This window comes from Streptomyces rimosus, assembly GCF_008704655.1.
Lineage (GTDB): Bacteria > Actinomycetota > Actinomycetes > Streptomycetales > Streptomycetaceae > Streptomyces > Streptomyces rimosus.
Genome location: NZ_CP023688.1, coordinates 2467489 through 2525159, shown reverse-complemented (window position 1 = coordinate 2525159; position 57671 = coordinate 2467489). Strand labels below are relative to the sequence as shown.

At 72.6% G+C, this 57671-nt stretch carries 43 protein-coding genes and 1 pseudogene (2 of these 44 only partly in view); 31 read left to right on the top strand and 13 right to left on the bottom strand.

Going from position 1 to position 57671, the window contains the following annotated elements:
* Both CP984_RS10150 and CP984_RS10145 read right to left on the bottom strand, forming a co-directional pair.
* Nucleotides 1-50, bottom strand: the beginning of a protein-coding gene (locus tag CP984_RS10150) for an antitoxin (RefSeq protein ID WP_003986656.1). 211 nt of this gene lie to the left of the window's left edge; only the first 50 of its 261 coding nucleotides appear in the window; the start codon lies at nucleotides 48-50; its stop codon lies beyond the left edge, outside the window.
* A gap of 26 nt (nucleotides 51-76) precedes the next feature.
* Nucleotides 77-355, bottom strand: coding sequence for a hypothetical protein (locus CP984_RS10145; RefSeq protein ID WP_030184767.1), 279 nt, complete (start codon nucleotides 353-355; stop codon nucleotides 77-79).
* A gap of 184 nt (nucleotides 356-539) precedes the next feature.
* Between CP984_RS10145 and miaA the strand changes: the two genes are divergently transcribed.
* The 6 genes from miaA to hflX all read left to right on the top strand — a co-directional run bounded on the left by miaA (nucleotide 540) and on the right by hflX (nucleotide 9078).
* A complete protein-coding gene (gene miaA / locus CP984_RS10140) occupies nucleotides 540-1478 on the top strand; it encodes a tRNA (adenosine(37)-N6)-dimethylallyltransferase MiaA (protein ID WP_030184770.1) in 939 nt (312 codons plus the stop codon).
* A 108-nt stretch (nucleotides 1479-1586) separates the two neighbouring features.
* Entirely contained in the window at nucleotides 1587-2123 is a 537-nt protein-coding gene (locus CP984_RS10135; protein WP_030184773.1) for a hypothetical protein, read from the top strand.
* A 65-nt stretch (nucleotides 2124-2188) separates the two neighbouring features.
* Nucleotides 2189-3130, top strand: a complete 942-nt coding sequence (dapF, locus tag CP984_RS10130) for a diaminopimelate epimerase (RefSeq protein WP_003986652.1) — start codon at nucleotides 2189-2191, stop codon at nucleotides 3128-3130.
* Nucleotides 3131-3271: 141 nt separating this feature from the next.
* Complete coding sequence (locus CP984_RS10125) at nucleotides 3272-5584, top strand: RelA/SpoT family protein (RefSeq protein WP_030184778.1); 2313 nt, start codon at nucleotides 3272-3274, stop codon at nucleotides 5582-5584.
* Between the two features lie 178 nt (nucleotides 5585-5762).
* A complete protein-coding gene (locus CP984_RS10120; protein WP_078575256.1) occupies nucleotides 5763-7451 on the top strand; it encodes a M1 family metallopeptidase in 1689 nt (562 codons plus the stop codon).
* Between the two features lie 139 nt (nucleotides 7452-7590).
* Complete coding sequence (gene hflX / locus CP984_RS10115) at nucleotides 7591-9078, top strand: GTPase HflX (RefSeq protein WP_003983926.1); 1488 nt, start codon at nucleotides 7591-7593, stop codon at nucleotides 9076-9078.
* Between the two features lie 210 nt (nucleotides 9079-9288).
* Here hflX and CP984_RS10110 read toward each other — a convergent pair whose 3' ends face one another.
* The gene (locus tag CP984_RS10110; RefSeq protein ID WP_003983927.1) at nucleotides 9289-10476 is read right to left on the bottom strand and encodes a trypsin-like serine peptidase; all 1188 of its coding nucleotides are present in this window, start codon (nucleotides 10474-10476) and stop codon (nucleotides 9289-9291) included.
* Between the two features lie 607 nt (nucleotides 10477-11083).
* Here CP984_RS10110 and CP984_RS10105 point away from each other — a divergent pair.
* The 5 genes from CP984_RS10105 to CP984_RS10080 all read left to right on the top strand — a co-directional run bounded on the left by CP984_RS10105 (nucleotide 11084) and on the right by CP984_RS10080 (nucleotide 20863).
* On the top strand, nucleotides 11084-12529 hold the full coding sequence (locus CP984_RS10105; protein ID WP_003983928.1) for a diaminobutyrate--2-oxoglutarate transaminase family protein: 1446 nt from the start codon (nucleotides 11084-11086) through the stop codon (nucleotides 12527-12529).
* Nucleotides 12530-13121: 592 nt separating this feature from the next.
* Entirely contained in the window at nucleotides 13122-15284 is a 2163-nt protein-coding gene (locus CP984_RS10100) for an IucA/IucC family protein (RefSeq protein ID WP_003983930.1), read from the top strand.
* An 89-nt stretch (nucleotides 15285-15373) separates the two neighbouring features.
* Nucleotides 15374-16123 (top strand): GNAT family N-acetyltransferase, encoded by a 750-nt coding sequence (locus CP984_RS10095; protein WP_003983931.1) that lies wholly within the window; start codon nucleotides 15374-15376, stop codon nucleotides 16121-16123.
* A 349-nt stretch (nucleotides 16124-16472) separates the two neighbouring features.
* Nucleotides 16473-18848, top strand: a complete 2376-nt coding sequence (locus CP984_RS10085) for an IucA/IucC family protein (protein WP_409350681.1) — start codon at nucleotides 16473-16475, stop codon at nucleotides 18846-18848.
* 41 nt (nucleotides 18849-18889) lie between these two features.
* Nucleotides 18890-20863, top strand: coding sequence for an ATP-dependent DNA helicase (locus tag CP984_RS10080; RefSeq protein WP_003983936.1), 1974 nt, complete (start codon nucleotides 18890-18892; stop codon nucleotides 20861-20863).
* A gap of 65 nt (nucleotides 20864-20928) precedes the next feature.
* Here CP984_RS10080 and lexA read toward each other — a convergent pair whose 3' ends face one another.
* Nucleotides 20929-21717 (bottom strand): transcriptional repressor LexA, encoded by a 789-nt coding sequence (gene lexA / locus CP984_RS10075; protein WP_003983937.1) that lies wholly within the window; start codon nucleotides 21715-21717, stop codon nucleotides 20929-20931.
* A 542-nt stretch (nucleotides 21718-22259) separates the two neighbouring features.
* Between lexA and nrdR the strand changes: the two genes are divergently transcribed.
* Together nrdR and CP984_RS10065 are read left to right on the top strand one after the other, a co-directional pair.
* Nucleotides 22260-22790: a transcriptional regulator NrdR gene (gene nrdR / locus CP984_RS10070; protein ID WP_030185117.1), complete on the top strand. Its 531-nt coding sequence runs from the start codon at nucleotides 22260-22262 to the stop codon at nucleotides 22788-22790.
* A 120-nt stretch (nucleotides 22791-22910) separates the two neighbouring features.
* Nucleotides 22911-25787 carry a vitamin B12-dependent ribonucleotide reductase gene (locus tag CP984_RS10065; RefSeq protein ID WP_003983939.1) on the top strand — a complete coding sequence of 959 codons (2877 nt, stop codon included), beginning with the start codon at nucleotides 22911-22913 and terminating at the stop codon, nucleotides 25785-25787.
* Nucleotides 25788-25929: 142 nt separating this feature from the next.
* On the opposite strand, the gene CP984_RS10060 is transcribed toward CP984_RS10065, so the two are convergent.
* The 3 genes from CP984_RS10060 to CP984_RS10050 all read right to left on the bottom strand — a co-directional run bounded on the left by CP984_RS10060 (nucleotide 25930) and on the right by CP984_RS10050 (nucleotide 27619).
* On the bottom strand, nucleotides 25930-26451 hold the full coding sequence (locus tag CP984_RS10060) for a TerD family protein (RefSeq protein WP_003983940.1): 522 nt from the start codon (nucleotides 26449-26451) through the stop codon (nucleotides 25930-25932).
* Nucleotides 26452-26593: 142 nt separating this feature from the next.
* Nucleotides 26594-26998 carry a VOC family protein gene (locus tag CP984_RS10055; protein WP_003983941.1) on the bottom strand — a complete coding sequence of 135 codons (405 nt, stop codon included), beginning with the start codon at nucleotides 26996-26998 and terminating at the stop codon, nucleotides 26594-26596.
* Nucleotides 26999-27031: 33 nt separating this feature from the next.
* On the bottom strand, nucleotides 27032-27619 hold the full coding sequence (locus CP984_RS10050) for a TetR/AcrR family transcriptional regulator (RefSeq protein WP_003983942.1): 588 nt from the start codon (nucleotides 27617-27619) through the stop codon (nucleotides 27032-27034).
* A gap of 160 nt (nucleotides 27620-27779) precedes the next feature.
* Here CP984_RS10050 and CP984_RS10045 point away from each other — a divergent pair, with 160 nt between their 5' ends.
* Nucleotides 27780-29219, top strand: a complete 1440-nt coding sequence (locus CP984_RS10045) for an amidase (RefSeq protein ID WP_003983943.1) — start codon at nucleotides 27780-27782, stop codon at nucleotides 29217-29219.
* A 68-nt stretch (nucleotides 29220-29287) separates the two neighbouring features.
* The gene (locus CP984_RS10040) at nucleotides 29288-29893 is read left to right on the top strand and encodes a YdbC family protein (protein WP_003983944.1); all 606 of its coding nucleotides are present in this window, start codon (nucleotides 29288-29290) and stop codon (nucleotides 29891-29893) included.
* Nucleotides 29894-30070: 177 nt separating this feature from the next.
* On the opposite strand, the gene CP984_RS10035 is transcribed toward CP984_RS10040, so the two are convergent.
* Nucleotides 30071-30757 (bottom strand): TetR/AcrR family transcriptional regulator, encoded by a 687-nt coding sequence (locus CP984_RS10035; RefSeq protein ID WP_003983945.1) that lies wholly within the window; start codon nucleotides 30755-30757, stop codon nucleotides 30071-30073.
* A gap of 106 nt (nucleotides 30758-30863) precedes the next feature.
* On the opposite strand from CP984_RS10035, the gene abc-f reads away from it, so the two are divergent.
* From abc-f to CP984_RS10010, 5 genes are all read left to right on the top strand, one after another.
* Nucleotides 30864-32483, top strand: a complete 1620-nt coding sequence (gene abc-f / locus CP984_RS10030) for a ribosomal protection-like ABC-F family protein (RefSeq protein WP_003983946.1) — start codon at nucleotides 30864-30866, stop codon at nucleotides 32481-32483.
* Between the two features lie 111 nt (nucleotides 32484-32594).
* Nucleotides 32595-33254 carry a histidine phosphatase family protein gene (locus CP984_RS10025; protein ID WP_003983947.1) on the top strand — a complete coding sequence of 220 codons (660 nt, stop codon included), beginning with the start codon at nucleotides 32595-32597 and terminating at the stop codon, nucleotides 33252-33254.
* An 11-nt stretch (nucleotides 33255-33265) separates the two neighbouring features.
* Nucleotides 33266-34171, top strand: a complete 906-nt coding sequence (locus CP984_RS10020) for an ADP-ribosylglycohydrolase family protein (RefSeq protein ID WP_003983948.1) — start codon at nucleotides 33266-33268, stop codon at nucleotides 34169-34171.
* Between the two features lie 427 nt (nucleotides 34172-34598).
* Entirely contained in the window at nucleotides 34599-35300 is a 702-nt protein-coding gene (locus tag CP984_RS10015) for a ribonuclease HII (protein ID WP_003983949.1), read from the top strand.
* Nucleotides 35301-35366: 66 nt separating this feature from the next.
* Complete coding sequence (locus tag CP984_RS10010) at nucleotides 35367-36023, top strand: hypothetical protein (RefSeq protein WP_003983950.1); 657 nt, start codon at nucleotides 35367-35369, stop codon at nucleotides 36021-36023.
* A gap of 501 nt (nucleotides 36024-36524) precedes the next feature.
* Here the strand turns inward: CP984_RS10010 and CP984_RS42000 are convergent.
* Nucleotides 36525-37070: pseudogene (locus CP984_RS42000) on the bottom strand (hypothetical protein); the annotation flags it as partial.
* Between the two features lie 233 nt (nucleotides 37071-37303).
* Nucleotides 37304-39469, bottom strand: coding sequence for a RecQ family ATP-dependent DNA helicase (locus tag CP984_RS10000; protein ID WP_003981853.1), 2166 nt, complete (start codon nucleotides 39467-39469; stop codon nucleotides 37304-37306).
* 362 nt (nucleotides 39470-39831) lie between these two features.
* Here CP984_RS10000 and CP984_RS09995 point away from each other — a divergent pair, with 362 nt between their 5' ends.
* The 7 genes from CP984_RS09995 (at nucleotide 39832) to CP984_RS09965 (ending at nucleotide 51178) form a co-directional block, all read left to right on the top strand.
* Entirely contained in the window at nucleotides 39832-41274 is a 1443-nt protein-coding gene (locus tag CP984_RS09995; protein WP_003981852.1) for a DUF4192 domain-containing protein, read from the top strand.
* A gap of 113 nt (nucleotides 41275-41387) precedes the next feature.
* Entirely contained in the window at nucleotides 41388-43475 is a 2088-nt protein-coding gene (locus CP984_RS09990) for a glycogen debranching N-terminal domain-containing protein (RefSeq protein WP_226048636.1), read from the top strand.
* Nucleotides 43476-43523: 48 nt separating this feature from the next.
* Nucleotides 43524-44288: an NUDIX hydrolase gene (locus CP984_RS09985; protein ID WP_003981850.1), complete on the top strand. Its 765-nt coding sequence runs from the start codon at nucleotides 43524-43526 to the stop codon at nucleotides 44286-44288.
* Nucleotides 44289-44832: 544 nt separating this feature from the next.
* Complete coding sequence (locus CP984_RS09980; RefSeq protein ID WP_003981849.1) at nucleotides 44833-46959, top strand: ATP-binding cassette domain-containing protein; 2127 nt, start codon at nucleotides 44833-44835, stop codon at nucleotides 46957-46959.
* 161 nt (nucleotides 46960-47120) lie between these two features.
* The gene (locus CP984_RS09975) at nucleotides 47121-48077 is read left to right on the top strand and encodes a FadR/GntR family transcriptional regulator (protein WP_078575264.1); all 957 of its coding nucleotides are present in this window, start codon (nucleotides 47121-47123) and stop codon (nucleotides 48075-48077) included.
* Nucleotides 48078-48662: 585 nt separating this feature from the next.
* Nucleotides 48663-50213: an RNA polymerase sigma factor gene (locus tag CP984_RS09970; protein WP_003981847.1), complete on the top strand. Its 1551-nt coding sequence runs from the start codon at nucleotides 48663-48665 to the stop codon at nucleotides 50211-50213.
* A gap of 149 nt (nucleotides 50214-50362) precedes the next feature.
* Entirely contained in the window at nucleotides 50363-51178 is an 816-nt protein-coding gene (locus CP984_RS09965; RefSeq protein ID WP_003981846.1) for a S1 family peptidase, read from the top strand.
* A gap of 199 nt (nucleotides 51179-51377) precedes the next feature.
* On the opposite strand, the gene CP984_RS09960 is transcribed toward CP984_RS09965, so the two are convergent.
* The gene (locus CP984_RS09960) at nucleotides 51378-51608 is read right to left on the bottom strand and encodes a DUF7455 domain-containing protein (RefSeq protein WP_003981845.1); all 231 of its coding nucleotides are present in this window, start codon (nucleotides 51606-51608) and stop codon (nucleotides 51378-51380) included.
* 445 nt (nucleotides 51609-52053) lie between these two features.
* Between CP984_RS09960 and CP984_RS09955 the strand changes: the two genes are divergently transcribed.
* The 4 genes from CP984_RS09955 (at nucleotide 52054) to CP984_RS09940 (ending at nucleotide 56754) form a co-directional block, all read left to right on the top strand.
* Nucleotides 52054-54174 carry a DNA gyrase/topoisomerase IV subunit B gene (locus tag CP984_RS09955; protein ID WP_003981844.1) on the top strand — a complete coding sequence of 707 codons (2121 nt, stop codon included), beginning with the start codon at nucleotides 52054-52056 and terminating at the stop codon, nucleotides 54172-54174.
* A 180-nt stretch (nucleotides 54175-54354) separates the two neighbouring features.
* Nucleotides 54355-54843, top strand: coding sequence for a hypothetical protein (locus CP984_RS09950; protein ID WP_003981843.1), 489 nt, complete (start codon nucleotides 54355-54357; stop codon nucleotides 54841-54843).
* Nucleotides 54844-54889: 46 nt separating this feature from the next.
* Nucleotides 54890-56080, top strand: coding sequence for a sensor histidine kinase (locus tag CP984_RS09945; protein ID WP_003981842.1), 1191 nt, complete (start codon nucleotides 54890-54892; stop codon nucleotides 56078-56080).
* Nucleotides 56077-56754: a response regulator transcription factor gene (locus CP984_RS09940; protein ID WP_003981841.1), complete on the top strand. Its 678-nt coding sequence runs from the start codon at nucleotides 56077-56079 to the stop codon at nucleotides 56752-56754. The genes CP984_RS09945 and CP984_RS09940 overlap by 4 nt, the downstream gene beginning before the upstream one ends.
* A gap of 14 nt (nucleotides 56755-56768) precedes the next feature.
* Here CP984_RS09940 and CP984_RS09935 read toward each other — a convergent pair whose 3' ends face one another.
* Together CP984_RS09935 and CP984_RS09930 are read right to left on the bottom strand one after the other, a co-directional pair.
* A complete protein-coding gene (locus tag CP984_RS09935) occupies nucleotides 56769-57443 on the bottom strand; it encodes a DUF7342 family protein (RefSeq protein WP_003981840.1) in 675 nt (224 codons plus the stop codon).
* Nucleotides 57440-57671 carry the end of an ATP-binding protein gene (locus CP984_RS09930; RefSeq protein ID WP_226048795.1) on the bottom strand. Its footprint extends 1382 nt past the window's final position, so the window shows 232 of its 1614 coding nt (coding positions 1383-1614); its start codon lies off the right edge, out of view; it ends in the stop codon at nucleotides 57440-57442. Before CP984_RS09930 ends, CP984_RS09935 begins: the two co-directional genes overlap by 4 nt.

Sequence of the window (57671 nt, the reverse complement as noted above, 5' to 3'; positions counted from 1 at the left end):
CGGTCCTTGAGCGGACCGAGCTTGGCCTTGAGGTTGTCCAGCAGACCCATGGGCCACCTTCCTTGCGTACCGCGTCCTACTTGCGGGCGCCTTCCCCGGCCTCGCTGTCGGCGGCCGCCTCGGCCGACTGCTGCTTGGGGATCTCGACACCCTCGGCGGCAGCGGCCTCACCGGCCTCCTCGGCGGAAGGCGTCGCGTCCGCGCCCGCCCCGTCCTGCTCCGCCTGCGCGGCGGCCTCGGCGGAGCGGTCCGCCGACTCGTCACCCTCCGGTGCCTCCGCCGTCACTGTCGCGGCGGCGGCCTCCTCCGTCGACGCTTCGTCCTTACGGCGACGAAACCGTGAAAACACGCCCATATCCTCACTCCATACGTTACTCGTGCGGGCGAAATCCCGGGGCGCCCGGAGCGTCCCATTGCGCCGCCCGCGGGCTCCGGTCCGTGAACCGGCGGCCGGAACCTCGCATCAGGCAACGAACACGGAGGCGAGCCGTCACGTCGCTCGTTCGAGATCAGGCCCACGGGTTTGCGAGACTGGGCCGGTGAACACCGCAGTTCCCGCACCCCGGGTCATCGCCGTCGTCGGTCCCACCGCGGCCGGAAAGTCCGATCTGGGCGTAGCCCTCGCCCGGCACCTCGGCGGCGAGGTCGTCAACGCCGACTCCATGCAGCTCTACCGCGGAATGGACATCGGCACCGCCAAGCTGACGGTGCCCGAGCGCCAGGGCGTCCCGCACCACCTCCTGGACATCTGGGACGTCACCCGCGCCGCGAACGTCGCCGAGTACCAGCGGCTGGCCCGCGCCGAGATCGACCGGCTGCTCGCCGAGGGCCGTACGCCCGTCCTCGTCGGCGGCTCCGGTCTGTACGTACGCGGCGCCATCGACGCCCTCGACTTCCCCGGCACCGACCCCGAGGTGCGCGCCCGCCTGGAGGCCGAGCTCGCCGAGCAGGGCAGCGGCGCCCTGCACGCCCGGCTCGCCGCCGCGGACCCCGAGGCCGCCCGCGCCATCCTGGCGAGCAACGGGCGCCGCATCGTGCGCGCCCTGGAGGTCATCGAGATCACCGGCCGCCCCTTCACCGCCAACCTCCCGGGGCACGAGGCGGTCTACGACACCGTCCAGATCGGCGTCGACGTGGCCCGCCCCGAGCTGGACGAGCGCATCGCCCGCCGGGTGGACCGGATGTGGGACGAGGGTCTGGTGGACGAGGTGCGGCGGCTGGAGGGCGAGGGGCTGCGCGAGGGCCGTACCGCCTCCCGCGCCCTCGGCTACCAGCAGGTGCTCGCCCAGCTCGCGGGGGAGTGCACGGAGCAGGAAGCGCGGAACGAGACGGTCCGGGCCACCAAGCGCTTCGCACGCCGCCAGGACTCCTGGTTCCGCCGGGACCCCCGGGTCCACTGGCTCAGCGGTGCCGCCGCGGACCGCGCGGAACTCCCGGAACGGGCGCTGGCGTTGGTCGCGCCCCCGGTCACAGCCTGATCACGTCATGGCATCGGGACGCTCCGCCCGTCATCCGGGCCCCCGGGAGCGTGTCATCATCGACCTTCGATCGAGGCGTGCAGTCAGCAGTGGGGAGGGCGCGTGGCGATGGAGGCCGGCCCTCGCAACAGACCGCAGCAACCGGACGGTCGGGGCGACGGACAGCGGGACGCGACAAAGTCGCCGACCCACGATGGACCCGTGCCCTTCGGCCCCGACGGGGCCGCCCCGGAGCCGCTGGGCGAACCGGCGGGGCCGGCGTCCCTGGACGGCTCGGACGGCCCCGAGCAGGCCGTGGAGGGCGGCGAGTCCTTCCGTGAACTGCGCCCGCCGCGCCGGCTGCGCATCTGGCAGCTCGCGCCCATCGTGGGCCTCGCCATCCTCGGCTCGCTGATGTTCGCCTTCCCGCTCGCCTTCGAGTTCGGCGGCGACGGCGGCGCGGTGATCTCCATGCTCGGCCTGCTGCTGTTCGGCTGCGCCGCCGGCTGGGGCATGATGGCCGCCCGCCGGGTCGGCCACACCTGGCCCGGCCTGCCCGCGCGCGGCTCCGGCCGCCGCCCGGACTGGCGGGTCGTCCTGGCGTACGCCGCGGTCGTCGCGGTCCTCGCCCTGCTGGCCGTATGGCGGGTCGCCCGGCTGCACTGACCCGGTGCCCGTGCCCGGCCGGGGCCGGGAAGCCGGCTGTCACTGCCGCGCCGTACGATGCAGACATGACCAACGCACAGGCAACCGCCCAGGCCACGGGGACCGCAGTGGACACCGCGCCGCCCGCCGCGGGCGGTCCCGGCCGCGGCATCGCCTTCCTCAAGGGCCACGGCACGGAGAACGACTTCGTGATCGTCCCCGACCCGGACGGCGTCCTGGAGCTGTCCGCCGACGCGGTGGCGCGGATCTGCGACCGCCGGGCCGGCGTCGGCGGCGACGGCCTGCTGCGCGTGGTGCGCTCCGCCGCCGACCCCGCGGCCCGCGCCCAGGCCGCCGAGGCCGAGTGGTTCATGGACTACCGCAACGGCGACGGCTCCGTGGCCGAGATGTGCGGCAACGGCATCCGCGTCTTCGCCCGCTACCTCCAGCACGCCGGTCTCGTCGGCGCGGGCGAGTTCGCCATCGCCACCCGGGCCGGCGTGAAGCGGGTCCGGCTGGCCGAGGACGGCGACGTCACGGTCTCCATGGGCCGCGCCGCCCTGCTCCCGGACGGCGTGACGGTCACGGTCGGCGACCGCAGCTGGCCCGCCCGCAACGTGAACATGGGCAATCCCCACGCCGTCGCCTTCGTCGAGGACCTCGACCACGCCGGGGACCTGTACGGCGTCCCGCCGTTCAGCCCAGCAGCCGTCTACCCCGACGGCGTGAACATCGAGTTCGTCGCCGACCGCGGCCCGCGCCACGTCGCGATGCGGGTCCACGAGCGCGGCGCCGGCGAGACCCGCTCCTGCGGCACCGGTGCCTGCGCCGTCGCGGTCGCCGCCGCCCGCCGGGACGGCATCGACCCCGCGGCCACCGGCAGCCCCGTCACGTACCGGGTCGACCTGCCCGGCGGCAGCCTGTCCATCACCGAGCTGCCGGACGGCACGGTCGAGATGACCGGCCCCGCGGTGATCGTCGCGCACGGCACGCTGGATCCTGCGTGGCTGGTCACGGCCCTCGACTGAGACTTCGCTCGAATGGGTGATCCGGTTCACGCTGGGCGAGAGCGGGACAGCGCTGCGTGATGGGCTCGGTAGCATCAAGCACCGGCCCGGGGCGACCGACTGCGGGCGCCCGACCGCCGGTCGACGCCGCCGGAGGTGCCCATGAGCGCAGAGGCCACGAATCCTGGTAATCCCGTCGCGCCGGTCCAGGCCGGTCCGCCCGACCTGGGCGAGGTCTCGCACCGCAAACGCGGCCGCCCCCGTCTGGAGCTGCGCGGCCTGCGCCGTATCGGCCGGGCCGCGCTCCTGGGACCGGCCCCCCGCGACGGCCTGCCGGACGCCCTGGAGCACGTCGCCAAGGTGCACCGGACCCACCACCCTGACGCCGACCTGGACACCCTCAGCAGGGCCTACGCACTCGCCGAGTCCTCGCACCGCGGCCAGTTGCGCAAGAGCGGGGAGCCGTACATCACCCACCCGCTCGCGGTGACCCTGATCCTGGCCGAACTGGGCGCCGAGACCACGACCTTGACCGCCTCCCTGCTCCACGACACCGTCGAGGACACGGATGTGACGCTCGATCAGGTCGGCGCGGAGTTCGGCAAGGAGGTCTGCTATCTGGTCGACGGCGTGACCAAGCTGGAGAAGGTCGACTACGGCGCCGCCGCCGAGCCCGAGACCTTCCGCAAGATGCTGGTCGCCACCGGCAACGACGTGCGCGTGATGTCCATCAAACTGGCCGACCGGCTGCACAACATGCGCACCCTCGGCGTGATGCGCCCCGAGAAGCAGGTCAGGATCGCCAAGGTCACCCGCGATGTGCTCATCCCGCTGGCCGAACGGCTGGGCGTGCAGGCGCTCAAGAGCGAGCTGGAGGACTTGGTCTTCGCGATCCTGCATCCGGAGGAGTACGCCACCACCCGCGCCCTCGTGCACGCCCACGCGGCCCGCCCGGACCCCCTCGCCGCGATCGCCGAGCGGGTGCGCGCCCTCCTGGACGAGGCCGACATCGACGCCGAAGTGCTCGTGCGCCCCCGGCACTTGGTCTCCGTGCACCGCGTGCGCCTGGCGCGCGGCACGGTCACCGGCACCGACCTCGGCCGCCTGCTGGTGCTGGTCGCCGAGGACGCCGACTGCTACGCGGTCCTCGGCGAGCTCCACACCTGCTTCACGCCGGTGATCTCGGAGTTCAAGGACTTCATCGCCGCGCCGAAGTTCAACCTCTACCAGTCGCTGCACACGGCCGTCACCGACGAGGACGGCGCCATTGCGGAAACGCTCATCCGTACGCACCGCATGCACCGCGTCGCCGAGGCCGGGGTGGTCGCGCTGGGCAACCCGTACGCCCCCGCTGACGGCTCCGAGCCCGCTGCCGAGCGTCCGGCCGCGGACGCCGACGGCGACGGGGGGGACGGGGAGGACGGTGAGCGGGTGGACCCGACCCAGCCCGGCTGGCTGTGCCGCCTCCTGGAGTGGCAGCGCGCCACCCCCGACCCGGACACGTTCTGGACCTCGCTGCGCGCCGACCTCGCCCAGGACCGGGAGATCACGGTCTTCTGTGCGGAAGGGGGCTTCGGCGACGGCGGCCCGTCGGGCCGGGCTGCCTCCCGTACGGGCGCGGACGGCACCGCCACCGTCGGCCTGCCCGCCGGCGCGAGCTGTGTGGACGCCGCGTACGCGCTCTACGGCGAAGGGGCGCACAGTTGCATCGGCGCGCGCGTCAACGGCCGCCTCGCAACCCTCTCCACGGTCCTGTGCGACGGCGACAGCCTGCACCTGCTCATGGCCCCGGACTCCGCCGCCGGCCCCTCGCCCGACTGGCTCGACCACACCCGTACGCCGGCCGCCCGGCTCGCCATCTCCCGCTGGCTGGCCGCCCACCCGGGGGCGGAATCGGGGGCGGGCGAGAGCGCGGTAGGGGCGGGCGCGCCGAGTGGCGCCGGTTGCGCGCGGGGCACCGGCGCGGCCGAGACGCCCGACCGCCCCGGGGGGACGGACACCGCCGGACTGTCCACCGACCTCCCCGGCGCGAACGTACGGCTGGCGGGCTGCTGCACCCCCGTGCCGCCCGACCACGTCACCGGCTTCGCCGTACGGGGCGGCATCGTGACCGTGCACCGCGTGCTGTGCCCCGTGGTGGCCCGGATGGCCGCCTCCGGGCGGAAGCCGGTCGGCGCCCGCTGGCGCGGCGCGGGCAACCGCGCGCAGGGCTGCCGGGTCACCCTCCTCGCCGAGGCGTTCACCCGGCCGCACCTGCTCGCCGACCTCACGGAGGCCATCGCCGCCGAGGGGGCCGCCGTGGTGGCCGCGGCCGTGGAGCCGCCCCGCGAACAGCGGGTGCGCCACACGTACACCCTCCACCTGCCGGACGCGGCCAAGCTGCCGTCCCTGATGCGGGCGATGCGGCAGGTGCCGGGCGTCTTCGACGTGCTGCGGGCGGGCCGCGCGCGGGCGACGATGACGGCGCGTTCCTGAGGGCGCCCGCTCCGGCGCGCGGGCGACGATGACGGCGCGTTTCCGAGGCACCCACCTGCGCGCGGGCCCGGCACACCCGTTCCCCTCCGGCCTCGACGGACGTACGGCCCACCCTCGTTCGGGTGCCGTACTGCCGCGTCGGCCACGGGCCGGAGCCCCGCGCTGATAGCGGTGGGTCATGCCGCTTTCCTCGTACCACCCCGCCCCCGGCCCCGGCGGACCCGCCTCCGCCCCCGGCCAGGGTCCCGGAGGCGCCCCGACCCGCCCCCACCCGGGGGCCGCCCGCCGCCGGGCAGCGCTCGGCCTGCTCGCCGCGGCCTCCCTGGTCGCCGCGGGACTCCCGGACGCCGCGCCGCTCGGCGTCGGCGACCGGCTCTACCCGCACCTCGGCAACCCCGGCTACGACGTGCGCGCGTACGACATCGCCCTGACCTACCCCGGCCGCAACGACCGGCCGCTGGACGCCGTCACGAAGATCACCGCCCGCGCCACCGCCCGCCTGGAGCGCGTCAACCTCGACTTCGCGCACGGCACCGTCCGCTCGGTCGAGGTCAACGGCCGGCGCGCGGCCCATGTCACGCGCGGCGAGGACCTGATCGTCACGCCCCGCCAGGCCGTACGCCGCGGCACCCCGCTGCGCATCGTCGTGCGGCACACCAGCGACCCGCGCCCCCGCGAGGGCGGCAAGGGCGGCCGCGAGGACGGCTGGCTGCGGACGAAGGACGGGCTGGTCATGGCCAACCAGGTCGACGCCGCGCACCGGATCTTCCCGAGCAACGACCACCCGTCGGACAAGGCCCTCTACACCTTCCGCGTCACCGCGCCCAAGGGCCTGACGGTCGTCGCCGGCGGGCTGCCGGTGGGGCGCTATCCGGCCACCGTACGGACCGTGCCGGACGCGGGCGGGAAGCGGGCCGGACACGGCGCCGGGCAGGCCCGGGCGGTCCCCGCCACCACCTGGGTCTACCGCTCCGCGCACCCCGTGGCCACCGAGGTCGCGCAGGTGTCCATCGGGCGTTCCGCGGTCGTCCGCCGCACCGGTCCGCACGGCCTGCCGCTGCGCGACGTCGTACCGGCCGCGGACCGCAAGCGCCTGGAACCGTGGCTGGCCAAGACACCCGGCCAGCTCTCCTGGATGGAGAAGAAGGTCGGCCGCTACCCCTTCGAGGCGTACGGCGTGCTGCTCGCGCAGGCCGAGACCGGCTTCGAGCTGGAGACCCAGACCCTGTCCCTCTTCGAGGAGCGGCTGTTCACGGGCGGCCGGTACCCCCGCTGGTACATCGAAGCGATCATGGTGCACGAGCTGGCGCACCAGTGGTTCGGCGACAGCGTCTCCCCGCGCACCTGGTCGGACGCCTGGCTCAACGAGTCGCACGCCACCTGGTACGAGGAGCTGTACGCGCACGAACACGCCAAGAGGTCCATGGACGAGCGCACGCGCCGCGCCTACAGCGTCTCGGACCGGCTGCGGCGCGAGGGCGGCCCGCCCGGCGCGCCCAAGCCGCCGGCCCCCGGCAACAAGACCGGCATCTTCCGGCCCGTGATGTACGACGGCAGCGCGCTCGTCCTGTACGCGCTGCGCGCCAAGATCGGGCACGCCGCGTTCGACCGGCTGGAACGCGCCTGGGTGACCCGGCACCGGGACGGCGTCGCGGGCACCGCCGACTTCGTCGCGCTGGCCTCCCGTACCTCGGGCCAGGACCTCACCGGCTTCTTCCACAGCTGGCTGTACGACACCAAGACCCCGCCCATGCCGGGCCACCCGGACTGGAAGAGCACCTACCAGACCCCGCACCCGCCCGCGCGGCAGCCCGCCGCCAAGCCCGCGAAGACGCGGCCCGCGGCCGCGCACGGAAAACCCGCGTGACGGCTTCCACCGGCCATGCGACCATCGTCTGGCCGACGACGGGGCGGCCGGGAATCTTCCCGGGCCCTCCGGACGTTGTCACGAACGCAGGTTCCGGGGCCGCGCGGCCCCGGGACGTTCCAACGATGCAAAGGATCAAATGACCTCCTCTTCTTCCCTTCCACAGGACCGGCAGCGCCTCTCCGAGAGCCTCCGGGCCGACGCCCTGATGGAAGAGGACGTCGCCTGGAGTTACGAGATCGACGGGGAGCGTGACGGCGAGCAGTACGACCGTACGGAGCGCGCCGCGCTGCGCCGCGTCGCCGGACTGTCCACCGAGCTCGAGGACGTCACCGAGGTCGAGTACCGCCAGCTCCGCCTGGAGCGCGTGGTGCTGGTCGGTGTCTGGACCTCCGGCACGGTGCAGGACGCCGAGAACAGCCTCGCCGAGCTGGCCGCGCTGGCCGAGACGGCGGGCGCGCTGGTGCTCGACGGCGTCGTCCAGCGCCGCGACAAGCCCGACCCGGCCACCTACATCGGTTCCGGCAAGGCCCTGGAGCTGCGCGACATCGTCCTGGAGTCCGGCGCGGACACGGTGGTCTGCGACGGTGAGCTGAGCCCCGGCCAGCTGATCCACCTCGAAGACGTCGTCAAGGTCAAGGTCGTCGACCGTACGGCCCTGATCCTGGACATCTTCGCCCAGCACGCCAAGTCCCGGGAGGGCAAGGCGCAGGTCTCGCTGGCGCAGATGCAGTACATGCTGCCCAGGCTGCGCGGCTGGGGCCAGTCGCTGTCCCGGCAGATGGGTGGCGGTGGCTCCGGCTCTGCGGGCGGCGGCATGGCCACCCGTGGTCCCGGTGAGACCAAGATCGAGACGGACCGGCGACGGATCCGCGAGAAGATGGCGAAGATGCGCCGGGAGATCGCGGAGATGAAGACCGGCCGGGACATCAAGCGGCAGGAACGCCGCCGCCACAAGGTCCCCTCGGTCGCCATCGCGGGCTACACCAACGCGGGCAAGTCCTCCCTGCTCAACCGCCTGACCGGGGCCGGAGTCCTGGTGGAGAACGCGCTGTTCGCCACCCTGGACCCGACCGTGCGCCGGGCCGAGACGCCCAGCGGCCGGCTCTACACCCTCGCCGACACCGTCGGCTTCGTCCGCCACCTGCCCCACCACCTCGTCGAGGCGTTCCGCTCCACGATGGAGGAGGTCGGCGACTCCGACCTCATCCTCCACGTGGTCGACGGCTCGCACCCGGTGCCCGAGGAGCAGCTCGCCGCCGTGCGCGAGGTGATCCGCGACGTCGGCGCCACCGACGTCCCGGAGATCGTGGTCGTCAACAAGGCGGACGCCGCCGACCCGCTGGTCCTCCAGCGGCTGCTGCGCAACGAGAAGCACGCCATCGCGGTCTCGGCCCGTACGGGCCAGGGCATCGACGAGCTGCTCGCCCTGATCGACGAGGAACTGCCCCGTCCGCAGGTCGAGATCGAGGCGCTGGTGCCCTACACCCAGGGCGCGCTGGTCTCGCGGGCGCACGCCGAGGGCGAGGTGATCTCCGAGGAACACGTCGCGGAGGGCACCGTCCTCAAGGCGCGCGTCCACGAGGAACTGGCCGCCGAGTTCCAGCCGTACGTACCGGCTGCGTGACGCGGCGGGCGTAGGCGGCGTGCCGTACGACGGGACGCCGTAGGCCCAGCGCCGTAAGCACGATGCCGTAGGCACTACGAAGGCCCGCCCCTGTGATGGGGGCGGGCCTTCGTACGTGCGGGAAGCGGCTGCGCAAGAGAGAGCCGCGCGTACGGCCATAGGGCGAGGGCCCGCCCCCGGAAACCGGGAGCGGGCCCTCGTCCGTCGCGACTACTGCGACGCGAACTTCTTGCTCATCGCGCCGTACATGCTCTTGGCCTCGGGGCCGAGGTGCGGGCCCGCCAGCCAGCCGGCCGGGCGCGGGCCGATCGAGGTGTTGGACACCAGGACCGGCTTGCCGTCCGAGCCCTTGGCGAACCAGGGGCCACCGGAGGAACCGGCGGTCATCAGGCAGCCGATGCGGTACATGGTCGGCTTCTGGGCGGCCAGCGACAGCCGGCCCGGCTTGTCGGTGCACTGCTGCAGCGACGAGCCGTCGAACGGCGCCTCGGCCGGGTAGCCCTGCGCGGTGATGCTGGAGATGTCCGGGATCGCGGAGGCGTTGAAGTCCACCGAGTACGCACCGCCGGCGACCTCTTCGAGGGACTTGTTGCCCGCGCCCTTCTCCGGCGTCACGTGCATGATCGCGAAGTCGTACGGCGCCATCGGCACGCTGTTGCCCTGCGGACCGCCCTGGCTGATCCACTGGTTGGAGGTCGACGCGCCGTCCGCCCACCACACACCCTTGGGGAACATCTCCTCACGCGTGGCGCGCTCCAACTGGGCCGCGGGCTTGCCGCTGTCGTTGAACGACGGGGCGAAGATCATGTTGCGGTACCAGCCGCCGCTCTTGCCGGCGTGCACACAGTGGCCCGCGGTCCACACCAGGTTCGACTTGCCCGGGTGCGCGGGGTCCTTGACGACCGCGCCGGAACAGACCGCGTGGCCCTCGGGCGTGTCGAAGAAGATCTTGCCGAGGCCGGGCGCGTTCCGGCCGAACGGCGGCTTGACCGCCTTGGCCTGCACCGGCCGCGGCTCCGGGTCGGTCCGCCCCTGGTCACCGGAGATGTCCTTGGGCGTCGGCTCCTTCGGCGGCTTGGCCTTGCTCGCCCGGTCCGGGTCCCACAGACCCTTGATGATCGGGTTGATGAACTCACTGGCCTCGCGGAGCCACTTGTCCTTGTCCCAGTTCTTCCACTCGCCGTTCTTCCACTTGTCCAGGTCGACGCCGTGTTCCTTCAGCTTGTCCTGGATGTCCTTGGGGATCGTGAAGCCACCCCCGCCCGCGCTGCCCTGATCCGCGGACTGGCTGGGCTTGCCGTCCGCCTGGTTGCCCTCCGGGCCGCAGCCGGTGGCGGTCAGCGCCACCACCGCGGTGAGAGCGGCCGCGGCCAGGACCGGCCGACGTATGGATCGCATGGGTTGAACTCCCCCTGGTGTGTTCAGGCGTGCCTGATGGACCTGTCCGGCCCCGTGCGGCCCTGCCGCGCCTCGGCCGGTTGTGCCGGTCTTGCTCCGGACGTGCCTGGATCTGCTGTTTTGTCATGCACCGGAAAGCCGGGGCAGGTCCCCACTATGCCGGTGACGTTGGGGACGGCGGCGGGCGGGTCCCCGGTTCCGGATCGGGGGATCTTCGGCGGATCTCCGGGAAATCTCCGGGGGATCTTCGGGCGAGGGGCGGGTGTGCGGTCCTTCCCGTACGGCCTTACGGGAGCTTCCGCGCCGGGTTCGTGCGCCGCGCCGGGGCCGTCCGCGCCGGGTCCGAACGCCGCCACGGAGCCGTCCGCGAAGGATCTTCGGGCAGGCCGTTATCTCCCGCCCGGCGCGTCGTTGAGACGTACGGGGGACGGCTGAGCCGTGGCCGGACGCAGGCGGCAGCGGTCCGCCAGGAGGCCCCGGCCCGGCGGCACCCGCCGACGACGGACCAGGCCCGGTGCGCGAGATGACGGCCCAGTGGGGGCGTCGGCGTGCGGCGGGCCCACCCGCAGTTCAACAGAAGATTCAGCAGCAGGAGGACCGAACCGCCGTGGCCTTGACCCAGCCTCTGCCGACGTCACCCCCTCCCGCCCACGAGGGCATCCTGCGGCGGCAGTCGCTCCGCGAGTCCGCCGCCCGTACCTACGCGCGCTCGCTGCCCATCGTCCCGGTGCGCGCCCGCGGGCTGACCATCGAAGGCGCCGACGGCCGCCGCTACCTGGACTGCCTCTCCGGGGCGGGCACCCTGGCGCTCGGGCACAACCACCCCGTCGTCCTGGAGGCCATCCGCGCCGTCCTCGACTCCGGCGCCCCGCTGCACGTCCTCGACCTGGCGACCCCGGTCAAGGACGCCTTCGTCACCGAGCTGTTCGCCACCCTGCCCGCCGAACTGGCCGAGCACGGCCGCATCCAGTTCTGCGGCCCGGCCGGCACGGACGCCGTCGAGGCCGCCTTCACACTCGTACGCACCGCCACCGGCCGCGACGGGCTCGCCGCCTTCACCGGCGCCTACCACGGCATGACGGCGGGGGCGCTCGCGGCGTCAGGGGGCGCGCGGGACACCTCCGTGACCCGCCTCCCGTATCCGTACGACTACCGCTGCCCCTTCGGCACGGGCGGCGAGCGCGGCGCCGAACTGGCCGCGCGCTGGACGGAGAACGTACTCGACGACGACAAGAGCGGCATCGCCCGGCCGGCCGGAATGATCCTCGAACCGGTCCAGGGCGAGGGCGGGGTGATCCCCGCGCCCGACGGCTGGCTGCGCCGGATGCGCGAGATCACGGCCGCACGGGACATTCCCCTCATCGTGGACGAGGTGCAGACCGGCGTCGGTCGCACCGGCGCCTTCTGGGCCATCGAACACAGTGGCGTGGTGCCCGACGTGCTCGTGCTGTCCAAAGCCATCGGCGGCAGCCTGCCGCTCGCGGTCATCGTCTACCGCGAGGAACTGGATGCCTGGCGCCCCGGCGCGCACGCCGGCACCTTCCGCGGCAATCAGCTTGCGATGGCGGCGGGCGCCGCCACCCTGGCGTACGTCCGGGAGAACGACCTGGCGCGGCGCGCCGCCGACCTGGGCGCCCGCATGCTGTCCCGGCTGGGCGGACTCGCCGCGGAGCACGGCTGCGTCGGCGACGTACGCGGCCGCGGCCTGATGCTCGGCCTGGAACTGGTCGACCCGGACGCCGCCCCCGACCCGGCGGGCGCCCGCCCGGCCGCCCCCGCGCTGGCCGCGGCCGTCCAGCAGGAGTGCCTGGCCCGGGGCCTGATCGTCGAACTCGGCGGCCGCCACGACGCGGTGATCCGCCTGCTGCCCCCGCTCACCCTCACCGACGAACAGGCGGACGCAGTCCTCGACCGCCTCGCCGACGCGCTGAGTACGGCGGTGCGGGCGGGGACGGGCGGAGCGGGGGAGGGCGGAGCGCGGCGTGCAGGGGGCGCGGATGTGGCGTCCGCGACGGTGGGCAGTCAGGCGCCGCCCTTTGAGGGGGCCTCATGAGGGGGGCACGGCTTTGCTTCGGGTGTGTGGGTGGTGGTCATGCGGCGTTGCGCTTCGGGGGTGTGAGTGCTTGCTGCTCGGCATTCTGCTCCGGGTGTGCGGGTGGTTGCTGCTCGGCGTTGCGTTCCGGGTGTGCGAGTGATGGCCGTCTGCCGTTCTGCTCCGGGTGTACGAGTGTCGGGTATCCGGCGTTGCGCTCCGGGTGTACGAGTGCGTGCCACCCGCCGTTGCGCTCCGGGCGTTCGAGTGTCGGGCGTCCGGCGTTGCGCTCCGGGCGTACGAGTGACGGGCGTCCGCCGCTCCGCCCCGGGCGCACGAGTGACGGCCATCCGGCGTTCCGCTGCGGGCGTACGAGTGCGTGCCACCCGCCGTTCCGTTCCAGGCGTACGACTGACCGCCACCCGCCGCTCCGCCCCACGGCGCTCCGCCACCCCGTACGCCGCCACCGGCCCACGGCTCTCCGCCGCCCCACGGCGCTCCGCCACCCCGTACGCCGCCACCGGCCCACGGCTCTCCGCCGCCCCACGACCCCCTGCCGCCCCACCACCGTCCAGACCGCGCCGACCGCGCCGACCCTGCGAGGCACACCCCGATGAACGAACGCCCCGGCCCCGACGGGACACCGGCCGACGAGCGACGTCTGCCCCGTGAACCCCTGGCCCGGCTGCGGGAGCCGGCCGTGCCGCGCCAGAACCGGCGTGCCGGGACCCACGACACCGCGGAGAACGGCGAGCACGGCGGCCACACCGGCTGCGCGGTGCGGCTCGGACACCACGAACGGCACGGTCACGAGGACTGCCACGCGCTCGGCGCGACCCGGGTCGTCACCGTCCACTCCGACGAGGAGACCGACACCGCGGCCGGCCCCGCCGCCGGACACGAAACCGCCCCGCAGGAAACCGCCCCGCAGGAAACCGCCCTCCAGGAGACCGTCCTGCAGTTCCCCGCGCACGTCCACGTGCCCGTGCCCGACCGCCTGGAGCACGCGGACCCGGCTGTCGCCGCCGACGCCGCCGGCACGGAGAACCTGCTGCGCTGCTGGATCCGCGAGAGCGACACGCCCCGCCCGGCCGGCGACCGGTTGCGCATCCCGCTCGCCGCCGGCGCGACGGCCCTGCACGTCCCGGTCCTGTACTGGTCGGACACCGGCTGGCACCGCCTCGGCGCCCCCGTACTGGAAGGCGCCCCCGCCGACGCCGCACCCCTGGACGCGGTGACCCTCGCCGCCCTGCTGCGCCGCGAGGCCGTACACGGCGGCGCGGGCGGGGACCCCGGCGGCGCGCCCGGTGGTACGGACAGCGAGAGCGCCGACCTTGTCGGCCGCGTCGCCGACTCCGTACGGCACACCGCCGCCTTCCTCGCGGACCGGCGCGCCACCCCGGCCGACGACCCCGGCGGCTCCCGCTTCCTCGCCGCCGAACAGTCCCTGCTCTTCGGCCACCCCATGCACCCCACCCCCAAGAGCCGGGAGGGCCTGACCGAGGCCGAGACGCGCGCCTACTCGCCCGAGCTGCGCGGCGCGTTCCGCCTGCACTGGATGGCCGTCCACCGGGACGTGTTCACCGCCGACTCGGCCTGGACCGAACGCGGCCGTACCGTATCCGCCGAACGTCTGGCCGCCCGGCTCGCCGACGGCGCGCCCCCGGCCCCCGCCGGCACCCTGCCGCTGCCCATGCACCCCTGGCAGGCCCACCAGCTCGGCCACCGCCCGGACATCGCAGCTCTGTACGCCTCGGGCCATCTCCGCGACCTGGGCCCCGGCGGCCCCGCCTGGCACCCGACCTCCTCCGTCCGCACCGTCTTCCGACCCGGCCACGACGCCATGCTCAAGCTCTCCCTGGGCGTGCGCATCACCAACTCCCGCCGCGACAACCTCCGCAAGGAACTGCTGCGCGGCGTCGAAGTGCACCGGCTGCTCCGTACCGGCCTCGCCGCCCGGTGGCGGGCCGCCTTCCCCGGCACGCCGGGCTTCGACATCGTCCGCGACCCCGCGTGGCTCGGCGTCACCGGCGCCGACGGCGAGCCGGTGCACGGACTGGACGTGGTCGTCCGGCACAACCCGTTCGCCGACTCCGACGACGCGGTCTGCATCGCGGCCCTCACCTCGCCGCGCCCCTGGGCCGGCCGCACCGGTCTGCGCTCCCGGCTCGCCGACGTCATCGGCGGTCTCACCGCCCGCACCGGCCGGCCGGCGGGCGCCGTCGCCACCGAGTGGTTCTTGCGCTACCTCGAAGCGGTGGTACGCCCCGTGCTCTGGCTCGACGGCACCGCCGGCGTCGCCCTCGAAGCCCACCAGCAGAACACCCTCGTCCTGCTGGACCGCTACGGCTGGCCCGCCGGCGGCCGCTACCGCGACAACCAGGGCTACTACTTCCGCGAATCGCGCCGCAGCGACCTGGAGCGGCAGCTGCCCGGCATCGGCACCGCCAGCGACACCTTCGTCTCCGACGAGGTCACCGACGAGCGCTTCGCCTACTACCTCGGCATCAACAACGTCCTCGGCCTCATCGGCGCCTTCGGCTCCCAGCGCCTGGCCGCCGAGAACGTTCTCCTCGCCGCCTTCCGGCGCTTCCTCGCCGACGCCGCCACCGGGCCCGCGGCACACCGCTCACCCCTGCCCGGCCGGCTCCTGGAAGCCCGCACCCTGCGCTGCAAGGCCAACCTGCTGACCCGGCTGCGCGGCCTGGACGAACTCGTCGGCCCCGTCGACACCCAGTCCGTCTACGTCACCATCCCCAATCCCCTTCACCCCTGACCCCGCCACCCGCCCACCCCACACCTCCCGATTCCTGCCCGCCCGCCCCGTGACCTCGTGAGGAGGCCCGGAAAGGAGAGAGCGCCGCCGTGCCCCCCACCGAATCCGGCATCGATCCCGAGTCCGAGAAAGCCTTCGACCACCCTCCCGAAGGCCCTCCGGACGACGCGCTCGACGACACCCTCGACCTGCACCTGCCCCCCGACATCACCGCGCTGTTCAGCGACGCGCCGCTGTCCGCCGACCCGGCCGACGGCTCGCGTGGCGGCCTGCTGCTCGACCACATCGCCGACTGGGGCCCGGCCTCCACCGCCGCGGGGCCGTTCCAGCTCGTGCCCGTACGCATCGAGCGCGATCTGCCGCTGATCTCCGCCTGGATGAACGACCCGGCCGTCGCGGCCTTCTGGGAACTGGCCGGGCCCGAGGAGATCACCGCCGCCCACCTGCGCGCCCAGCTCGACGGCGACGGGCGCAGCGTGCCCTGCCTGGGCGTACTGGGCGGCGTGCCCATGAGTTACTGGGAGATCTACCGCGCCGACCTGGACCCGCTCGCCCGCTACTACCCGGCGCGGCCGCACGACACGGGCCTGCACCTGCTGATCGGCGGTGTCGCCGACCGGGGCCGCGGCATCGGCACCGCGCTGCTGCGTGCCACCGCCGACCTCGTCCTGGACCACCGCCCGCAGTGCGGCCGGGTCATCGCCGAACCCGACCTGCGCAACGTCCCGTCCGTCGCCGCCTTCCTCGGTGCCGGGTTCCGCTACGCCGACGAGCTCGACCTGCCCGCCAAACGCGCCGCCCTCATGGTCCGCGACCGCGCCCACCGCCACCTCCTGTGACCACGCCCCTCGCCCGCGCCCGCCGCCGTCGCCCACGCGCCGGTGGCTCCGGCCTGCCCGTCACTCCCACCGGCCCGCGCCGTCCCACCGACCGCCCCGCACACTCCTCCCGCGCCTTCGCACCTGGTCCCCCTTCCCAAGGCACTGTCCATGTAGCTCAGGTCTCGTCCCCAGGAGTCCCGCCTTGCGACCTTCCTCCGAACCTCTCCATAGCCCCGCGTCCGGCCCCGGCGACGCCGCGCCGCACGCCAACGGCATCGCCACCCCCAACCACGCCTTCCCGGCCACCGGCGCCCCCACCGACGACACGAGCGACAGCGGCCGGGCCTGGCAGCGGGCCGCCCGTCGGCTGCTAGCCAAGACCCTGGCGGAATTCGCATACGAAGAGATCATCACCCCCGAACCGGACCCCGGCCCCGAACCGGACCCCGAGCCGGAGCCGGACCCCGAGCCGGAACCCGAGCCGGAACTCAAACCCGAGGCCGTTCCCCGCACCCCGGCCGTCCCCGGTGCCCGGGACGGTCATGAGCCGGGAGGCGCTCCCGGCCCCCGCGACGGCCACGAGCCCGGGGCCGTCCCCGGTCCACGTGACGGCCAGGAACCCGGAGCCGCCAGCGGCCCCCGCGACGGCCACAATCCCGAAGCCGCCCCCGGCGTACGTCGCGACCAGGAACCCGGAGCGGCCCCCGGCCCCCGCGACGGTCACAACCCCGAAGCCGCTCCCGGCCCCCGGGATGGCCACGAGCCAGAAGCCGCCTCCAGCCCCCACGAGGGCAGCAACCCCACCGCGACCACCGGCACCAACCGTTTCCGCGACGACCACCCGACCACGGCCTCTCGCCCCGGTGCCGAGGCCCACTCCGGCACCACCACCCCCGGAACCCCGGCCGACACCCACGAACGCCCCGCCCCCGAAGCCGCCCCCAGCCCCCACGACGGCACCAACCCCGCCCAGCCCACCACCCCCAGCCGCACCCACAACGACCCCCCGGCCACGACCCCCCACCCCGGCGCCGACGCCCGCCCCGCCACCGCCATCCCCGCAACCCCAAGCGCCCCGCGCCCCCCGCACGCCCGCACCACCGACGGTTCCCGCGCCTACCGCCTGCGTCTGACCGACGACGTCACCTACCGCTTCCGGGCCTGGCGCGGTGCGTATGGGCACTGGCGCGTCGATCCCGACTCCATCACCCCCACTGGCGACCCCCTTCACTTCCTCTTCCATGCCCACGACACCGTCCTGGGCCTGTCCGGCGACACCACCGGTCACCTCATCCGCGAGCTGACCGCCACTCTTGCCGCTGACACCCGCCTCGACGCCACGGCCCTGAGCGCCGCGCAGCTCGCCGACCTCGACTACGCCGCTCTCGAAGGCCACCAGACCGGCCACCCCTGGCTCGTCGCCAACAAGGGGCGGCTGGGTTTCTCGGCGGCCGATGCCGCCCTCTGGTCACCCGAGGCCCGCACCCCGCAGCGGCTGCCCTGGATCGCCGCACACCGCCGGCTGGCCGTCTACCGGGGCGTCCCCGCCCTGGCCACGCCCGATCGTCTCTACGCCGATGAACTCACCCCCGAAATCCGCGCCGCCTTCGCCGGCACCCTCTCCGCCCAGGGCCTCGACCCCGTCGACTACCTCTACCTCCCCGTCCACCCCTGGCAGTGGGACGAGACCATCGCGCCCCTCTTCGCCCCCCAACTCGCCGACAAATCCATCGTCCCACTCACCACTGACAACGACCTGCGCCTGCCGCAGCAGTCCATCCGCACCTTCCTCAACACCAGCCGCCCCCGGGCCCGCACGGTCAAACTGCCGCTCTCCGTCCTCAACACCCTGGTCTGGCGCGGCCTGCCGACCGAGCGCACCATCGCGGCCCCCGCCGTCACCGCCTGGGTCCAGGGACTGCGCGACGCCGACCCGTACCTGCGCGACGAGACCCGGGTGATCCTGCTCGGCGAGACCGCGTCCGTCACCGTCGAACACCCCCTGTACGACCGGCTGCCCGGCGTCCCGTACCAGTACAAGGAACTGCTGGGCTGCATCTGGCGCGAGCCGGTCAGCCGCCACCTGGACCCGGGGGAGCGGGCCCGCACCCTGGCCGCGCTCCTGCAGACCGACCCGCACGGGCGCGCCTTAACGGCGGAGCTGGTGCGCCGCTCCGGCCTGGCCCCCCGCGTCTGGCTGCGCCATCTCTTCGCCGCCCTGCTGCCGCCGCTGCTGCACTTCCTCTACCAGTACGGCACGGTCTTCTCCCCGCACGGCGAGAACGCCATCGTCGTCTTCGACCAGCACGACATCCCCACCCGCCTCGCGGTCAAGGACTTCGTGGACGACGTCAACACCAGCGCCGAAGCGCTGCCCGAACACGCCACCATGCCCGCGGACGTGCGCGCGGTGCTGCTCACCGAACCGCCCGACTTCCTCACCCAGTTCATCCATTCCGGGCTCTTCGTGGGGGTCTTCCGCTACCTGGCGCCCCTGTGCGAGCAGCAACTCGCGGTACCGGAGGCCGAGTTCTGGTCCCTCGTACGGGCGGAGATCCTGCGCCACCAGGGACGCTTCCCGCACCTGAAGAAACGCCACGAGACCTTCGATCTCCTCACCCCCCGCATCGCCCGGCTGTGCCTGAACCGCAACCGCCTCCACCTCGACGGATACCGCGACCGTGCGCAGCGCCCGCACGCCGCTGTCCACGGCACGGTGCCGAACCCCCTGCACCACCCGTGACCGAGCAGATTGTCAGTGGGCCCGCGTAGGGTGGCAGCGCTATGACGAAGCCCTCCCTCCCCGATCTGCTGCACGCCGCCGTCACCGCTGTCGGCGGCACCGAGCGCCCCGGCCAGGTCGCCATGGCCGAAGCGGTTGCCGAAGCGGTCGAAGACAGCTCCCACCTGCTCGTACAGGCCGGCACCGGCACCGGAAAGTCGCTCGGCTATCTGGTGCCGGCGCTGGCCCACGGCGACCGCGTGGTGGTGGCCACGGCCACCCTCGCGCTCCAGCGCCAGCTGGTCGAGCGAGATCTTCCGCGCACGGTCGAGGCCCTGCATCCGCAGCTGCGCCGCCGTCCGCAGTTCGCCATGCTCAAGGGCCGCTCCAATTACGTCTGCCTCCACCGCCTGCACGAGGGGGTGCCGCAGGAAGAGGAGGAGGGCCTCTTCGACCCCTTCGAGCACGCGACGCCCACCAGCAAGCTGGGCAAGGACCTGCTGCGCCTGCGCGACTGGGCGGACGAGACGGAGACCGGGGACCGCGACGATCTGACGCCCGGCGTCTCGGACCGCGCCTGGGGCCAGGTCTCGGTCTCCTCCCGGGAGTGCCTGGGCGCCTCGAAGTGCGCGTACGGCGCGGAGTGCTTCGCCGAGGCCGCCCGCGAGCGCGCCAAGCTCGCCGATGTGATCGTCACCAATCACGCCCTGCTGGCCATCGACGCCATCGAGGGCGCCCCGGTGCTGCCCCAGCACGACGTACTGATCGTCGACGAGGCCCACGAGCTGGTCTCCCGCGTCACCGGCGTGGCCACCGGTGAGCTCACTCCCGGCCAGGTCAACCGGGCCGTCAAGCGCGCGGCCAAGCTGGTCAACGAGAAGGCCGCCGACCAGCTCCAGACTGCCTCGGAGACCTTCGAGCGGCTGATGGAGCTGGCCCTGCCCGGCCGCCTCGAAGAGATCCCCGAGGACCTCGGCTACTGCCTGATGGCGCTGCGTGACGCCGCGCGTACGGTGATCTCCGCCCTCGGCACGACGCGCGACAAGTCCGTCCAGGACGAGGACGCCGTCCGCAAGCAGGCCCTCGCCTCCGTGGAGAGCGTCCACGCGGTCGCCGAGCGCATCGCCAACGGCTCCGAGTACGACGTCGTCTGGTACGAGCGCCACGACCGCTTCGGCGCCTCCCTGCGCGTCGCGCCGCTGTCCGTCTCCGGCCTGTTGCGCGAGAAGCTTTTCGCGGACCGCTCCGTCGTCCTCACGTCCGCCACCCTCAAGCTGGGCGGGGACTTCAACGGCGTCGGCGCCTCCCTGGGCCTCGCCCCGGAGGGCACGGAGGGCGAGGACGTCCCGCGGTGGAAGGGCCTGGACGTCGGCTCCCCGTTCGACTACGGCAAGCAGGGCATCCTGTACGTGGCCAAGCACCTCGCCCAGCCCGGCCGCGAGGGCAGCCGTACGGACATGCTCGACGAGCTGGCCGAACTGATCGAGGCCGCGGGCGGCCGCACCCTCGGCCTGTTCTCCTCCATGCGCGCGGCCCAGGCCGCCGCCGAGAACCTGCGGGGGCGCCTGGACATGCCGATCCTCCTCCAGGGCGAGGAGACCCTCGGCGAGCTGATCCGCACCTTCGCGGCGGACGCCCGTACGTGCCTGTTCGGAACGCTGTCCCTGTGGCAGGGCGTCGATGTGCCGGGCCCGAACTGCCAGCTGGTGGTCATGGACCGGGTGCCGTTCCCGCGCCCCGACGACCCCCTGATGAGCGCCCGCCAGAAGGCCGTGGAGGAAGCCGGCGGCAACGGCTTCATGGCGGTCGCGGCGACCCACGCCGCCCTGCTGATGGCCCAGGGAGCGGGCCGCCTCGTACGGGCCACGGGCGACCGCGGTGTCGTCGCCGTCCTGGATCCCCGGGTGGAGCGCGCCCGCTACGGCTCGTTCCTGCGCAAGTCCATGCCCGAGTTCTGGTACACCACCGACCGCAACCAGGTCCGCCGCTCCCTGGCCGCCATCGACGCGGCCGCCAAGGCGGCGGAAGGGGCGTAACGACCCCGGAACACCCCAAACCCCGGGACCGGCGCAGTGGTCCCGGGGTTCGGTCGTGGGGTGGGTCAGACGCGCCGCAGCACCGCCACCACCTTGCCGAGGATGGTGGCCTCGTCACCGGGGATGGGCTGGTACGCGGCGTTGTGCGGTAGCAGCCAGACGTGGCCGTCCTCGCGCTTGAAGCGCTTGACCGTCGCCTCGCCGTCCAGCATGGCGGCCACGATGTCGCCGTTCTCCGCGACCGGCTGGCGACGCACCGTGACCCAGTCGCCGTCGCAGATCGCGGCCTCCACCATGGAGTCACCGACGACCTTCAGCACGAAGAGCTCGCCGTCGCCGACCAGCTGCCGGGGCAGCGGGAAGACGTCCTCGACGGACTCCTCGGCGAGGATGGGACCGCCGGCGGCGATCCGGCCGACGAGCGGGACGTAGGACGCCGCGGGCTTGCCCGTGGTGTCGGTGGGGGCGTTGCTGGGCTGGTCGGAGCCGCGGACCTCGTACGCCCTGGGGCGGTGCGGGTCGCGGCGCAGGAAGCCCTTGCGCTCCAGCGCCATGAGCTGATGGGCGACGGACGAGGTGCTGGACAGCCCGACCGCCTGACCGATCTCGCGCATGGACGGCGGATAGCCGCGGCGCTGGACGGAATCCCGGATGACTTCGATGACCCTGCGCTGTCGGTCGGTGAGTCCCGAACTGTCGGCGCGGATGCCTGGAGGACGGCCGGGCAGTGAGCGGGCCGGCTTCTGCCCCTCGGGGTTCATTGCGTCGTCCATCGGCGGTTTCCGGGTCGGCTCGAATCGGCTCTGGGAGTGACTCTGGGCGGTGATGGTGGCGCTGTCTGCGGTGGTGGTCACGTCGGCCCCTCTCGGAATGTGCTCCCTAGTTAGCCAACGGTAGTTGCTTTCGAAAGGTTGCGCCAAACACACGTTCGAGTGAAAATTTCAGGATTAGCTGACCTGATCACGGGCTTAGGTGTATAGCCGAAAGGCAATTCGGGTCATTCCGGTAGCCTTCGCCCCGAGCGTGTAGCCGGGCGCGCGTACCGGCCCGCGGGGTGCGGGCGGGCGCCGCGACCTGCCCGATTCTGTCATCCCCGCCCCGCCCCGGCTGCCCCCGGGTCGCGTCCCGTACGCTCGACGGCGGTCCCGCGAGCGGCCGCCGAGTCTCCGCCCCACCGCGACACGCCTGGGGTGTCGATGACCTCCGGACACCACATCTAGTGCTTTGATGACTACAACCGCCTACAAGTTGTGGTGCCGGTGTCTGTCGGGGCTCCGGGGATCGCCTATGCTTGGGGCTGCTCCGAGGGGCCCGTGAGGGCCACCGGAGGTCATCAGCCGTACGCCGGGACCATGGGCGTACGACCGTAATTTTCGAGGGTGAGGAGGGTGAATTCATGCATTGCCCCTTCTGCAGGCACCCCGACAGCCGAGTGGTCGACAGCCGCACCACCGACGACGGCACCTCGATCCGCCGACGCCGCCAGTGCCCGGACTGCTCCCGCCGCTTCACGACCATCGAGACCGCGTCACTGATGGTGATCAAGCGGAGCGGGGTCACCGAACCCTTCAGCCGCAACAAGGTCATCGCCGGTGTGCGCAAGGCGTGCCAGGGCCGGCCGGTCACCGAGGACGCCCTCGCCAAGCTGGGACAGCGGGTCGAGGAGGCGGTGCGCGCCACCGGCAGCGCCGAGCTGTCCACCCACGACGTGGGGCTGGCCATACTGGGCCCGCTGCAGGAGCTCGACCTCGTCGCGTATCTGCGCTTCGCGAGCGTCTACCGGGCCTTCGACTCGCTGGAGGACTTCGAGGCGGCCATCGCCGAGCTGCGGGAGCAGCGCGAGCAGCAGCCGCCCGCGCGGGAGCGCGGGTGCGAAGGGGGCGCCGGGCAGCCGGCGGTCCCGGTGCCCGCCACCGCCGCCGACTGAGATCGGCGCACCACAGACCTGACCAGGGCAACGTGCAGACGCCCTGGTTCCAGACAGAACACACCGTGCCACGGGAAGAAAGTGCGCACATATGGGCGTTTGCCCGTACAGGGAGGCGGAATGACAGAGACGACGAGCGGCCCGGCACGAGGCTCCCGCGCCAAGGGCAGCAAGGCGAGCAAGGGTCTGCGCATCGAGCGCATCCACACCACCCCCGGCGTGCATCCGTACGACGAGGTGACGTGGGAGCGCCGTGACGTCGTCATGACCAACTGGCGCGACGGCTCGATCAACTTCGAGCAGCGTGGCGTCGAGTTCCCCGAGTTCTGGTCGGTGAACGCGGTCAACATCGTCACGAGCAAGTATTTCCGCGGCGCGGTGGGCTCCGACACCCGGGAGTCGAGCCTGAAGCAGCTCATCGACCGGGTCGTCAAGACGTACACGAAGGCCGGCGAGGAGAACGGCTACTTCGCCTCCCCCGCGGACGCCGAGATCTTCGAGCACGAGCTGGCGTACGCGCTGCTCCACCAGGTCTTCAGCTTCAACTCCCCGGTGTGGTTCAACGTCGGCACGAAGCAGCCGCAGCAGGTCAGCGCGTGCTTCATCCTCTCCGTCGACGACTCCATGGACTCGATCCTGGACTGGTACAAGGAAGAGGGGATGATCTTCAAGGGCGGCTCCGGTGCCGGCCTGAACCTCTCCCGCATCCGCTCCTCCAAGGAACTGCTGTCCTCCGGCGGCAACGCCTCGGGTCCGGTCTCCTTCATGCGCGGCGCCGACGCGTCCGCCGGAACGATCAAGTCGGGCGGCGCCACCCGCCGCGCCGCCAAGATGGTCGTCCTGGACGTGGACCACCCGGACGTCGAGGCCTTCATCGACACCAAGGTGAAGGAGGAGGAGAAGGTCCGCGCGCTGCGCGACGCGGGCTTCGACATGGACCTGGGCGGCGACGACATCACGTCCGTCCAGTACCAGAACGCCAACAACTCGGTCCGCGTCAACGACGAGTTCATGAAGGCCGTCGAGACCGGCTCCAAGTTCGGCCTGCGCGGCCGGCTGAACGGCGAGGTCATCGAGGAGGTCGACGCCAAGGGCCTGTTCCGCAAGATGGCGGAGGCCGCCTGGGCGTGCGCCGACCCCGGCATCCAGTACGACGACACCATCAACCACTGGCACACCTCGCCGGAGTCGGGCCGGATCACCGCCTCGAACCCGTGCAGCGAGTACATGCACCTGGACAACTCCTCGTGCAACCTGGCGTCGCTGAACCTGATGAAGTTCCTGCGCGACGACGACAAGGGCAACCAGTCGTTCGACGCCGAGCGCTTCGCGAAGGTCGTCGAGCTGGTCATCACCGCGATGGACATCTCCATCTGCTTCGCGGACTTCCCGACCGAGAAGATCGGTGAGACCACCCGCGCCTTCCGCCAGCTGGGCATCGGCTACGCCAACCTCGGCGCCCTGCTGATGGCCACCGGCCACGCGTACGACTCGGACGGCGGCCGCGCCCTCGCCGGTGCCATCACCTCCCTGATGACCGGCACCTCCTACCGGCGCTCCGCCGAGCTGGCCGCGGTCGTCGGCCCGTACGACGGCTACGCCCGCAACGCCGACGCCCACAAGCGCGTCATGAAGCAGCACTCGGACGCCAACGGCGCCGCCAAGCGCATGGACGACCTGGACACCCCGGTCTGGGCTGCGGCCACCGAGGCGTGGCAGGACGTCATCCGCCTCGGCGAGAAGAACGGCTTCCGCAACGCGCAGGCGTCGGTGCTCGCGCCGACCGGCACCATCGGCCTGATGATGGACTGCGACACCACGGGCGTCGAGCCGGACCTGGCCCTGGTCAAGTTCAAGAAGCTGGTCGGCGGCGGCTCCATGCAGATCGTGAACAACACGGTCCCCAAGGCGCTCAAGCGGCTCGGCTACCAGCCGGAGCAGGTCGAGGCGATCGTCGCCCACATCGCCGAGCACGGCAACGTGATCGACGCCCCCGGTCTGGACCCCGCCCACTACGAGGTCTTCGACTGCGCCATGGGCGAGCGCTCCATCTCGGCCATGGGCCACGTGCGGATGATGGCGGCGGCCCAGCCGTTCCTGTCCGGCGCGATCTCCAAGACCGTCAACCTCCCCGAGTCGGCCACCGTCGAGGAGGTCGAGGAGGTCTACTTCGAGGGCTGGAAGCTCGGCCTGAAGGCCCTGGCGATCTACCGCGACAACTGCAAGGTCGGCCAGCCGCTCTCCGCCAAGAAGAAGGAGGAGGAGAAGAAGGCCGAGGAGAAGCCGACCGAGAAGGTCGTCGAGTACCGCCCGGTCCGCAAGCGCCTGCCCAAGGGCCGTCCCGGCATCACCACCTCCTTCACGGTGGGCGGCGCCGAGGGCTACATGACCGCCAACTCCTACCCGGACGACGGTCTGGGCGAGGTCTTCCTGAAGATGTCCAAGCAGGGTTCGACCCTCGCGGGCATGATGGACGCCTTCTCCATCGCCGTCTCGGTGGGCCTCCAGTACGGCGTGCCGCTGGAGACGTACGTCTCGAAGTTCACCAACATGCGCTTCGAGCCGGCCGGCATGACGGACGACCCGGACGTGCGGATGGCGCAGTCGATCGTCGACTACATCTTCCGCCGCCTGGCGCTGGACTTCCTGCCCTTCGAGACCCGCTCGGCACTGGGCATCCACTCCGTCGAGGAGCGCCAGCGTCACCTGGAGACCGGTTCGTACGAGCCCACCGACGACGAGCTGGACGTCGAGGGCCTGGCCCAGTCGGCCCCGCGCCAGGAGTCGGTGAAGGAGGCCCCCGCCTCGACGGCCGAGATCGTCAAGGAGACCGCGGCCCCGGCCCCCAAGCAGGCGCACACCAACGCGGAACTGGTGGAGATGCAGCTCGGCATCAACGCCGACGCTCCGCTGTGCTTCTCCTGCGGTACGAAGATGCAGCGCGCGGGCAGCTGCTACCTGTGCGAGGGCTGCGGTTCGACCAGCGGTTGCAGCTGATCTCCGGCGCTGAATAGGCGCGGAACGAAAAGCTGAAAGGAGGCGGGGCCGACATGTCGGCCCCGCCTCATCCGTTCGTGGGGGGCGGGAAAATACCGCACCGGGAATGCTCTTACGGCATTTCCCCCGCCCTGTTGCACCGTCAGTTGCCCATGACGGTCACGAAGGTTTCCGGGTCGGCGTCGAAGCCCCGTACGTTCGGGTGGAACCGCCATTCTCCCGACGCGTCGCGGTCGAATTCCGCTATCACCGCCGCGGTCGCGCCGGCGACCGCCGAGAAGTCGTCCACGGCCAATTCGTCGTATCCCTCGTTGACGCGAACCGTGGTATTCGCGATGTCGCCGAACGTCTTGCGTCCGCCGCGCTGCTGAATGGCCACCCCGACCACGACCCGGCCGTACCGCTCGGCCAGCCGGTTCAGTTCCAGCACCATCGCCTCGTCGGTGCCGAGACCCAGTCCGGTCCGGCTGTCCCTGCTGAGGGTGATGGTGCCGTCGGGGGAACGGCTGTCGAAGTGCACCAGGTAGTCCGGTGCGCCGTGCGGGGCGTCCTTCGTGTAGGTCGCGGCGATGAGGTCCAGGTCATGCGCTGAAGTGCCCGCGGGGCTGGGGTCCCACTTGAGGGTCACTTCGACTTTGCCGATCCCTTTGTTGAGGCTGCTCACAGAGATCCCTTCCGGTGTTGCAACTCACGGGCTGTGCAAGGCGGACCACCATCGTGTCACGCTCCGCAAGCCCTGCCCCGGGGGTCGGGGCGACGCCGTCCCGGTCGGCAGGACTGGTACGCGTACTGCCACTCCGACGTAATCAGTACGACTGGAGTTCCACCAACGTCCCGTCGGGGGCACGCAGATGGGCGGTACGGAGATTCGGCCCCCAGTCGGGGCGGTCCTGTGGGGCCGCCACGATGTCGGCGCCATGGGCGGCGAGCCGCCGGGCCGCGTCGTCCACCACGGGAACGCGCAGCACCAGCATGGACGTGTCCTGGGCCGCGGGGCGGGGCGGCAGCGCGTCCGTACCGACCGCCCGTGCCATGGCCGCACGCGAGAAGAGGACCAGAACGGCCTGCCCGTCGAGGTCCCAATTGGCGTACCCGGCCTGCGGGAGGACCTTGACGGGCTCGATGCCCAGGAGGTCGCGCAGGGCGCCTTCCCAGAAGCGGGCGGCGGTTTCGAAGTCCTCCACCAGGAGGCGCGGATAGAGAGCGTCCATGATCCGCAGATTAACCCCGGGGCGGGCCGGCGGTCAGGCGGCCTCGTCGCCCCAAAGGCGCGTCAGGTGGCTGTCCAGGGTGTCCAGCGCCGTGTCGGGGGAGAGGTGGCCGATCAGGACGTGGGTCGTCAGGCCGTCGGTGAGGGCGAGCAGGGTACGCGCCTCACGCTCCGCGTGCGGGCTCCCGGTGGCCTCGGTGATCAGGCGCGTGAACAGGCCGTGCAGGTCGGCGTAGTTGCCCCGCAGGATCTCGGCGAGCGGCGGGCTGACCGCGGCCTGTGCGACGAAGGCGAGCCAGACGCGCGCCTCGGCGCGGTGCTCGGGGCGCAGCAGGGAGATCTCGGTGGTCGCGTGCCCCAGCGCGCTACGGGCCGACTGCGCCGGTGACTCGGTGAGCCGCGCCGCCACCCGCGCCGAGATCCGCGCCCCGATGTGGCCGAGCGCGAAGACCAGCATCTCCTCCTTGGTGCGGAAGCAGCGCTGGACCGCCCCCATGGACACCTCGGCACGCGCCGCCACGTCCCGCAGGGTGACGCCTTCCAGGCCGTGTTCGTCGGCGAGGTGACAGACGGCGTCGGCGATCTGGCGGCGGCGGCTCTCGTGGTCCACCTGCTTGGGCATGGGGCGCTCCCGGTATGGCGATGCGTGCGTATCGTGACAAGGGTACGATGCGATGCGCTTGCATCGGAACGGGTGTGGGGCGACGCTGCGTGTGCGCGCTCGTCCATCGGGGACGGGGTGTCCGGATACCCGGGTGCAGCGAAGGCGAAGGGGAACGAGGGTGAAGGAGCAGGTGGTGGAAGCGGAGCAGGCACTGTGGAAGATGTCCGCCGGAGCGCAGGCGGCGGCCGTACGGAGCGGCGAGGTGACCGCCGTGGAACTGGTGGAACGCCACCTGGAGCGCATCGCCGAGGTCAATCCGGTCGTCAACGCCGTCACCCAGCTCTTCGCCGACCGGGCGCGCGCGGACGCGGCCGAGGTGGACCGGCGGCGCGCCGCGGGCCAGGACCCGGGGCCGCTCGCCGGGGTGCCCTTCACGGTCAAGGAGACCACCGCCGTGGAGGGCGTGCCGACCACGTTCGGCGCCGAGCGCTTCCGTCACAACATCGCGCACTCCGATGCGCCCCCGGTGGCGCGGTTGCGTGCCGCCGGTGCCGTCCCGATCGGGCACAGCAACATGCCCACCCTCGTTCTCGCGGGCGTCCACACCCGCAGTGAGCTGTACGGCGACACCCGCAACCCCTGGTCGCCGGAGGTGACGCCGGGCGGCACCAGTGGGGGCGACGGCGCCGCGGTGGCCGGCGGGATGGCCGCGATCGGGCTCGGCAACGACTCCGGCGGGTCGGTGCGCATCCCCGCGTCCTTCTGCGGCGTGGCGGGCCTGAAGCCCACGTACGGGCGCTTCCCCGCCGACCACCGTCTCGGCGCGGAGGATCCGGCGCTGGCCGGTCAGGTACTGGTGGTCGACGGACCGCTGGCCCGTACGGTCGGCGACCTCCGTCTCGTGTACGAGGCGCTGGCGGGCACCGACCCCCGTGACCCGCGGGCCGTACCGGCCCCTCTGTATGGCGAGCCGGTACCGCGGCCCCTGAAGATCGCGATGGTCATCGACCCGGGCGGCAAGGGAGTGCACCCCCTGGTGCGCCAGGCCGTCGAGGACGCGGCGGACGCGCTGCGCGACGCGGGCCACAAGGTGTGCGAGGTTCCGGACGTACCGCGCCTGGACGAAGCGCTGGAGGTGTACGGCCGTATGACCATGGCCGAATTCGCCCCCACCTGGCCGGTGATGCGGACCCTCCTGGGCGAGGGCGGACATCGCTACATCGAGATGTCGATGGAGGGTCAGGGCGCCGTACCCCCGGACGTGCCCGCGTACCTGCGGCTGACGAGCGCGCGACTCGGCATCCAAAGGGCATGGGCCGAATTCCTGGACACCTACCCGTTGTTGCTGGCCCCGGTCTTCACCGAGCCGCCCTTCGAGCCGGACCTGGAGATCCGGGACCGGGAGTCGCACGCGCGCGTCCAGCGGGCGATGCGCCTGTGTACGGCCACCAGCTTCGTGGGCGTACCGGCGGTGGCCGTACCGACCGGGGTCGTACGGGGCCTCCCGTACGGCGTGCAGCTCATCGGGCGCGCCTATCGGGAGGACCTGTGCCTGGAGGCGGCCGAAGCGATCGAACGGCGGTGCGGAGTGTTCACCCCGATCGACCCGCGACCGTAGGGAAGTTCGGTGTGGCGGGTGCGTGACGCGCGGTGATGCCGGGCCTGCCCGGGCCGTACGATGGCGCGGTGCTGGTCAAGTGGATTAGATGCACGGTCGTGGACCGCCGGGGGTTCGAACGGGGGCAGCGGAAATGGGCGGGGCTGCTCGGTGAACCGGGTTTCCGGGGCCAGGGCGGCGGATGGAGTCGAACACGTCCGTCGGTCGCGCATCTGGTCGCCTTCTGGGAGAGCCGGGCGTTCTACGACTCCTTCATGGCGCGCTCGCACGACCGGCTGGCGGCGGCGCAGGTGGGCACGTTCAAGGACTCCCGGGTGCGCCTGTTCGAGTACGAACTCGATGTGAAGGTGGGCTTCCGGCCCGTCTTCACGGACGCCGACGTCCTGCGCATAGCGCACTGCCAGGTGCGGGCCGACCGGGTCGAGCACTTCATGCTGATGCAGGAGAAGGTGTGGAATCCGGCCATGGCCGGCTCCCCGGGCATGCTGCGCGGCCTGATGGGGCGCGCGCCGGGGGAGGAGTTCCTGATCCTGTCGATGTGGGAGTCGGCGGCCGAACGGGGAAAGTACCGCCCGGAGCGCGTCGAGCGGCTGGGGTTCCGGGCGCAGACGGAGGCCGATGTGCGGGCTGTGACGGGCGACGTGGCGGATCTTGAGCCTGCTTGGACGGTGTGAGGGCGCCGCGGGTGCCTTGTTGTGGTGAGTGGGGGAGATCAGGCGGGAGCGGCTGTGGGGCGGGGGCGTCCGTGGCACCGCCCGCCGGTTGAGGGCCGCGCCAGGCGGTGAGGGGTCGGGGCGGGTGTGCCGTGTGGGTGGACGGCGCCGGCCCCTGTGCCGCTGGCTCCTGCGCCGTTACTTGGGAGGGGTGGGCGCGCCGGTTCCGGTTCCCGACCCGGCGCCCGCTGGGGTGAACACTCCGGCCTGTGCGGCTGCGAGGGCCGCTGCGGCGCTCTGGTCGGCGGTGTGCGTGTCCACCGGCTCGCGCGTGATGAAGAGCCGCAGGAAGAGCGGGGCGCACGCGGCCCGCGCGAGCGCTCCGGCGTCGATGCCGTCCTCTTGGGCCAGTAGCTCGCCGCGCTCGACGGCACGCTGGACCATGGGCTCGCAGCGCCGGAAACGTTCCGCGTAGTAGGCGTGCAGCGCGTCCGCGGCCCGCTGCGACTGGAAAGCGGCCGCGATGATCGCGGATCCGGAGGCCGCCGTGACCGGATCGGTGAACGCATCCACGACCTCGCGGGCGAGCGCGCGCAGATCGCCCGCGAGGGAGCCGGTGTCGGGCGGCGTCCAGGTGTCCTCGCCGGCCAGGTCGAGAGTGTCGGCCAGCAGCCCTTCGAGGTCGCCCCACCGGCGATAGAGCGTGGTCTTGTGCACGCCCGAGTGCTCCGCGACGTATTCGACGGTCAGGCCGGGATAGCCGTGTTCGGTCAGGCCCGCCAGCACGGCGTCGCGCACGGCGGCGCGAGTGCGGGCGGTGCGCCCGCCCGGACGGCGGGTGCCGGGGCTCGGTGCGGGGGCCTCCGGTGCGTTTCCCTCGGACAAGTGCTACTCCCGTTGCGTTAGTGCGGCGGCGTGTGTCATCATCGGCGTAACGCAACAAGCGTAGCGTTTGAGTCCGCGGTGTGGTGCCGCGGCGCCGGGGGTGCTCATGACCACGCAGATTTCGCTCCACGAGGTGTCCAAGTCCTACGGTGACCGGCTCCTGCTGGACGGCGTCTCCCTCTCGATACGCCCCGGCGACCGGGTTGGGATCGTGGGGGAGAACGGCGCGGGCAAGTCGACGCTGCTGCGCGTCGTCGCGGGGCTGGAGCGGCCGGACGAAGGCCGAGTCGTCCTCACCGCCGACGGAGGCGTCGGCCACCTTGGCCAGGTCCCCGACCTGCCGGGCGACCGCACGGTCCGGCAAGCGGTGGACGCCGCCCTCGCGGAGCTGCGCGAGATGGAGCGCCGACTGCGTGCGCTGGAGGCGCGGCTCGGCGACGGGAGACCGGGCGACCTGGAGGAATACGGTCGACTGCTCGGCGTCTACGAACTCCGCGGCGGGTACGAAGCGGACGTCCGCGTCGACAAGGCGCTGTACGGCGTGGGACTGGGGCACGTGGAGCGGGACCGCCCGTTCGGCAGCCTGTCCGGCGGGGAGCAGGCAAGGCTGGGCATCGCCTGCCTGATAGCCGCGTCACCCGAGGTGATGCTGCTCGACGAACCGACCAACCACCTCGACGCGGAGGCACTGGACTGGCTGGAGTCCGCGCTGATGGCCCACCGTGGCACGGTCCTCGCGGTGTCGCACGACCGTCTCTTCCTGCAGCGCGTGGCCGAGACGATCGTAGAGGTGGACGCCGACCGCAGGACCGCCGTCCGGTACGGCGGCGGGTACGGCACCTTCGTCGCCGCCAAGGCCGCGGCCCGCCGGCGCTGGGAGCAGGAGTACGAGCACTGGTGCGCCGAGACCCGGCGGCTCACCGAGTTCGCAGATGGTGCCGCCCGCAGCGTCGCCCAAGGGCGGCCCATCAAGGACAACAACAAGATGGCGTACGACCGCGCCGGAGGGCGGGTCCAGGCGTCGGTGGCCGGCCGGGTGCGCAACGCGCAGGAGCGATTGCGGCGGCTCCACGCCACCCCGGTCCCTCGACCGCCGGAGCCGCTCCGCTTCCAGGCCGGTCCGACCGCCGGTGACACCGAGGGCACGCTGATCGAGCTGACCGGTGTACGGGTGGGGGACCGCTTGGCCGTGGACGCGCTCTCCGTCGCCGCGGGGGAGCGGCTGCTGATCCACGGCGCCAACGGAGCAGGCAAGAGCACGCTGCTGCGGCTCATGGCAGGCGTGCAGCAGCCCGACGCGGGCACGGTCGTACGCCGTGGACGCATCGGCTACCTGGCCCAGGAGATACCGGTGTCCCGCCCGCAGGAACGGCTGCTGTCGGCCTTCGGCCGGGGCCTGTCCGGAGATCCGGAGGAGCTGGCCGAACTTCTGCTCTCGTTCGGCCTGTTCCGGGAGAGTGATCTCCAGGTACCGGTGGGCTCCCTCTCGGCGGGCCAGCGACGCCGACTGGCCCTGGCCCGCCTGCTGGCCCGCCCCGCCGACCTCCTGCTCCTGGACGAGCCGGCCAATCACCTCTCGCTCCCTCTCGTCGAAGAACTGGACACCGCACTCGCCGCCTGGCCCGGCGCTCTGGTCGTCGTCTCACACGACCGACTGCTCGACCGCCGTTTCGACGGCCGACGCTGCGAGGTGCGGTCTGGGCGGGTGACGGAGGGCAGGGGGTGACGGAGCTGGAGCGATAGGTGATCACTGGGGCGTGCCCACGTGCCCACGCGCCGACGGCAGCTCGGGCCGGGGCATGAGGCATGTACAGGGCAACCGTTTTAGGGTGGCGGCATGGCACGGCCCCGACGCATCATCCTCATCCGCCACGGAGAATCGGAGGGGAACACCGACGACACCGTCTACGAGCGGGAGCCCGATCATGCGCTGAGCCTGACGAAGAACGGGCTGCGGCAGGCCGAACAGGCCGGGGAATCGTTGCGGGCGATGTTCGGTGACGAGCGGATCTCCGCGTATGTGTCGCCGTACCGCCGCACGCACCAGACCTTCCAGGCGCTCGGGCTCGACATGGACCGGGTCCGGGTCCGCGAGGAGCCGCGGCTGCGCGAGCAGGACTGGGGGAACTGGCAGGACCGCGAGGACGTACGCCTGCAGAAGGTGTACCGCGACGCCTATGGCCACTTCTTCTACCGCTTCGCGCAGGGCGAGTCCGGCGCCGATGTGTACGACCGCGTCGGCGCGTTCCTGGAGAGCCTGTGGCGCAGCTTCGAGGACCCGGACCACCCGCCGAACGTTCTGATCGTCACGCACGGTCTGACCATGCGGCTCTTCTGTATGCGGTGGTTCCACTGGACCGTGGCGGAGTTCGAGTCCCTGACCAATCCGGGGAACGCCGAGTGGCGCTCGCTCCTCCTGGGCCCGGACGGCCGATACGCACTGGACCGGCCGTTCGAGCGCTGGTGTGAACCGGAGTCGTACGGCATCACCGGTTAGAGTGCACACCGATGAGCGCCGACCACCGTGACGCAGACCGCTTCGAGCGGGCCCTGATGAGCCTGCGCGGACTTTCCCTGGGCGATGCCCTCGGCTCCCAGTTCTTCGTTCCCGCCAACTACCCCCACCTCAAGCACCGTGAGCTGCCACCGTCACCGTGGCAGTGGACCGACGACACGGAGATGGCCTGCTCGGTCGTGGCCGTGCTCTTGGCCCACGGGCGCATCGACCAGGACGCGCTGGCCCGCTCCTTCGCCGATCACCACGACTTCGACCGCGGCTACGGTCCGGCGGTCAACCGCATGCTCCAGCTGATCCGGGAGGGCGGCGACTGGCGCGAGCTGGCCTCGGCGCTCTTCAACGGGCAGGGCTCCTGGGGCAACGGCGCGGCCATGCGTATCGCGCCCCTCGGCGCCTGGTACGCGGACGACCCCGAGCAGGCGACGCACCAGGCCGAGATCTCGGCCTACACCACCCACCAGCACCGGGAAGCGGTGGTCGGAGCGATGGCGGTGGCTGCCGCGGCCGCCCTGGCCGCCGCCCCCGACCGTACGACCGGCCCCGAAGCGCTGCTGGACGGCGTACTGGAGCTGATCCCGCGCAGCGCCGTGCAGGCGGGCCTGCGGCGTGCCCGGGACATGCTCGACTACGCCGACGCGGGCACGGTCGCCGCGGTGCTGGGCTGCGGGCGCCGGACCAGCGCCCACGACACCGTCCCCTTCACGCTGTGGGCCGCCGCCCGCCACCTCGGCGACTTCGAGCAGGCTTTCTGGGCCACCGCTCAGGCGGGCGGTGACGTGGACACCACCTGCGCCATCGTCGGCGGAATCGTTGCAGCAGGCGGCGCCACCCCGCCTCAGGACTGGCTGGACCGTACGGAAGCGCTTCCGGGCTGGATGCCGGACCTGTCCGGCTGAGGAACCGCGGGCGGCAGCAGCCGGGCAACCGGAAGAGTCGAGGCCGGGGCGCTTATGGTGCGGAACGGCCCGTACCCGCCCGGGCGAGGTGGCCAAGCGGGCTCTCCGCGCCTCTAGTTGATCTAGCGCGGAGGGCCGGCGCGCACGAGCGCCGCGATGAGTCCCGGGTGCCGGTGACACGCCTGAAAGTGCGCCGGTGCCCTCAGGAGCCGGAGACCTCCCCAGCCCTCTCGCCGTCGCACCCCGCACACGCAAAAGCACAGTCCGCGACCCCGCCCGTGGTCGGCCGCCCCGCCCCCATCCGTAACCGCGGGCCCTCCGGATCGCCGCCCACGATCCCTGAGGCACCCCCATCCCCCACAGCGCCGCATTCAGGCGGTACCCGGTGCGCACGCCCGCCGCGATTAGGCGTACGCTTGCTGGCGCCATGCCGTACGAGCCCCCAACCCACACCGTCGAGCGATCGCTTCGCGCCACCACGGGTGCAAAGATCATCGCTGGAGTGGACGAAGTCGGGCGCGGCGCCTGGGCCGGTCCGGTCAGCGTCTGCGCAGCCGTCACCGGACTGCGCCGCCCGCCGGCCGGACTCACCGATTCCAAGCTGCTGACACCCAAGCGACGTGTCGAACTCGCCGAGGTGCTCGACGGCTGGGTCACGGCGCACGCCCTGGGGCACGCCTCTCCGGAGGAGATCGACGCCCTGGGTATGACCGCGGCGCTGCGGCTCGCGGCCGTCCGTGCCCTGGAGGCGCTGCCGGTCCGTCCGGACGCGGTGATCCTCGACGGCAAGCACGACTACCTGGGCGGCCCCTGGAAGGTCCGTACGGTCATCAAGGGCGACCAGTCCTGCATCGCGGTGGCCGCGGCCTCCGTGCTCGCCAAGGTCCGTCGCGACGCGATGATGGGCGAACTGGCCGACGTACACGCCGACTTCGCGTTCGCGGAGAACGCCGGCTACCCGTCGCCCGCGCACCGTGCGGCCCTGGAGGAGTACGGGCCCACGTGCCACCACCGGGTGTCGTGGTCCTACATGGACGCCCTGCCCCGCTGGCGGCACCTGAAGAAGGTACGCAGCACCCCCGAAGCAGCCGCTCTGGAGGCCGGTGGCCAACTCGGCTTCGACTTCTGAGCGGTGCGGGCATGAATTCGGTACCCGATGACGTGTTCCGCACCTACGTTTGATAGACATCCTTTTATGCCTCTCATCCCCGAGGAGCCTCAGATTCACGAGAGTGTCCCGGGTCCCCGCGCAACTCCGGCCGCCGGCCGCACCGCGTCGACCCCCCGTCCTGTTCCTGGCCCCGGTCCCCGCCCCGCGCCTCCGCGCGGCGCCCCCGCGGCCAGCGCCCGCCCCGGCAAGCCCGGACCCGCCGCGCCGTCCCGTGGACCGGCCGGCGCTCCTCCGGCGCAGCGCACGGGGCCCAAGCAGCCCGCCGCGACCGCAGGTCCCGCCGACGCCGCTTCCGGAACGCAGCTCCAGCTGATCCCGGCCCCGCAGTCCGGCTCGCTCGACGCCGCCGAGGAGGCCGTCGACCTGCTGCTGGACTCCGGGCGTGCGCCGGGCGAGATCCTGGTGCTCACCACCGGCGAGATGCACCCCTGGGCCGCGCACGAACTGTCCTTCGGCGAGGCGTCCTACTGGGCGCAGCACGACGCCGCGGACGACGTGTTCTACGCGGACGCCGCCGCCGAGCGCGCGACCGGGCGCCCCGTCGTGATCGTCGCGGTGAACGGCGGCACGGAGGAGACCATCGCCCGTGCCCTGCCCGCCGCGATGGCCCGGGCCGGTGCGCTCCTGGTCGTCTGCGGCGACCCGCAGCGCATCAACGCCCTCCTGGGCGTCAGCGCCTGAGCGACACCGACGGGGGGAGCCCGGCGGCCCTGGGCCGGCCGGGCATCTCGCGCCGCGTGCGCACGGTCAGCGGGCCGCGGTGCGCCGCCGGGACTCCGCCGCGCCGCCCGCGCCACGGTGTGGTGCCGGTCGGCCGTCGCCGCACGGCTGCTCCGAAAGGGGCCGCGACTGCGGGGGATACGGCTGCGGCGCGGCCGTACGCGTCCGTTCCACGGCGGGGGACCGCTCCACCGGAGCGCACCGTTCCGGTGACCCGGACGGTGGCGGCGGCACGGGCCGCCGCGATCTGCCGACGAGTTCGGACGCCTCCGGTTGCCCGGTGCTCTCGGCCCGCCCGTACGCGTCTCCCTGAGCCGGTACGGATCCGTCCCCCCGGCCAGGCTCCGACGCGCCCCGTCGAAACGGTGCGGACTCGGCCTGCCGGACCGGTCCCGAGGCTTCTCGCCGCTCGACCGGACCGGGCTGTTCCGGTACGTGCCGGTGCGGCGGGTGTCCCGTATCCCCAAGGCGCCCGGTATGCGCGGCCGAGCGCGGGCGCCGGCCTCCGCGCCCTTCGCCCAGCACCTGCCAGCCGCTGCGCGTCAGCGTGATGTACGCGCCGCAGCGCAGGCCGTGCAGGGTGCACGCGTCGCGCAGCCCCCACATCCAGGCGCCGTCCGTCTCCGTCCAACAGGGCTCGCCCTCACGGCAGTAGAGCAGTACGGCCGTACGGACGGGCACCCGCAGCCGCAGGTCGTGCGGGACGACCCGGCGCAGCTGGGCCAGGAGCGCGTTGCGGAACTCCCAGCCGTCCGGGGCCGAGGCGCTCTGGACGAACGACGCGCTGGCGGTGACCCGTTCCTCGGGACCGAGCACCGCGACGACAGCCGTCGAGAGCCCCGGTAAGTGGCGGTCGTGCAGGCCGGTGACGATCTCGCGCGGGTTGCGCAGCAGGGGAATCCCGGCCGACGCCCACTCGGACGGCTCCAGCATGCGGCTGAGCCGGGCGGCGGAATCGGCTGAGGTGGGCAGGGACACGTCCGGGGGCTGGGCGAAGCCGAAGGTCACGGTCCTCCCTTCGTCTACGCGTCCACGCGCCGGACGGCGGCCGGCCGCGCGGGCACGGCTCGGTACCGCCGTACCCGGCCGCGGACGGCCGGTACGGGGAAGCGGGGCCAATTCTCGCGTTCGTACAGGCATGCGGCAATGAAGCGGACGCGCGCACAGCCGGAATCGGGCACCGCGCTTGTGGTATTCCTGCCCGCCGCACCGGTCCCTGACGCCCGACCACCCCCATCACCTCACCCTTGCACGGCAAGGACCAGCGGAAACACTCCGGCGGCACCCGCCTTGCGCAGCAGCCGCGCGGCCACGGCCAAGGTCCAGCCGGTGTCCGCGTAGTCGTCCACCAGCAGCACCGGCCCGGCGGCCGAGGCCAGGGCCTGCGCCAATTCCGGCGGCACGCTCAACGAGCCGTGCAGGGCCCGCAGTCGCTGGGCGCTGTTGCTGCGCGGAATCCGGGGATCCGCATCGTGGTCCGCGTACGTCACCGTCCCCAGGAACGGCATCCGCCCGACGGCGGCGATGCGCTCTCCCAGGGAACGGACCAGCTCAGGGCGGGTACGGGAGTCGAGGGCCACCACACCCACGGGGCGCGCCGGGGCGTCCGGCGCCCCCGACGCCCAGCCGCCGGGGCCCTTCGCCCAGTCCGCGAGGACCGTGACGACCGCGGACGCGACATCGTCCGGAATCGATCCGTCCGGAGCCTGCGCGGCGAGCATCGGACGCAGCCGGTTGCCCCAGCCGATGTCGGAGAGCCTGCCCAGCGCACGTCCGGTGGACGCCTGCTCGCCCGCCGGAATGCGCCCCTTGAGGTCGACGCCGATGGCGGGCAGGCCCGTCGGCCACATGCGCCGTGGCTCCACCTCCACGCCCGGCCGCCCCAGCTCGCCGCGCGCCGCGTCCAGCGACGCGGTGGACACCTCGGTGGTGAAGCGCGCGCCCGCGCAGTTGTCGCAGCGGCCGCACGGCGTCGCCGCCTCGTCGTCCAGCTGCCGCCGCAGGAATTCCATCCGGCAGCCGGTCGTCGTGGCGTAGTCCCGCATGGCCTGCTGTTCGGCCTCGCGCTGCCGCGCCACCCAGGCGTAACGCTCGGCGTCGTACGTCCACGGGCGGCCGGTGGCGGTCCAGCCGCCCTTGACCCGGTGCACCGCGCCGTCCACGTCGAGCACCTTCAGCATGGTCTCCAGGCGCGAGCGGCGCAGCTCGACCAGCGGCTCCAGCGCCGGCAGCGACAGCGGCCGGTCCGCGCCCGCCAGGACGTCCAGGGTCCGGCGCACTTGCTCCTCGGGCGGGAAGGCGAGGGACGCGAAGTACTTCCAGATCGCCTCGTCCTCACGGCCGGGGAGCAGCAGCACCTCGGCGTGCTCGACACCGCGGCCGGCACGCCCGACCTGCTGGTAGTACGCGATGGGCGAGGACGGCGAGCCGAGGTGCACCACGAACCCGAGGTCGGGCTTGTCGAAGCCCATGCCCAGCGCGGAGGTGGCGACCAGCGCCTTGACGCGGTTGCCGAGCAGATCGTCCTCGGCCTGCTGACGGTCCGCGTTCTCGGTCTTGCCGGTGTACGAGGAGACCGTGTGGCCGCGCTGCCGCAGGAAGGCGGTGACCTCCTCTGCCGCGGCGACCGTGAGCGTGTAGATGATCCCCGAGCCCGGCAGCTCGTGCAGATGGTCGGCCAGCCAGGCCAGCCGGTGCGCGGCGTCCGGCAGCGGGAGCACGCCCAGGCTCAGGCTCTCCCGGTCCAGCGGGCCGCGCAGGACGAGCGCCTCGGCCGCGCCCTCGCCCGTACCGAGCTGCTCGGCCACGTCGGCCGTGACCCGCGCGTTGGCCGTCGCCGTCGTGGCGAGCACGGGCACGCCGGGCGGGAGGTCGGCGAGCATCGTGCGCAGCCGCCGGTAGTCGGGCCGGAAGTCGTGGCCCCAGTCGGAGATGCAGTGCGCCTCGTCGACCACGAGCAGACCGGTGGCCGCGGCCAGCTTGGGGAGCACCTGGTCGCGGAAGTCGGGGTTGTTCAGCCGCTCGGGGCTGACGAGCAGCACATCGACCTCGCCCGCCGCCACCTCGGCCTGGATCGAGTCCCAGTCCTCGGTGTTGGACGAGTTGATCGTGCGCGCGTGGATTCCGGCGCGGGCGGCCGCATCGACCTGGTTGCGCATCAGCGCGAGGAGCGGGGAGACGATCACGGTCGGTCCCGCGCCACGCTGACGCAGCAGCGCGGTCGCGACGAAGTAGACCGCCGACTTGCCCCAGCCCGTGCGCTGCACCACCAGCGCGCGGCGGTGCTCGGCGACCAGCGCTTCGATCGCCCGCCACTGGTCCTCGCGCAGCCGCGCCGTGCCGCCGGGGTCGCCGACGAGGCGGGAGAGGACGGCATCGGCCGCGGCACGCAGGTCTTCGTTGCTCATGCCCCCATGCAACCCGATGCCACTGACAACGCGCGAACCGCCGCCCGATCCTGTGGACAACTTCCGTCACCCGGAGTTATCCACAGGGGTCGCGGCGGTGCGGTGGTTCGCGGGATCTTCGAGCCATGAACCAGCACAGCGAACAGCCCAGTCAGCCCGAACCGACCCGCCGATCCGACGGGTCCGCCCGCCGGTCCGGCCGGAGCACCGGCCCATCCGGCCGGCTCGACCGGCCCGCCCCTTCCCGCCGACCCGTACCGATCACCCCGGCCGCCTCATCCCGTCCGGCCGCCGGGTCCCGCCCGCCCACGCCGCCCGCTCCCCCTTCGCCACCGGCGCCCGAGTGCGAAGCCGCAGGGGCGGTGGGGGAGGCCGACGGTACCGAAGAGGCCAGGGTCACCCTGCGCGGGTCGGCCGAGCTGGCCGATGCGCTGCCATATCTTCTGGGCTTCTTCCCGGACGACAGCATCGTGCTCGTCGGCCTGCACGGCGAGCGGGGACGCTTCGGCAGCCGCGCCCGGCTCGGCATCCCGACCGACCGGTCGCAGTGGCCGTACGTCTCCGACCAGCTGGCCGGCGCGCTCGTCAGCCTCGGCGCGGAGCGGGGCTCCCGCCCCGAGGGGATCATCGCCTACCTCTGCCGGGAGCCGGCACAGGGCGAGAACGGCCGGGACGTCATGGAACGCCTCCGCCCGCTCGCGCAGCGGCTGCGGATCGCATGCGGTGCCCTGGACGTACCGGTGCTCGACGCGCTGTGCATCTCCAACGGCCGGTTCTGGTCCTACTGCTGTCCCGACGACCGCTGTTGCCCCGCCACCGGCACACCGTTGACCCCGCCGGGTACGTCGGTGATGGCCGCAGCCGCTGCTTACGCGGGTATCCAAGTCCGCGGCTCGCTGCGGGAAATGGAGTCACGGCTCACCGCGCGTACGGGTCCCCGCGCGGTGGCGCAGACGTCCGCGCTGGACGCCGTGGCGCACCGGCTCGTCCCGCGCATGCTCCAGGAGGGGACGGCGGCGTGCGTACGGGCGGAGACCTTGGTGCACGCTCAGGAGTTGATCCGCCGGTTCCGGGAGGACCCGCCCACGGGCAGTCGGCGGGCCAGGGACGCCTGTGACGACGCGCTCCTGACCGACGGCGAGGCGGCACGTCTCATCGTCGGACTTCAGGACCGCATCGCCCGTGACCGTGCGGCGGAGTGGATGGAGGGGCTCGACGCCGAACCCGCACTGCGTCTGTGGCAGGCACTGTCCCGCCGCTGCGTGGGCGGCTACACCGAGTACGCCGTGGCGCCCCTGTCCCTGGCGGGCTGGGTCGCCTGGGCCACGGGTGATCAGCCGTCCGCCCGCGTGGCGCTCGGCAGGGCGCTGACTTTCGACCCCGAGTGCCTCTTCGCCCAGTTGCTGCACAGCGGTATCAACCAGGGGCTGGACCCGGAGACGCTGCGACGCTGCCTTCGGGAGGAGCAGGCGGAGCGCGCTGCCCGAGCGGACACGGCGCCCGTGGGGAAGGTCGCACTGGCGTCCGACAGTAACTCCGTACCGGTGGTTGTGGACGGTCCCGCCCAGGCATCCGAGGCCCGGCCCGGGGTGGCCCGGTCGGGTGAGGCCGGCCGCGATGTCGGACCGGAGCGCCCCGCGGTGACGGACGGCTTCGGTGGGAGCGGTCGCCCCGGAGGGAGCGGCCGTTGTGGCGGCGCCGACCGCCCTGGTGGACCGCACGGCGGTACGCGTCCGCCGTCCCGTACGCGCACCGGCCGGACCGGGCGCCGTACGAGCCGCAACGGTGACCGGAGCCGGCCGTGAGCCCGCCGGTGCCGCGGTGCCGGCGTGACCTGGGCGCCGGCCGCGCCGTTCCCCTCTGTGGCGCAGTCCGTTTGGAGCCCAGACCCCAGCAGGGAGCGCAGAGAGTGTCAGGCATGGTCCCCACCACTCAGCCGGCCCGCCGGGCATCCGGAGATCACCGGTCCAAGGTGCCGCCCCGGCCCCCGGAACCGCAGCCCGTCCACGGGACCCTGATCTGCGTCGCCCTGCCGGCCCTGGCCATCTCCTCCGAGCGGGGCCAGCTCACCGGCCGGGGCACGGACGGCTTCTACCGCGTCGGGCGCCGCGTCCTGTCCCGGTGCGAGCTGAGCGCGGGCGGCGCCGAACCCGTCGTGGTACAGGGGAGGTTGGTGGCCGCGGACCGCGCACGGTTCGTCGGTACGGTCCGTACGGCCGTCGACCGCGGCCCGGACCCGGAGGTCCGTTTCGAACGGCTGCGGAGTGCCGACGGCGTCGAGCGGATCACGTTCCACAGCAGCGCACCACGCCGGGTGCGGCTGCCCGTGGAGCTGCGGCTGGGCACGGACCTCGCCGAGCTGGGCGCGATCGCCGTCGGTGTCGCGGGTCCCGAACTGCCCGCCAGCGTTTTCGGCTCGGGGCTGCGGTGGTCCGCCGCGGGGGCACACGCGGTGGTCGCCGCCACCCCGGCGCCCTCCGATGTCATGGCCTCGGCCGGGCTCCTGTGCTGGGAACTGGACCTGCCGCCCGGCGGTCACCACACCATCGAGGTACGCGTCCGGCTGGAGCACGCGACCGCGGGCACTCCCGCAGGCAGTCCGGTCCCGCTGCTCCCGGCCACGCGCGGTGGTGAGCAGCCGCCTCGCCCCTGGTCGGCGGCGCGGCTCCAGTGCGACGACCCACGGGCCGACGCACTGCTGGCCACGAGCCTCGACGATCTGCACGGGCTGCTGATGCGCGGCCCCAGCGCCCCCACGGACATGTACCTCGCGGGCGGGGTCCCATGGCGCTGCGGTCTCTCGCCGGCCGAGGCGCTCTGGGCAGCCCGCATGTTGCTGCCCTTGGGAACTCGGCTCGCGGGGCACACCCTGCGTACGCTCGCACGCCTCCAACTCGACGGGCCAGGGGCGGATTCCGGCCGAATTCCAGGCGGCCTGCGGGACGCGGGACCGTACGCACCACCCAGCTGTACGGGCGTCGAGGCGACGCTGCTGTTCCCCACGGTGCTCGCCGAAGCCCGCCGCTGGGGATTGCCCGAGCGGGAGACCGAGCAGTTGCTCCCGGCGGCGGAGCGCTGCCTGAGATGGCTGCACGCCACCGTCGGCGACGGGGACGTGTCGGGTGACGGAGCCCTGAGCGGAGGCAGCGGCTACGTCCCCGACCCCGCTCCCGGAGGGCCGTACCGCTGCGCCACACAGGCACACGCGCACCGGGCCGCGCTCCTCGGAGCCGACCTCCTCGAAAGTTACGGGAGACCCGGCGCTTCGGAGCTGCGCGAGTGGGCGGCGGGCCTGCGGGCGAGGTTCCGGGAGGAGTTCTGGGTGGAGAGCCGCAGCGGCGGCAGCCCGGCCGCGCTGCGCACATCCGGCGGGCGCCTGCTGCCGCACCTCGGTTCCACCGCGGCCCACCTCCTGGACACCGGCCTGCTCGGCGGCGGCCGGTCGGCCGTGGGCCTGCTCGATCCGGTGCGTACGGAACGGCTCGCCCGGCTGTTGGGCAGCCCGGCCATGGACTCGGGCTGGGGGCTGCGGGGGCTCGGGGCCAAGGAGAGCGGCTACAACCCGTTCGGCCACCGCAGCGGTGCCGTGCGGATCCACGAGACGGCCGTCGCCGCCGTCGGCCTGGCCACCGCCGGTCATGAGAAGGAGGCCGGCTCCCTGGTCCGCGGGCTCCTCGACGCGGCGCAGAGCTTCGACTACCGGCTCCCGGAGATGTACGCGGGCGAACAGCGCACCCGCGACGGAGCCCCCGTACCGCACCCGGCCGCCTGCCACCCGGCGGCCGTGGCCGCCGCGGGCGCGGTGCACGCGCTGACCGCTCTGGCCGGAGTGCGCCCCGACGTGCCCGCGGGGACCGTGGCGGTCCGGCCGGTGGGCGGCGCGCCGCTCGGCGCCATGCAGTTCACCGGGCTCAGCGTCGCCGGGCAGCCGTTCGCCGTACGGATCAGCAGGCTCGGCCTGGGGCTGGTGGAGGAGGCCGCGAATGGCTTGCAACTGGGGGCGTGAGGTGCGCCGGGGCCTGATTATCGTCAGGCGGACGACTATGATCGCGCCATGCCTCCCTACGATCCGTCGGCCTTCCCCCCGTTCGCCGTCACCGTCGATCTGGTGGTGCTCACCGTGCGCAGGCACGCGCTGTGCGCGTTGGCCGTGCGCAGGGGTGAGCCGCCGTTTCAGGGGCGCTGGGCACTGCCGGGCGGGTTCGTACGGGCCGACGAGGACCTGGAGGCGGCCGCGGCCCGGGAGCTTGCCGAGGAGACCGGACTGCACGCGCACTGCCCGGCGGGTCCGCCGCCGCCCTACGGGGCCCATCTGGAACAGCTCGCCACGTACGGCGACCCCAAGCGCGACCCCCGTATGCGCGTGGTCAGCGTCGCCCACCTGGTGCTCGCTCCCGACCTCCCCGCCCCGACGGCGGGCGGCGACGCCCACAGCGCGCGCTGGGCCCCGGTGGAGACACTGCTGGAGCAGGACGGCGGCCTCGGCCGCGAGGGCGAGCAGTCCGCCCCGCTCGCCTTCGACCACGCGCGCATCCTCGCGGACGGCGTGGAGCGGGCCCGCTCGAAGATCGAGTACTCCTCGCTCGCCACCGCCTTCTGCCCGCAGGAGTTCACCGTCGGGGAACTGCGCCGGGTCTACGAAGCGGTGTGGGGCGTGGCGCTGGATCCCCGTAACTTCCACCGCAAGGTGACCGGCACACCGGGCTTCCTGGTCCCCACGGGCGGGACGACGACCCGTCAGGGGGGCCGCCCCGCCCAGCTGTTCAGAGCGGGCGGCGCGACTCTGCTCAACCCGCCGATGTTGCGGCCGGAGGTCTGAGCGGGGGAGGGCGGGCGAGGGGGGAGACCCCGTGGAGTGGGGGCGAGGGGCGGAGTACGGCTGAGCGCCGGGTGGCGGTCGAGGGAGGGCCCATCGCGGTCGAATGCCGGGCCACGGCTGAATGCCGGGCCGAGCCCGAACGGCGGGGGCGGGACAGTGGGCCATGGCCGGACGGCGGCCACTGGTCGAACGGCGTCGTGCGTGCTCTGGGGCGGCGAGCTCCGGTGGGCTGACCCGCCGAGAGCGAGTGAGTGAGACTCTGCAGCCGAGCCGAGCCGAGCCGAGCCGAGCCGAGCCGAGCCGAGCCGAGCCGAGCCGAGGGGAGGGGAGGGAGGGGCGGGGGGGGGGAAGCCCCCCGTAGCGGAGCCGCGAACCGCGGCGCCCCTGCGGAACGACTGAGCCCCCCAGCCGCCCATGACACGCAAGACACCCAACCGAAGAGCATTACCGGCAAATCGGACACTCGGCGTTACCGTGGCCGGGTGAGTCCCCACCTCCTGCTTCTCGCCGTTTCCGTAAGGTCCCGCACTCCCTGGGGGCCGAGATGATTCAGGCCATCGGGCTGACCGGCGGCTCCCGCAAAGGGGGGCGTCCTGCCGTCGACGATCTGAGCTTCGAGGCTCCCGCCGGCCGGATCACCGTCCTGCTCGGTGCCGAAGGGGCCGGCAAGACCACCGCCCTGCGGCTCATGCTCCAGTTGGAGGGCGGTCGTGGTGTCGCGCTCTTCCGTGGGCGTCCGCTGCACCGCGTACCGAATCCGGCACGCGAGATCGGCGTGGTCCTGGGTGACGTGCCCGGCCATCCGGCCCGTACGGCGCGCGGGCATCTTCGCATGCTCACCGCCGCGGCCGGGGTACCGGCATCGCGCGCCGATGACGTGCTGGACGTCGTCGGCCTCAGCGGTCTGGCCGACGAGAAACTCGGCGCGTTCTCGCGGGGTATGGACCGCAGGCTCGGCCTGGCCACGGCTCTGCTCGGCGACCCGCACACCCTCCTCCTCGACGAGCCCTCCCGCGACGTGTCCCCGCGTGAGGCGGCGTGGCTGCACGGCCTGCTGCAGGGGTACGCGGCGCAGGGCGGAGCCGTACTGGTCACCTCCAGTGACGCGCGGGCGGCCGCCCGGCTCGGCCACCGGGTCGTCACCATCGAGGAGGGCAGGCTGGCGGCGGACCAGAGTGCGGCCGACTTCGCCCGTACCCGGCTGCGCCCCCGCGTCGTCGTCCGCTCGCCGCACGCCGACCGGCTCGCGTCGCTGCTCGTCGACGAGTCGCAGCGGGCCCGTCCGGGCGCGGACCCGAACGCCGGGCGCGCGGTCGAAGTCGTACGGGAGAGCGGCAGCCGTATCGCCGTCTACGGGAGTACCTGCGCGGCCGTGGGGGACACGGCGTTCCGGCACGGCATCCTCGTACACCGGCTCGCCGACGAGGTGGGGGACACCGGGCCGATCACCCCGCTCACCCGTGCCGACGGCCGCGCCCGGATCGCCGCCCGCGCGGAGCGGAGCAGCCCGGACCTCGGCACCACCCCGAGCGACGCGACCGTCGTGCCCGTGTTCTCGGAGCCCGCGACCGCCACCCCGCACGCGGCCGTTGCCCTCAGCGGAGGCTTGGGCGGGACCTCCGTACTTCCCCCGGCAGCGGACCCCGACGCCATCGCGTCCCCGCCTCACCTCGTCAACCCCGCTCCACCACTCGACTCCACCCAATCGCCCGTCCAAACCCCCACCGACCTCCCCACCCCCACGCCCCCCACTCACGCCTCCACCTTCAAGCCTTTGAACATCCAGAGCCCCCACAAGCCCCTGAAGCCCCTTCGCACCTCCCTTTCCCCCGGCGCCCCCGGCCCCGCCCCCGCTTCCCCCGAAGTCGCCGCCCGGCAGCTCGTGAGTCTGCGGCTTGCCGGTCGTGGTCCGGAGTGGCCGCTGCGGTACGAGCTGCGCCGTGCGACGACCGACCCCGCGGGCCTGGTCGTGGCCGTCCTCTCCCTGGCCGTCGCCCTGGTCTTCGCACTGGTTCTGGCCCGCGCCGGTGACACTTCCCGGGTGCATGTCCTCACCGGCTGGCCGCGTCAACTTCCGTTCCCCCCGGCAGCGCTCGCGGCCGGGGGGATCGGGGCGCTCTCCTTCGGCCAGGAGTTCCGCTATCCGGCCCTCGCCCCCGAGCAGGGCACCGTGCCCCGCCGCCTCGGCCTGCTCGCCGCCAAGCTGCTGATCAGCGGTGCGGCAGCGGCGCTGCTCGCGGTCGGGACGCTGCTGCTCGACGGCGCGCTGGTGCGCGGCCTGTTCGGCTCCGCCGGGCTGCCGCAGGGTGGCGACTGGAAGGTTCTGGCCGTCAGTTGGACGGCACTCATGATCGGCTGTGCGTGGGCGGGTGTCCTGGCGGCCGGTGTCTTCCGGTCCACCGCGATGGGGCTGGCGGCGGTGCTCGCCGTACCGGTGCTCGTTCTGCCGCTCGTACAGCAGGCGTTGGAGACGCCGGCCGGCCGGTCACTGGTCGGGGTTCCCGCGCGGCTGCGGTCGGCGGCGCTCGTGCAGTGGCCGTCCGGCTTCGACCAGGCGGTCGGTACGGTGCTGCGGCTGGCGGCCCAACCGGTGAGCGGGGCGCTCACGTTGTCGCTCACCGCACTGGTCTTCGCCTACGCCCTGACCGCCCTGCGGAAGCGGGCCCGCTGACCGCGTCCGGTACTGCTCGTGCGGCCACGGCCGATGCCCTCCCGAGGGGAGCACCTTTCTTTCCGATAAAGCGTCAATTGCGGAAGGATGGGCGATCACCCTTTCGTGTGCTTTTCACCAAAGACCTCAAGGGGTCCCGGGGCGTCGCCGACAAATGATGCGTGAGTACCCTTGCGCACACCATGATGACCGCGGCTCGCCCCGCCGACTCCGGCCTCGCCGGTCCGGGCGAGCTTGACCGCTACTCCTACGCCAACGCCGTGGGCGCACCCGGCGCCGGCGGGGTCGCCCACGCGCCGGGCGCCGAGCGGGCCGACCGCGTGCCGCCCGTCTGGGACGGGACCGATGCGGACATGGCCCGGGCCGGCCGCCGCGCGGCGGGCAACCGCGGCCGTGGACTGCACGGCCAACTCGTCCAGCAGCTCGGCCAGATGATCGTCTCCGGCGATCTCGGCGCCGACCGTCCGCTCGTGCCGGAGGAGATCGGCCAGCGCTTCGAGGTCTCCCGCACCGTCGTCCGCGAGTCCCTGCGCGTCCTGGAGGCCAAGGGCCTGGTCAGCGCCCGCCCGAACGTGGGCACCCGAGTACGCCCGGTCAGCGACTGGAACCTGCTCGATCCCGACATCATCGAGTGGCGGGCGTACGGTCCGCAGCGCGACGACCAGCGCCGGGAACTGTCCGAGCTGCGCTGGACGATCGAGCCCCTCGCCGCCCGGCTCGCCGCCGGCCACGGCCGCGACGACATCCAGCAGCGCCTCGCCGACATGGTCGAGATCATGGGGCACGCGGCGGCCCAGGGCGACGGGCTGACCTTCGCCCGCGCCGACTCCGAGTTCCACACCCTGCTGCTCCAGCTGGCCGGAAACCGCATGCTGGAGCACCTCTCCGGCATCGTCACCTCCGCCCTGCACGTCTCGGGCGGCCCCTCCGGCGGCTGCGAGCGCCCCGCGGAGAAGAACGTCGGCCAGCACATGCGGATCGTCGACGCGATCGGCGCCGGTGACGCCCCGGGCGCCGAGGCCGCGATGCGGACCCTGCTGACCGCCCACTGCGAGACCGGCGGCCAGGGGGCCGGCGGCGCCGGGGACCACACCGTGCCGCCGCCCCGCGAGCACTGAAGGCCCGGTGCCGCTGAGGACCGGTGCCCGGTGGAGGGCCCGTAGCGGCCGGGGAGGGCCGGCCGGGAAGCGCGCACCCGTACAGGACGGGAGGCGCGTCCGCGCGGGACGGAACGTCTGAAAACGTGCGGTCCACCCTGGATGCGGGGAGCGGCCGCCAGGCGCGCGGAGTGCATGGGGGCGCACAGGGCGTGCGGAGGCCGCCGGAGCGCACCGGCGCGGGTACGGCCCGCGACAGTGCGCCGCCGTGAGCGAGCTGCGCCGCGTGAGCCGATGTACGCCAGGCCGCCGGGCCCGGAAGCGCGATCCGGGCCCGGCGTTTGCTTGGGAGGATTGCGCCCCGTAGAGGGGGGAATGTTCCGTTATGCGGTGTGACTCGGGCCACGCAGATTGGGCGTAACGCTCGCCGGGGAGGCGCGATGACTTAAGAGGTGATAGCCGAGGAGGGAATGCGAGCGGCGCTTTCGGCGCTGTTCAACTCCCCGGCTTCCCCTGCGCCGTCGGTCCATTCCCGCCGGCGGTCGTCGGCTCCGATCCACCGTGGACGGGGTCGGAAGCCGTTCCCATCGTTCCGAGAGGTTGTTCGTGTCGGCCAGCACATCCCGTACGCTCCCGCCGGAGATCGCCGAGTCCGAGTCAGTGATGGCGCTCATCGAGCGGGGAAAGGCTGATGGGCAGATCGCCGGCGATGACGTGCGTCGGGCCTTCGAGGCTGACCAGATTCCGCCAACCCAGTGGAAGAACGTTCTGCGCAGCCTCAACCAGATCCTCGACGAGGAGGGTGTGACGCTGATGGTCAGTGCCGCAGAGGCGCCCAAGCGCACCCGCAAGAGCGTCGCAGCGAAGAGTCCGGCGAAGCGCACCGCCACCAAGACCGTCGCGGCCAAGACCGCCACGGTGAAGAAGGCCACCACCACCGCGGCCGCCCCGCTGGGCGACACGTCGTACGGCGACGCCGAGGGCGGGCCCGAGAAGAAGACGGTCGCCAAGAAGGCCGCCGCCAAGAAGACGGTCGCGAAGAAGACCGCCGCCAAGAAGACCGTGGCGAAGAAGACCGCCTCCAAGAAGGACGTCGACGACCTCCTCGAGGACGAGCCGATCGAGGAAGCGGCGCCCGCCGGCAAGGGCGAGGCCGCCGAGGTGCCCGAGGGCGCCGAGAACGCCGGCTTCGTGCTGTCCGACGACGACGAGGACGACGCCCCCGCGCAGCAGGTCGCCGCGGCCGGCGCCACCGCCGACCCGGTCAAGGACTACCTCAAGCAGATCGGCAAGGTCCCGCTGCTCAACGCCGAGCAGGAGGTCGAACTCGCCAAGCGCATCGAGGCCGGCCTGTTCGCCGAGGACAAGCTGGCCAACTCCGACAAGCTGGCGCCGAAGCTCAAGCGCGAGCTGGAGATCATCGCCGAGGACGGCCGCCGCGCCAAGAACCACCTGCTGGAGGCCAACCTCCGTCTGGTCGTCTCGCTGGCCAAGCGCTACACCGGCCGCGGCATGCTCTTCCTGGACCTGATCCAGGAGGGCAACCTCGGTCTGATCCGTGCGGTCGAGAAGTTCGACTACACCAAGGGTTACAAGTTCTCCACGTACGCGACGTGGTGGATCCGCCAGGCCATCACCCGCGCCATGGCCGACCAGGCCCGGACGATCCGTATCCCCGTCCACATGGTCGAGGTCATCAACAAGCTGGCCCGTGTGCAGCGCCAGATGCTCCAGGACCTGGGCCGCGAGCCCACCCCGGAGGAGCTGGCCAAGGAACTGGACATGACCCCCGAGAAGGTCATCGAGGTCCAGAAGTACGGCCGCGAGCCGATCTCGCTGCACACCCCGCTGGGCGAGGACGGCGACAGCGAGTTCGGTGACCTGATCGAGGACTCCGAGGCGGTCGTGCCGGCCGACGCGGTCAGCTTCACGCTGCTGCAGGAGCAGCTGCACTCGGTTCTGGACACGCTCAGCGAGCGCGAGGCCGGTGTGGTCTCCATGCGCTTCGGCCTCACCGACGGCCAGCCCAAGACGCTGGACGAGATCGGCAAGGTCTACGGCGTCACGCGTGAGCGCATCCGCCAGATCGAGTCCAAGACGATGTCGAAGCTGCGCCACCCGTCGCGCTCGCAGGTCCTGCGCGACTACCTGGACTGATCCGCACTCTCGCCCCGGACGGCCGTCCGGGTGCATCGCGGGCCCGGCCCTCCCTCGGGAGGGCCGGGCCCGCGGTGTGTCCGGGTGCGCGATGCGCCTGGCTGGCTCACCCTGGGTGTGCGAACACTTCCGCACAGTCAGGAGCGTGTATGCGTGCTTTCGTCCGGGCCGCCCTCGGGGCGCTCGCCCTCGTCCTCGCCGTGCCGGTCACCGTCGCGCGGGCGGACGAGTCGGTGGTGGGAGGCCGGCCGGTGAAGGTCTCCGACCACCCCTGGATGGTCGCGATCAGCTCGCGCTCGCGCTTCGGGACCGACCGGTCGGGCCAGTACTGCGGCGGTGTGCTGGTCGGCCGCGCGACGGTGGTGACGGCGGCGCACTGCCTGAGCCGCGCGGTGCTGGGCGTGGAGTGGCAGCAGGTCAGGGACCTGCGGATCATCGTGGGTCGCGAGGACATGCGGGGCCGCGGCGGGCAGGAACTCGTACCGCGGCGGGTCTGGGTGAATCCGACGTACGACAGTTACAGCAACGCCGGTGACATCGCCGTGCTCACGCTCGGCACGCAGCAGCCGAAGGGCCGGGCGCTGCCGATGGCCAAGGCCGGCGACGCCGCCTACCGGGCCGGTACGCGGGCGAACGTGTACGGCTGGGGCGACACGACCGGTAGCGGTACGTACGCGGCCACGCTCCGGTCGGCGCAGGTGCAGGTGTATTCGAATGCGGCCTGTAGCAGGGCGTACCCGGGCAACGCGGACGGCAAGTATTTGGCCGATTCCATGCTGTGCGCGGGGACGCCGCAGGGCGGCCGGGACGCCTGCCAGGGTGACAGCGGCGGGCCGCTGGTGGCGCGGGGGCGGCTGATCGGGCTGGTGTCCTGGGGTACCGGATGCGGAAAGGCGGCGAAGCCGGGCGTCTATACGCGCATCTCGGCGATGATGAAGCATGTGACCGCCCATGGTGCCGGCTGAGCGCCATGACACGGGCGGGCGGCCCGGAGGACCGGGACGGGCGACCGCAGGGCCTCAGGACGGCACAGGAGGCGCTTGAGGGCACCCTCGTCACGTCAAGCGCCGGGGCATACGAGTGCGGGCGGCTTCCCGGTGGTTCCGGGAAGCCGCCCGCCACACGGCCCTAGGCCGCTGCTCGCTCGTCGTCGGATGCGATGTGTCAGCGTTCCTCATCGGAAGCAGACGCGGGAGAGGCGGTCAGCCGCTCCGTCTCGTCCTGTATTTCCGCGGCGATCTTCTTGAGTTCTGGCTCGAACTTGCGGCCGTGGTGGGCGCAGAAGAGCAGTTCGCCGCCGGACATCAGGACGACGCGCAGGTATGCCTGGGCGCCGCAGCGGTCGCAGCGGTCAGCGGCCGTCAGCGGGCTCGCGGGGGTCAGAACAGTAGTCACGTCGCCTCTTCTCTAGCTCGACGAGCTGTCGTACCAGGGTCAACATCCAACCAGGCCGAAAACGTTCCCGCTCGTGCCTATTCCCTGAAAAAATTTTTCCAAGGACGCCGGGTGTTGCCGGGTGGCGGCGAATGAGCCGTATTGCGTGGTGGTCTGATTCACGTTGGTTGCTGGGCTTTGTCCTCCCGGCTGGCTTGCCGGTTGTTCAAGAGGACGTGCCCGGAGCCTAAATGGTTCATGCCTCGAAGGGAACGTGATGTGCGCGTCACCGCACTCTCACCCCAACGAGGGATCGAACACGTGAGCGAAAGTCTACTACCATGGACATCGTCACGGGTGGCGTCACTTCGGCTCTACCGGGCCTCGGTACGCTCTGACCGGCGACACCGCCACGACCGGGTCCGCGGAATGCGGACCACCAGTAATTCAGCGAGGAGCGAACCGCGTGACCGCCGAGATGTCCGTGCCGTCCACCGCAGTGCTGACCGGGGCAGACCGGGACGGTTCCAACTACACCGCGCGGCATCTGCTCGTCCTGGAGGGACTGGAGGCCGTCCGCAAGCGCCCGGGCATGTACATCGGCTCGACGGACAGCCGCGGTCTGATGCACTGCCTGTGGGAGATCATCGACAACTCCGTCGACGAGGCCCTGGGCGGCTACTGCGACCGTATCGAGGTGATCCTCCACGACGACGGTTCGGTGGAGGTCCGCGACAACGGCCGCGGCATCCCGGTGGACGTGGAGCCCAAGACCGGCCTGTCCGGCGTCGAGGTCGTGATGACCAAGCTGCACGCCGGCGGCAAGTTCGGCGGCGGCTCGTACGCGGCCTCCGGCGGTCTGCACGGCGTCGGCGCCTCCGTGGTCAACGCCCTGTCCGCCCGGCTGGACGTCGAGGTCGACCGCAACAGCAAGACCCACTCGATCAGCTTCCGCCGCGGCGTGCCCGGCATCTTCACCGAATCCGGCCCCGACGCCCCCTTCGATCCGGCCAACGGCCTGCTCAAGGGCAAGCGCATCCCCAAGACCCGCACCGGCACGCGCGTGCGGTACTGGGCGGACCGGCAGATCTTCCTCAAGGACGCCAAGCTCTCCCTGGAGACGCTGCACGCCCGCGCCCGCCAGACCGCCTTCCTGGTGCCCGGCCTGACCCTGGTCGTGCGCGACGAGCGCGGCCTGGAAGGCGAGGGCGTGCTCGAGGAGACCTTCCGCTACGACGGCGGCATCAGCGAGTTCTGCGAATACCTCGCCCAGGACAAGGCCGTGTGCGACGTCCTGCGCCTGTCCGGCCAGGGCACCTTCAAAGAGACCGTGCCGGTCCTGGACGAGCGCGGCCACATGACGCCCACCGAGGTCACCCGGGAGCTGGGCGTGGACGTGGCGCTGCGCTGGGGCACCGGCTACGACACCACCGTGCGCTCCTTCGTCAACATCATCGCCACCCCCAAGGGCGGCACCCATGTGACCGGCTTCGAGCGGGCGGTGACCAAGACGGTCAACGAGGCGCTGCGCGCGGCCAAGCTGCTGCGGGTGGCCGAGGACGACGTCGTCAAGGACGACGCCATGGAGGGCCTGACCGCGGTCGTCACCGTGCGCCTGGCGGAGCCGCAGTTCGAGGGGCAGACCAAGGAGGTGCTGGGCACCTCGGCCGCCTCCCGCATCGTCGCCCAGGTCATCGCCAAGGAACTCAAGGCGTTCTTGACCTCCACCAAGCGTGACGCCAAGCAGCAGGCCCGCGCGGTGCTGGACAAGGTCGTCGCGGCGGCCCGCACCCGTATCGCGGCCCGCCAGCACAAGGAGGCCCAGCGCCGCAAGACCGCCCTGGAATCGTCCTCGCTGCCGGCGAAGCTGGCCGACTGCCGCAGCGACGATGTCGAGCGCAGCGAGCTGTTCATCGTGGAGGGCGACTCCGCGCTGGGCACCGCGAAGCTGGCGCGCAACTCGGAGTTCCAGGCGCTGCTGCCGATCCGCGGCAAGATCTTGAACGTGCAGAAGGCGTCCGTCTCGGACATGCTCAAGAACGCCGAGTGCGGCGCGATCATCCAGGTGATAGGGGCCGGCTCGGGCCGTACCTTCGACATCGACGCGGCCCGCTACGGCAAGGTCATCTTCCTGGCCGACGCCGACGTCGACGGCGCCCACATCCGCACCCTGCTGCTGACCCTCTTCCAGCGCTACATGCGCCCCATGGTCGAACAGGGCCGGGTCTTCTCCGCCGTGCCGCCGCTGCACCGCGTCGAGCTGATCCAGCCCAAGAAGGGCCAGGACAAGTACCTGTACACCTACTCGGACAACGAGCTGCGCCAGACCCTGCTGGAGCTGCAGCGCAAGAACATCCGCTACAAGGACAGCATCCAGCGCTACAAGGGCCTGGGCGAGATGGACGCCGACCAGCTGGCCGAGACCACCATGGACCCCCGCCACCGCACCCTGCGCCGGATCAACATCGGCGAGCTGGAAGCCGCCGAGAAGGTCTTCGACCTGCTCATGGGCAATGAGGTCGCGCCCCGCCGCGAATTCATCACCAGCTCCGCCGCCACGCTCGACCGCTCCCGCATCGACACCTGACGGGGTCCGCGCGGGCGCGTGAAGCGTGGCGCGCGCCGGTACGGGCGCCTGTCCACCCACGGGTGGAGGGGCGCCCGCCGCTTTTTCCACCCGGGGCCCACCCGTACGCCGATCCGGGAGGCGGGCCGCGCTCCGTAGCGTCGGGGACGTTGTTGTTCCCACGCCTCGGAGGCCCAGGTCATGAGCGGTTCGCTCAACGTTCTCGTCATCGTCGCGGTCATCGCGGTGGTGGTCGTACGGCAGCTGAAACCGCAGCGGCTGGAGACGGACGGCCGGCGCTGGTGGCTGCTGCCCGGCATCCTCGCGATCATGGCGGTGCGCGAGCCGGGCCTGCTCGACAAGGCGCACCCCGCCGGGTCCGTCGTCCTGCTGGCCGTCGGGGTCGTCCTCGGGCTGCTGACCGGCGCGGCCTGGGCGTGGACGATGCGCATCTGGACCGACGACGACGGTGCGGTCTGGTCGGCGGGCCGCCCGGTGACCGCCGTGGCCTGGGTGCTCGGCGCGGCACTGCGGTTCGGCCTGTACGGAGTCGCGGTCCTGGCCGGGATCCATCTGGGCAGCCAGTCCACGATGCTGACCGTGGCCGCCACGTTGCTGGCCCGGACGGGCACCATGTACTGGCGGGCCCAGACGCTGCGGCCGACGTACCGTGTTGCTGCCGGTGGCTGAAGCCGCGTGTTCGCGCCCCGGGAGCCGTACGCCGGAAGGATCGTTGGTGGCGCTGAGTATCTGGACGAGCTGGCCCTTGCGGGAGGCACTGTCCCGGGCCGGGTTCAGCACGACCCGGCTGTGGATCGGGCGCGGCATCCGCGTCCTGGTGATGGGAGCCCTGCTGTGGAGCGCCCTGGCGAACCGGGAGTTCCGGGGCGCAGGTGTGGTCCTGGGGCTGGCCACGGTCGCGCTGTGCGGCGTGGCCCTGTGGGGCTTCTTCCATACGACGCTCCAGCACCGGCTGTGGCCCGCGCTCGGACTGCTGGCACTCCTGGAGATCGGCGCGCTCTGGTTCCACCTGGAGGGCGCGAGGGTGCCGGCCGCCGTGGTGTGGGGAGCCACCGCCGTCATCTCGATGGAGCGGCTGCCGCTGGCGGCGGCGCTGCCGGCCATGGCCGTGTCCCTGGGGGCGTACACCCTGCGCAGTCCCGACGACTGGCTGTCGACCGCGACGACCGTCATCGGGCTCGGACTGGCCGGGTACGTCCTGCGGCTGGACTCGGAGGCGCGGGGCAACGCCCAGCGGCTGCTGACCCAGGAACGGGCCGCCCGCAAGGCCGAGGCCGAGACGGCGGCGCTGGCCGAGCGGAGCCGTATCGCCCGCGAGATCCACGACGTACTGGCACACAGTCTGAGTGCGCAATTGGTGCACTTGGAAGCGGCGCGGCTGCTGATCCAGCGCAGCGAGGACCTGGAGGCGGACCGGCAGCAGGTCCTTGAACGGGTGGTGGCGGCGCGTGGCATGGCGCGGGAAGGGCTGGACGGCACGCGGCAGGCCCTGTCGGCGCTGCGCGGCGAGATGGCCCCGGTGGAGGACTTCCTGCACCATCTGACGGCCGCCGAGGGCGCCCGCCTGGAGGTGACGGGGGAGCGCCGCACGCTCTCTCCCGAGGCCGCTCTGGCGTTGCGCAGGGTGGCGCAGGAGGCGCTCACGAACGTACGGAAGCACGCGCCGGGCGCGCGGGTGACCGTACGCCTCGACTACGCGGAGAGCGAAGTCGAGCTGGAGGTACGGGACTCCGGCGCGCGCAGGAAGCCGCGCGGCGGCGGACCGGGTGCCCTGGACGATCTCGGCTCGTCCGGTTCCGGGTACGGTCTGCTGGGGATGCGGGAGCGCGCCGAACTCCTCGGCGGAACGCTGGACTCCGGCCCCGACGAGGAGGGTTTCGTGGTGCGGTTGCGGGTGCCGGCATGACGGCGCGGGTGGTGGTCGCCGACGACCAGACCGTGGTGCGCGAGGGAATCGTGATGCTGCTGGGGCTGCTGCCGGGCATCGAGGTCGTCGGTTCGGCCGGGGACGGCGAGGAAGCCGTACGGCTCGCCGCCGAACTGGCCCCGGACGTCGTGCTGATGGACCTCAGGATGCCCCGCTGCGACGGCGTCGAGGCCACCCGGCGCATCCGTACGGAACACCCGGGCACCGAGGTCGTGGTGCTGACGACCTACGCCGACGACGACCATCTCTTCCCCGCGCTGGAGGCCGGTGCGCGCGGCTACCTGACCAAGGACGCGGACGGCGACGAGATCGTACGGGCCATCGAGGACGTCCTGTCGGGCGAGGCGGGACTGTCGCCGAAGGTGCAGCGGCGGCTGCTGGAGCGGTTCGCCGAGCCCGCACGGCCCGCCGCCTCGGCGGCACCGGCCGGGCCCCCGGACGGGCTGACCGCACGCGAGGTGGAGGTGCTGCGGCTGGTCGCCGAGGGGCTGTCCAACCCGGAGATCGCCCGGTCGCTGCACGTCTCGAACGCGACCGTGAAGACCCACATCAACAACCTCTTCGCCAAGGCCGGGCTGCGGAACCGGGCCCAGGCGATCCACTACGCCTACCGCCACGGTCTCGCACAACCGCCCGAGTCGTCCATCACCTGATCGGGTCGGATGCGTCAGACCCAGAGGTAGCGGTGCTCGGGGCGGCCGGTCTCGCCGTACTTGAGGCTGAGACGGACCCGCCCGGCGTGTTCGAGGAGCTTGAGGTAGCGCTGCGCGGTCTGCCGGCTGAGCCCCGCCTGCCGGGCCACGTCCTGGGCGGACAGCGCTTCGTCGGCCGTGCGCAGGACGGACCGTACGCGATCGGCGGTCGCCGTCGAATGCCCCTTGGGCAGCTCGGCGGGCCCGGCCCCGGCGGACCCCAGGGCGCCGAAGATCCGGTCGACCTCGGACTGTTCGGCCTGGCCGCCGCCCTCGAAGGCGCGGTGGAGCGCCGCGTAACCCTCCAGTTTGTGCCGAAGCCCCGCGAACGTGAACGGCTTGACCAGGTACTGCAGCGCGCCCTGGCGCATGGCCGCCTGGACGGTCGCGATGTCGCGGGCCGCGGTCACCATGATCACGTCGGTCTGGACGCCGCGCTGCCGCAGCCGGGACACGAGCTGGAGGCCGGTCTCGTCGGGGAGGTAGTGGTCCAGCAGGACGAGATCGACGGGGGCCGTCTCCAGGGCGGCCAGTGCCTCCGCGGCGGAGTGGGCGAGGCGGCTGACGCGGAAGCCCGGGACCTTCGCGACGTAGGCGGCGTTGATCTCGGCGACCCGGGTGTCGTCGTCCACGACCAGTACGTCGATCATCGAGGGGCTCCTGTGTCGTCTGTGACTCCGGTGGCTTGGGTGGCATCGGCGGCTTCCGGCCCGGTGGACAGCGCGTCGGACAGCGCGTCCGGGAGGGTGACGGTGAATTCCGCGCCACCTCCGGGGCGGTCGCCCACCTCGGCGGCACCTCCGTACCGTTCGGCGAGACGGCGCACGAGCGCGAGGCCGATGCCGCGCTGTCCGTGGGCCGGAGGTTCCTTGGTCGTC

Coding starts and splice junctions, on each gene's coding strand:
- CP984_RS09940 (WP_003981841.1), top strand. CDS start 56,077: ATGACGGCGCGGGTGGTGGTCGCCGACGACCAGACCGTGGTGCGCGAG.
- CP984_RS10015 (WP_003983949.1), top strand. CDS start 34,599: ATGCCGTACGAGCCCCCAACCCACACCGTCGAGCGATCGCTTCGCGCC.
- CP984_RS10055 (WP_003983941.1), bottom strand. CDS start 26,998: ATGGACGCTCTCTATCCGCGCCTCCTGGTGGAGGACTTCGAAACCGCC.
- nrdR (WP_030185117.1), top strand. CDS start 22,260: ATGCATTGCCCCTTCTGCAGGCACCCCGACAGCCGAGTGGTCGACAGC.
- abc-f (WP_003983946.1), top strand. CDS start 30,864: ATGACCACGCAGATTTCGCTCCACGAGGTGTCCAAGTCCTACGGTGAC.
- CP984_RS10025 (WP_003983947.1), top strand. CDS start 32,595: ATGGCACGGCCCCGACGCATCATCCTCATCCGCCACGGAGAATCGGAG.
- CP984_RS09935 (WP_003981840.1), bottom strand. CDS start 57,443: ATGATCGACGTACTGGTCGTGGACGACGACACCCGGGTCGCCGAGATC.
- CP984_RS10065 (WP_003983939.1), top strand. CDS start 22,911: ATGACAGAGACGACGAGCGGCCCGGCACGAGGCTCCCGCGCCAAGGGC.
- CP984_RS10050 (WP_003983942.1), bottom strand. CDS start 27,619: ATGCCCAAGCAGGTGGACCACGAGAGCCGCCGCCGCCAGATCGCCGAC.
- CP984_RS10110 (WP_003983927.1), bottom strand. CDS start 10,476: ATGCGATCCATACGTCGGCCGGTCCTGGCCGCGGCCGCTCTCACCGCG.
- CP984_RS10080 (WP_003983936.1), top strand. CDS start 18,890: ATGACGAAGCCCTCCCTCCCCGATCTGCTGCACGCCGCCGTCACCGCT.
- CP984_RS09985 (WP_003981850.1), top strand. CDS start 43,524: ATGCCTCCCTACGATCCGTCGGCCTTCCCCCCGTTCGCCGTCACCGTC.
- CP984_RS10120 (WP_078575256.1), top strand. CDS start 5,763: ATGCCGCTTTCCTCGTACCACCCCGCCCCCGGCCCCGGCGGACCCGCC.
- CP984_RS10125 (WP_030184778.1), top strand. CDS start 3,272: ATGAGCGCAGAGGCCACGAATCCTGGTAATCCCGTCGCGCCGGTCCAG.
- CP984_RS09950 (WP_003981843.1), top strand. CDS start 54,355: ATGAGCGGTTCGCTCAACGTTCTCGTCATCGTCGCGGTCATCGCGGTG.
- CP984_RS10145 (WP_030184767.1), bottom strand. CDS start 355: ATGGGCGTGTTTTCACGGTTTCGTCGCCGTAAGGACGAAGCGTCGACG.
- CP984_RS10000 (WP_003981853.1), bottom strand. CDS start 39,469: ATGAGCAACGAAGACCTGCGTGCCGCGGCCGATGCCGTCCTCTCCCGC.
- dapF (WP_003986652.1), top strand. CDS start 2,189: ATGACCAACGCACAGGCAACCGCCCAGGCCACGGGGACCGCAGTGGAC.
- CP984_RS09990 (WP_226048636.1), top strand. CDS start 41,388: ATGGTCCCCACCACTCAGCCGGCCCGCCGGGCATCCGGAGATCACCGG.
- hflX (WP_003983926.1), top strand. CDS start 7,591: ATGACCTCCTCTTCTTCCCTTCCACAGGACCGGCAGCGCCTCTCCGAG.
- CP984_RS09965 (WP_003981846.1), top strand. CDS start 50,363: ATGCGTGCTTTCGTCCGGGCCGCCCTCGGGGCGCTCGCCCTCGTCCTC.
- CP984_RS10010 (WP_003983950.1), top strand. CDS start 35,367: ATGCCTCTCATCCCCGAGGAGCCTCAGATTCACGAGAGTGTCCCGGGT.
- CP984_RS09980 (WP_003981849.1), top strand. CDS start 44,833: ATGATTCAGGCCATCGGGCTGACCGGCGGCTCCCGCAAAGGGGGGCGT.
- CP984_RS10100 (WP_003983930.1), top strand. CDS start 13,122: ATGAACGAACGCCCCGGCCCCGACGGGACACCGGCCGACGAGCGACGT.
- CP984_RS10020 (WP_003983948.1), top strand. CDS start 33,266: ATGAGCGCCGACCACCGTGACGCAGACCGCTTCGAGCGGGCCCTGATG.
- CP984_RS10135 (WP_030184773.1), top strand. CDS start 1,587: ATGGAGGCCGGCCCTCGCAACAGACCGCAGCAACCGGACGGTCGGGGC.